Here is a 57,671-nt window from a genome sequence, read left to right as displayed (position 1 = left end):
CTGACTGAAACTGCCGCTATTGCCCGCGAATTGGCGGCAAAGTTAGATTTACCTGAAGTGGGCGAGTTGCTTGGGTTAATGCATGATTTTGGCAAATATTCTCAAGCGTTTCAGGAATATATCAAAGCGGCCACAGGCGTGAATCCCGATGTCGATGTGAAAGATACGCTGCCGAACGGCAGTAAAATTGACCACTCCACGGCAGGCGCGCAATGGGTGTATAGCCGTCTGAAAAAGTTTGGCGCGCCAAACGGCATCGGCGAATTGATCGGGCAAATGTTGGGCTTGTGCATTGCCTCACATCACGGGGCGGGGTTGATTGACTGTTTGAACCCTGAAGGCGAAGCGGTTTGGTTGAAGCGCTTTTCAAAAGACGATGTGCTCACGCATTTGACCGAATGCGAGCAAAATTCTGATGAACCGGTCAAGCGGCAAGCGGTGGGTTTAGCAAGTAAAACTTTGATCGACCAAATGGTAAATGCACTTAAACCCATTGTACGACCAATGGTTGATTCTTTTCAGAAAGAACGCCCGACGGGAAAGATTGAGACCTCCCATACAATTGAGGAATTTTATCTTGGCTGTCTAACCCGTTTTTTATTCAGTTGCCTGATTGATGCCGACCGTATCAACAGTGCAGATTTTGAACGCGAAGAGCAAAAGGATTTGCGCTGTTTTACCCAAAAGCCGAATTGGCAGGAAGCGATTGATAAGTTGGAAACCCATTTAGGCAATTTTGAAATCCGCTACCCGATTGACCAAATCCGCCGCGAGATATCTGATGCCTGTCTGAAACGTGCTGCTGACCCGCAAGGCATTTATACGCTTACCGTGCCGACCGGCGGCGGTAAAACTTTGGCGAGCCTGCGCTATGCCTTGCACCATGCGCAAAAGCACAATCTTGACCGCATTATCTATATCATTCCCTACACATCCATCATCGACCAGAATGCAGGAACTGTTCGCGAAATTTTGGGCGAAGATTGGGTTCTGGAACACCACTCCAACCTTGATCCCGAAAAACAAAACTGGCAGGACAAGTTGCTTGCCGAAAACTGGGATAAGCCGATTGTGTTTACCACCATGGTGCAGTTTCTTGATGCCTGGTTCGGCGGCGGCACACGCGGTGCGCGGCATATTCACCCGATGACCCGCAGCGTACTGATTTTTGACGAAATCCAAACCTTGCCGGTGAAATGCGTGCATTTGTTCTGTAACACATTAAATTGGTTAACCCAATTCGGCAAGTCCAGCGCGGTATTGTGTACCGCTACCCAACCGCTATTGGATAAGCTGCCCAAATCGGAATTCGGCGAATTGAAATTGGCAGAAAATGCCGAAATCATGGGTAAAAACGATCAATTAAACAAGCTGTTCGACGACTTATCGCGCGTGGAAATCCATTATCAACCCAAAGCCGGCGGTTGGTCGCTGGCCGCAGCGGGTGAATTTTTATTGACGCAGTTTCAGACGGCCTCAAGTTGCCTGTTTATCGTGAATACCAAAAAATGGGCGCAGGATTTGTACCAATACTGCCAACAGCAAAACGTGCTGCCCGAAGCCCTGTTTCATCTCAGCACTAACCAATGTTCGGCGCACCGCAAAGCTATTTTTGATGAAATCAAAGGCCGTCTGAAAAATAAACAGCCCGTGATTTGCATCAGCACCCAGTTAATCGAAGCCGGCGTGGATATTTCGATGGCTTGCGTCATCCGCGCTTTGGGCGGCTTGGATTCCATTGCCCAAGCGGCGGGGCGCTGCAACCGGCACGGTGAAAAAGACGGCAAAGGGCAGGTATATGTATTGAATCTGCAAGAGCCGAGTTTGGCGCAGGTGTTGCCCGATATTCATCAAGGGCAAATCCATACCGAGCGCGTTTTGCGTGAATTCGTAGGGCGGGATATTTTGCAGCCCGCTGCCATGCAGCAGTATTTCCAATACTATTTTTACAACCGCAGCGGCGAGATGAGTTATCAGGTAAATCAGAAAGATAAGAATGATGGGTTATTACATTGGTTAAGTGATAATTGTTTTAACGCAGGTGCAAAATTTAAAGGTCGTCTGAAAAACGATATTTTGAGGAGTAGAGATTTACATCCGTTACTTATGCAGTCTTTCAAAAGTGCGGGGCAAATATTCCGAGTGATTGAAGCACCAACCCGCGCAATGATTGTACCGTATGGCGAAGGCAAGGCATTGATTGGCAAACTGTGCGGCGAATGGGATCCCGCCGAAATGCGCTGTGCTTTGCAAAAAGCCCAACGCTACAGCGTGAACGTTTTCCCGAATGTTTGGGATAAATTGCAAAAAGCCCAAGCCGTCCATGAAACCATCGAAGGTTCGGGCATTTATTATCTGAACGAACGCTATTACAACAACGCATTCGGCTTGTCTTCGGATGAAACAAGCGACATGACTTTTTACGATTTATAAGGAGCAATATGGACTATAAAAACCATAAATTCAGTTTCCGCGTGTGGGGGCGGCAAGCCTTATTTACTGACCCCGTAACTAAAATCGGTGGCGAAAAATTTACCTATCAAGTGCCGACCTACGAAGCCATTAAAGGCATCGTAAAAAGCATTTATTGGAAACCAACCTTGATTTGGCATATTGACCGCGTCCGCGTGATGAAACCCATCCGCACTCAAAGCAAATCCACCAAGCCTCTGGACTGGAACGGCGGCAACACTCTGGCTATTTACACCTTCTTGCAAGACGTGGAGTACCAAGTGGAAGCCCATTTTGAATGGAACGAACATTGGGCGGAATTAGCAGGCGACCGCAATTTCGGCAAACACGTCGCCATTTTCGAGCGGATGCTGGCACGCGGCGGACGGCAGGATATTTTCCTCGGTACGCGAGACTGTCAGGGCTATGTGGAGTTGTGTGAATTCGGCAGCCCAAGTCGAGACGGTAAAGCAGGCTTTTACGATGAAATCGACAATCTCGATTTCGGGCTGATGTTCCACAGTTTCGGCTATCCCGAAGAAACGGGCAAGCACGAGCTGGTCAGCCGTTTTTGGCAAGCGAATATGCAACATGGCGTGATTGAATTCCCAAGTATAAACGATGAGGCAGGCCGTCTGAAAACCCGCTTTATCCGCGAGATGAAACCTGAAAAACCGTTTAAACGCGGTGAAAACGTGAAGCCTGTGGAAGATGAAGCCAAGGAGTTGGGATTATGAGTTGGATGAAGAAACTTTACCTCACCTATGAATATGTTCAAGAACAAGGTTTAGATGATGAAGATTTGGCACTGCCGTTTCATATGTCTAAGGCGGTTCATTTAAAGGTTATCTTAAATGATAAGGCGGAGCTGGTTGGTTTTGAGCGATTTGAAGGAAAGAAACAAGTTCCGATACAGGTAACGGAGAAATCATCCAAACGAACAGGTTCAACCATTGCTCCTTATGCTTTGCACGATGGATTGCAATACATTGCTAAAACATCGGAAAAATATTTAACAACAGAATATTTTTCAAAAGTAGCTGAAAAAGAGAAAGGAAATAAATGGAAAGGCTTTCTTTCTGGGTCTGATGAGGTTAAGCAGAAGTTTGTTGATGCGGAAAAGGCAAAATATAGAGAGTGCTTTTTATTTTATGAAAAGCAATTGTCCGCCTGGGTTGAAGCAAATCATTTGCAGGAAATAAAAATTGTTTTGCAATATATTCAAAAAGGCTCGCTGATTGAGGATTTGTTAGAGAAAAAGGTTTTTACTTTAGAAAATAATATCCTGCTAGCAGGGAAGGATGATCCTTTTAACTTCACTATTGTATGGGCTGTGGAAATGGGTGATCTGCATTCAGATCTGTGGAATAAGTCTTGTATTCAGAATCAATGGATTGAATATCAAGAAAGTCAAATAAAAGGACGTCGCCAAAAATCCTTATGCAACATCACTGGGGAATTAGATTATCCAACAGAAGCTTATCCAAAAATAAATGGCAACGCAAAATTGGTTTCAGCTAATGATGATACAGGATTTACCTTTAGGGGCAGATTTTATGGAGATAAAGATAATGGAGCTAAATCGGAATTAGGTAGTCAGGCTGTGATCTTGGGAAATAGTGCTTCACAAAAAGCATTTAGCGTACTGAAATGGCTGATTGATCGGCAAGGAATACGAAATGGTAAAAAAGGCAAACAAGTGATTCTGGCTTGGTCAAGTAATTGTATATCCGATGAAGATAAAATTTTATCTAATTACTATCAAAACGATGATATTTATACTTCTTTATTTTCAGAAGGCAATATTGATCAATCTGCTGATCTTGGTCTAAAAGCTGCGGAACAATTAAGGAGAAAATTCCTCGGTTATAAAGAAAAATTAGCCGCGAATGAACAAATTTCCTTGTTAATGGTTGATGAACCATCAAAAAATGGTGGCAGAATGTCTTTAACGTTTTATCAGGAGAAACTAAGAGATGATTATTTCCGAGATTTAGAGGCATGGCAAGACGATTTTTCTTGGTATCAAGAATATAAATCTTCTTGGATTTTTGCTGCTCCATCCTTGGAGCGTATTTCGGAAGCAGTTTTAACCAAAACAGAATTTGAAGATAAAGATCGAAAAGCAAGAAAACAGCTTTATTCTAGACTTTTACCAGTCATTGCTGGTGGTGAATCCGTACCAATCTCTTATGATTTAGTACAAAAAAGTTTTCAGACGGCCTGCAATCCTTATGCAAACCACCGCCCAGAAGATGGGGAAAAAATTCGTGAAGCTAATTGGCAACGCAATATCGGCGTCGCCTGCGCCTTATACAAAGGCTGGCGCGCCCGTCATCAAAATCCATCACAACGGAGATCTTACCCTATGAGTTTAGATACAGAAAGTCGTTCACGCGATTATGTGTTTGGCAGATTATTAGCAGTCGCTGAATACTTGGAACGAACAGCCTTAAACATAACAAATGAAATACGAGCTACGAATGCTGAGCGTTATATGCAACGTTTTGCAACGCAACCTTACCAAACTTGGAAACAGCTTGAAGAAAATTTGAAGCCATATAAGGATAGATTACGAAAAGATTACCCTGTGAAAGTCTCCGAAAAATCTGTTTTGACCAACCCGCTTGGATTCTTGATTAATCGGGAAAATGAAATAACTGAATTGGTCTGTGTATTGGATGAGTTGCGACAATCGGGTTGTGAGCTAAATAAGCCGTTAGAAGCAGAGTTTCTGCTTGGCTACCACAGTCAAAAAATGGCTTACCGCAATAAAAAGAATGCTCAAGCACAGCAAGATGAGCAAGACGCAATCAAAACCGCTGAATAACCCTAAACATTGAAAGGAAAACAACATGAGCTTAACCAAAAAAATCGACTTTGCCCTGATTCTTAAAGTCACCAACGCCAACCCCAACGGCGACCCCTTAAACGGCAACCGCCCACGCGCCGACTTCCAAGGCTTCGGCGAAATGACCGATGTTTGCCTAAAGCGTAAAATCCGCGACCGCCTGCAGGATGAAAAACAATCAATTTTTGTCCAAGCAAATGAGCGAAAAGATGATGGCATGGTAAGCTTAAAAAGCCGCTACGATGCTTTTATTAAACAATTAAAGGAGAACCAAGAGAATACAGATGGAACGGACTTATTGGGGGACGAAATAGGTAAAAAAAACAAGAAGAAATCCACCCAGAAAGATTTGAAAAAAGATGAAATCGCAAAAAGGGCTTGCCAAAAGTGGTTAGATGTGCGTAGCTTCGGGCAAGTTTTTGCATTCAGCGGTAAAGATGAAGATGGTGTATCTATTGCTGTACGCGGTCCAGTTACCGTTCATTCGGCATTCAGTATTGAGCCCATCAATATTACCAGTACTCAAATTACCAAAAGCGTGAATGGTGATGGTGATAGTGATGTGAAAAAAAGTTCCGACACTATGGGCATAAAACACCGCGTGGATAGCGGTATTTATGTCGCTTTCGGCGCCATGTCGCCGCAACTTGCTGAACGCACCGACTTTTCCGACACCGATGCCGAAACCATCAAAACCGTGCTAACCAAATTGTTTGAAGGCGATGCCTCATCTGCCCGCCCCGAAGGCAGCATGCAGGTGCTGAAACTGATTTGGTGGGAACATAACTGCAAAGCAGGGCAATACTCGTCCGCCAAAGTGCACGATAAATTAAGAAACTTAATTGAAGAAAATCGTGAAAATCTTACGGCTGAAAAATTGCACGGCTTGATCAAAGAAGAGGTGCTTTCATTATCTGGAGAAAACGGGACACTCAAACCAGAAATTATTGACGGCTTCTAAATGACGGAAGATTTCCAAATTACCACGCAAAACCCACCGCTTGCAGGCGCAGGGGAACGGGATTTGCCCACCGTTTCCCTCTCCGCCCTGCAACACTACGCCTTCTGCCCGCGCCAATGCGCGTTGATTCACAACGAGCAGGCGTGGGCGGAAAACTATCTCACCGCGCAGGGGCGTTCGCTGCACGAGCGGGTGGATTCGGGCGAGCCGGAAACGCGCAAGGGCGTGCGCTTTGAGCGCAGCGTGCATGTGTCGGCGCAGCGGCTCGGTATCAGCGGCATTGTCGATATGGTGGAACACGATTTGGCTTCAGACAGCCTGAAGCCTGTCGAATACAAACGCGGCAAGCCCAAACCCGAACCGTTCGACGAAATCCAGCTTTGCGCTCAAGCGTTGTGCCTTGAGGAAATGACGGGGCAAACCATCAGCGAGGGGGCGCTATGGTATATGCAAACCCGCCACCGCGTGCCGGTAGCGTTTTCAGACGGCCTTAGAGCGCAAACACTGGCCGTTCTCGCCCAAGTGCGCGAACTCTTGGCAAGCGGGCAAACCCCGCTGCCGGTGTACGGCAAACGCTGCAAAGCCTGCTCGCTGGTGGAAGTTTGCCAGCCGAAGTTGTTGGAACGGGATCGGTCGGTGGGGTATGTGGCGGGGTTGTTTGAATAGACTTTTAATATTGAGGGAGAAATTTTATGCCTATCAAAAATATATTACAAGAAAGACAGATTCAATATTTATGTCATTTCACAAGACTAGAGAATCTTGAGTCAATCTTAACTTATGGATTAATTCCTAGGAGTAACTTATATAATTCAGTATTTAATCCTAATCCTAGTTTACACGTTAGTGGATTATTTAATGATACAGTCCGTGCTGATGAAAAAACAAATGCTATTTGTTTATCTATAACATTTCCAAATAGTAAAATGTTCTATAAGTTACGCAAGGAGCAAGAAAATTCTCAGTGGGTGGTGATTGTTTTACATTCGACTCTCTTGGTAAATAAAAATTGTGCCTTTTATCCCACTAATGCTGCAAATAATAGTGTTCGGCATTTTGATATTAGTAATTTTCAAGGGGAGAGTGCTTTGCAAAAGCTCTTTGATGGTACGGATGAAGAACGAAAATCTCTTTTATCAAAAGACCCAACAGATGTGCAAGCTGAAGTACTCGCATTTGATAATATTGAAATTAATTATATAGCTTGTTGTGTATTTAATTCAGATGTCTTGATAGATTATTTTTCGAAAAGATATACAAATTATCGGTTTTATTCCTTGCAAAACCAATGGGGGTTATTTGATGATAGGCTACGAGCTAGACAGCATAATTTTATAGGGTGTTAATTATGGCAGTTCGTCCAATTTTTATTCCAAAGCTTGAAGGTGATTTCTTAGTAAAAACCCAAAATATAGATTTTGAGTGGTTTCCTGGTCTTTCGGTTTCTCAAAAACAGAAATCAATAGATTCACTACATACGGAAGCTAAAAAGCTTGAAGGTATAGAAAAAGTTTTAGAAATTTCAAGTAAATCTAAAAACAAGTTAGGTATTGCCTTAAGTGCTTTTAATCTAATGATCAAAAGTACAAAAGGGAAACAAGTGAGTGTTGAATGTGTTTTTCAAAGCAGTAAAGTTTTTGAGGGAGATATTCAATACTTAGATTTGCTTGAAGTATCATCAAGAGAAGCAAAGAAAGATTCCAGATTAAAATCATCAGGAAGGGTAATCGCTTTTCGTACATATGGTAAAAAAGATAAAGAGTGGAAAACTGAACCCATTACAGCCTATTATGATTGGCTGTATGTTAATGCTTTAAATCAGCATACAGAATTTCATAAGGAACTTCTTGAATATTCTGCATTTAGTGATATTGAATTTAATCCAGAAAAATCTCTCAATTGCCAGGCATATTCGGTTGCGCTTTTTTGTTCCTTGTTTAAACGAGGGATTTTAAAAAAAGCCTTAGAATCTCAAGAATTTTTTTTATCTTTATATGAAGATTACAAAATTGATAATTCCTATACTTCAAGAAAGCAATTAGGAATGTTTTTGTAAGCAGACATTTAAAACTAGCAAGCGTAGGGTGTGTGCCTTTGGGTACAGGTTGTCTGCTTTTGGTTCTACGCCGTCTGAAAACCTGATTTTTCAGGTAGCCTTAAAAGCCGCCAATAGATAAAACGCGTGCGTAGCTTGTGTTACACACATGGAGTAGGTCGGGCATTTATGNNCATAAATGCCCGACCTACTAAAACCGTTTTCAGACGGCCTAAACAACAAGCCGTTCCAAAAACAAAAGTGCGGTCAAAATCAAGGGAGTTTTTCAACCATGCGCAAACTTCAAAACACCCTCTACATCACCACGCAGGGCAGTTATCTGCATAAGGAGCGGGAAACGCTGGTAGTGGAGCAGGAGCGCAAAAAGGTGGCGCAGTTGCCGGTGCATTCCATCGGGCATATTTTTTGTTTCGGCAATGTGCTGGTGTCGCCGTTTTTGATGGGGTTTTGCGGCGAAAACAATGTGAATCTGGCGTTTTTTACCGAAAACGGGCGTTTTTTGGGGCGCTTGCAAGGGCGGCAGAGCGGCAATGTGTTGCTGCGGCGGGCGCAATACCGGCTGTCGGAGCAGAATCCCGTGCCGATTGCGCGGCACATTATTGCGGCGAAGATTCAGTCGGGCAAGCGGGTATTGCAGCGGCGGCTGCGTAATCACGGCGATCAGGAGGAGGTGCAGGCGGCGGTGTCGGCGCTGAATTTTAGTTTGCAGCAGTTGAAGCGGGCGGAAAGTTTGGAGCTGATCCGCGGGATTGAGGGCGATGCGGCGGCGCGTTATTTTGGTGTGTTCCGCCATTTGCTGCGCGAAAACAGCGGTTTTGCCTTCGATGGACGCAACCGCCGACCGCCGCGCGACGGGGTGAATGCGCTGCTGTCGTTTGTGTACAGCATTTTGGGCAAGGACATCAGCGGCGCGCTGCAAGGCGTGGGTTTGGACCCGCAGGTGGGTTTTCTGCACGCCGACCGCCCGGGGCGCGACAGTTTGGCGCAGGATATTCTGGAGGAGTTCCGCGCGTGGTGGGCGGACAGGCTGGTGCTGTCGCTGATTAACCGCGGGCAGATTAAGCCGCAGGATTTTGTAACCGAGGCGGGCGGGGCGGTGAATATCAAGCCGGAGGCGCGCAAGCTGTTGTTTCAAACCTTGCAGGCGAAAAAGCAGGAAAAGATTGTGCATCCGTTTTTGCAGGAAGAGGTGGAAATCGGATTGTTGCCTTACATTCAAGCGATGTTACTGGCTCGCCATTTACGCGGCGATTTAGCGGAGTATCCGCCGTTTTTAATGCGGTAATGATTAATAAAGTGCGGGCGAAATTTTTAAAGTTTTTTGGAGTGGATCGTTTATGATGATGCTAATTACCTATGATGTCTCTTTTGAAACGGATGGCGGCGAGGGCAGGTTGCGTCGAATTGCAAAACATTGCCTGGATTATGGCGTTCGCGCGCAATATTCCGTGTTTGAATGCGATGTAACGCCCGATCAATGGGTGGCTTTAAAGGCCAAACTTCTCAATACTTATGATCCTAAATGCGATAGTTTGCGGTTTTATCATTTGGGCAGCAAATGGCGCAATAAAGTGGAACATCACGGCGCCAAACAAGCGGTAGACGTATTTAAGGATACGCTGATTTTGTAATTCGCTAACCTGTAGTTATCAAAAAAAGCCAAGCGGTTAGCGATAAGAAAAAGTTCTTTAACAATCAGGACTTTAGAAAAATGAAGTATAGTAAAAAGAGCTGTGTTATACTTCGCATCACTTCCTAAGTAGATGTTTGGCGAATTAGGGCCTGCAAAGCCTTATAACGCAAGGCTTCAAAACCTAGGGAGCAGCCGCCTTCAGGCGGCTGTGTGTTGAAACTGGTATTGCGCAACCAAGCTTGATTTAATAATTTGCAGCCGCCTTCAGGCGGCTGTGTGTTGAAACTGCAATTCAAACAATCGGTAATAATTTAGACATGCAGCCGCCTTCAGGCGGCTGTGTGTTGAAACCGCAGGAAAGTTTGATTATTGACGCTGCTGTGGGGCAGCCGCCTTCAGGCGGCTGTGTGTTGAAACATGCCGATCAAACTACGAATACTCGCACGTAGATGCAGCCGCCTTCAGGCGGCTGTGTGTTGAAACAAAGTAACATTTTGCCTGATAAGCAAGCTGGTGCCAGCAGCCGCCTTCAGGCGGCTGTGTGTTGAAACTCCCATACAATGACAACCGGCGGTTTTCCGTCCTGCAGCCGCCTTCAGGCGGCTGTGTGTTGAAACAGTTAATTTTCACCCGGCCAAGTAAAACGGATCTCGCAGCCGCCTTCAGGCGGCTGTGTGTTGAAACATCAACACATACGCCGGCACCGTTGAGGACACTGGCAGCCGCCTTCAGGCGGCTGTATGTTGAAACGGTTCAGTTGGCTGGACGGCAAGCGAATGTAGAAGGCAGCCGCCTTCAGGCGGCTGTGTGTTGAAACGCTTTTGGCGCGGGCGAAAACGGCTTTTTGGTATGCAGCCGCCTTCAGGCGGCTGTGTGTTGAAACTCGATGTTGCCGTTTCGCGGCGGCGATGTGGACTTGCAGCCGCCTTCAGGCGGCTGTGTGTTGAAACACAGTTATTGAAGGTAGCCGTAAGGACTTCCCTAAGCAGCCGCCTTCGGGCGGCTGTGTGTTGAAACACCTCGATAACCGCCGACACCAACACCAACAAGTGGCAGCCGCCTTCGGGCGGCTGTGTGTTGAAACGGAGCTGTCACGCACCGCGCCGGCGCGCGCCATTTGCAGCCGCCTTCGGGCGGCTGTGTGTTGAAACCAAGATTTGCCTTTTTCGGTCAGTCGGATTAAATGCAGCCGCCTTCGGGCGGCTGTGTGTTGAAACGTGGAATGCCGCTTCGTCGATACACACAACCCCCTGGCAGCCGCCTTCAGGCGGCTATAAAGAGTCAGCGGGAAATCGCTGTAGATTTGACTTCTACTGCCATTATAAAAGGGCAGGTGACTGCCCTTGTTTTTATCTTTTTAGATTTTGATAAGAATCTGTGTTTATAGATATCGTTCTTAAATTTTATCGTCCAACAATAATTCCACTAATCGTTTTGCCAGTGGGACGTAATGGCCGCTAAAGCGGTGGCTGAAATTAAGCAAATAATAAAGTTGGTAAACCGGTTTTCTGCTTGCGTAGTTTTCGTCAATCGGGAAAGTGCGGTCATAATTTTCATAGAATTCGTCCGGAAACGGTTCGAATAATTCGGTGAAAGCCAGGTCGCATTCGCGATCTCCCCAATAGCAGGCGGGGTCGTAGGCATAAACTTTTCCGTCAACGGAACCGACATTTTCAATCCATAAATTGCCGTGTAATAACGACGGCTGCGGTCGGTGTTTGGCTAATTTTGCCGCGACGGTATCTACGATGACTTTGATGGAACCGAAATCCAGTCCTTTTTCTTTGCAGATTTGTAATTGCCAGCCGATACGTTGATCGGAGAAAAATGTCGCCCAGTTTTCCCGCCATTCGTTAGGTTGATAGACGGGGCCAAGCCAGGTGTCGTAATCTAAACCGTAACGTTCGGAGTCTTGGCGTTTGTGCAACGTGGCTAATGCTTTGCCGAATTCGGCAAATTGTTCTTTGGTGACAGGCGCGAGCTTTAACGCTTCAAGCAATAAAAAGCTGTGATTTTGTGAACAACCGACGCCGTAAACCTGAGGCACGTGAATCGTATTTGTTTTGGCAAGCAATTGCAGCTGATCGGCTTCTGCGCGGAACATGGAGCGGTAAGATTTTTCGTTCAATTTCAGGAATACCGGTTGGATTCCATCGTTGATGACCCATGCTTCATGCATTTCGCCCGTATGCACTTTGTCTTTTTCTTTGATGTTGTAATACGCACCAAGTTGATCGGCTAAGACTTGAGATACAGATTTCCACATAATTGCCTCCTAAACTACAGGTCGATTAAGATTATCTTGATAATACAAATATTTTTATCAATAATCTGTGACGAAGTTCAAACTTTCGAGGTTTAGCTCGGCTGAATGGAGGTGTTATGAAATTATATATTTATGATCATTGTCCTTATTGCGTTCGCGCACGGATGATTTTCGGGCTGAAAAATCTTCCCGTCGAACAGATAATACTGGCCAATGATGACGATGCCACGCCGGTAAAGCTGGTGGGGAAAAAAGTGGTACCGATTTTGCTGAAAGACGACGGCACCGCCATGCCGGAAAGTCTGGATATTGTCAAATATGCGGATGAAAATTTCGGTGAGAAAATCCTTGATGAAACCGTGCGTCCGGAAATCGATGCCTGGATGAAGCGGGTAGGCGGTTATTACAATCATTTGTTGCTGCCGCGTTTTGTTCAGCTCGGCTTGGGCGAATTTTCCAGTCAAAGTGCGGTGGATTATTTCACCAAAAAGAAAACGGAATTTATCGGTGATTTTGCCGAAAATCTTGCCGCCAGCCAGCAATACATTGATCGTTTGAACCGGGATTTGCCGGAATTAAGCCAATTGCTGAAAGCGCAAGATAAAGCCAACGGCGAACAACTTTCATTGGAAGATATTATGCTTTTCCCGATGTTGCGTAATCTCACTTGTGTGAACGGTATCGACTGGTTGCCGAATATTCAAGGTTATATTGAGAAAATGTCCGCGTTAAGCCGGGTGCCGCTTTACACAAATCGCGCGATTTAACATTCAATCCCGTAAAAAACTGTGCTAAAATCGACCGCACTTTTACTGTACATGGTAGGTACAAAGCAAAAGTGCGGTGCATTTTCGCACCTTTTTTATTTATTGTTACGCACAAGTCATCTTTCGTATGGATGACCACTGTATAAGGATTCAACATGCCAATTATTACTTTACCCGACGGTTCACAACGTCAATTCGATAATCCCGTTTCCGTTCTTGAAGTCGCCCAATCGATCGGCGCAGGACTTGCCAAAGCCACCATCGCAGGCCGCGTTAACGGCGAACGCCGCGACGCTTGCGATATAATCAGAGAAGACAGCACGCTGGAAATCATCACCGCAAAAGACGAAGACGGCTTAGAAATTATTCGTCATTCATGTGCGCACTTGCTTGGTCACGCCATTAAACAATTATTTCCAGACGTGAAAATGGCAATCGGTCCGACTATCGAAAACGGTTTCTACTACGATGTGGATTTAGATCGTTCATTAACCCAGGAAGATTTGGACGCCTTAGAAAAACGCATGCTCGAACTGGCGAAAACGAATTACGACGTAGTAAAACAACGCGTAACCTGGCAAGAAGCGCGCGATACCTTCGAGAAACGCGGCGAACCGTATAAAATGGCGATTTTAGATGAAAATATCGCAAAAGATGATCACCCTGCGTTATATCATCACCAGGAATATGTCGATATGTGTCGCGGTCCGCATGTGCCGAATATGCGTTTCTGCCATCACTTTAAATTAATGAAGGTTGCAGGTGCGTACTGGCGTGGTGATAGCAAAAACAAAATGTTACAGCGTATCTACGGCACGGCTTGGGCGGATAAAAAACAGTTAAACGAATATTTAACCCGTTTGGAAGAAGCGGCAAAACGCGATCACCGTAAAATCGGTAAAGCTTTGGATCTTTACCATATGCAGGAAGAAGCGCCGGGTATGGTGTTCTGGCACAACGACGGCTGGACGATTTTCCGTGAATTGGAAACCTTTGTGCGCACCAAATTAAAACAATACGATTACCAGGAAGTGAAAGGTCCGTTCATGATGGATCGCGTGCTTTGGGAAAAAACCGGTCACTGGCAGAATTACGGCGATTTGATGTTCACCACTCAATCGGAAAACCGCGAATACGCCATTAAACCGATGAACTGTCCGGGTCATGTACAAATCTTTAATCAAGGATTGAAATCCTACCGTGATTTGCCTATTCGTATGGCGGAGTTCGGTTCCTGTCATCGTAACGAGCCGTCCGGTTCTTTACACGGCTTAATGCGCGTACGCGGATTTACGCAGGATGACGCCCATATTTTCTGTACCGAAGATCAAATTGAAAGCGAAGTCACCAGTTGTATTAAAATGGTTTACGATATGTACACCACCTTCGGTTTTACTAAAATCGCGGTGAAATTATCCACCCGTCCGGAAAAACGTATCGGTGCGGACGAAATGTGGGATCGCGCGGAGCAAGGTTTAGCCAACGCGTTGGCGCATAACGGTTTGCAATATGAAATTCAGGAAGGTGAAGGTGCGTTTTACGGTCCGAAAATTGAATTTGCATTGCGCGACTGCTTAGATCGCGAATGGCAATGCGGAACGATTCAATTAGACTTTGCATTACCGGGTCGTTTAAATGCGTCTTACGTGGCGGAAGATAATGATCGTCGCACGCCGGTCATGATTCACCGTGCGATTTTAGGTTCGATCGAACGCTTTATCGGTATCATCACCGAAGAATACGCCGGCTTCTTCCCGGCATGGCTGGCACCGGTACAAGCGGTGGTGATGAACATTACCGACAGCCAGGCGGAATACGTGCAAAAAGTGGTAAAACAACTTTCCGACGCCGGTTTACGCGTGAAAGCGGATCTTCGTAACGAAAAAGTCGGTTTCAAAGTGCGTGAACACACCTTGCGCCGCGTGCCTTACATGTTGGTTTGCGGCGATAAAGAAATCGCCGACGGCAAAGTTTCGGTACGTACCCGCAGAGGGGCGGACTTAGGCGCTTACAGCGTAGAAGATTTCATTGAAATTCTGAAAAAACAAGTGCGCGGACGCGAATTGAAATTGTTGGGCGAAGCGTAAATTTATGCGATTAACGAAAAGTGCGGTCAAATTTGACCGCATTTTTTTGTAGCGGATGATTAAAACTGTTCTTTCCAATATCCGATCCATTCTTTCAGCAATTGCATGTTGGCGGCAAGGGCGCCGGCTTGCGGGATGAAATGCATGGTGTTGAGTTCATAGCTGTCGGGAATAATGCCGGGGCCGACTCTTGCCGGTAAAACTTCGAAACCTTGTTGTTCAAACAGCATTTTGGCGCGTTTCATATGCCATTGATTGGTGACGAGAACGATGCGCTTAATGTTTTCCCGTTCCAGAATTTCTTTGCTGTAAAGGGCGTTTTGTTTGGTATTGGTGGAATGTTCTTCCAGCCATTTAGGCTGAACACCGAAGAAAGTAAAAAATTCCTGTCCCATTACTTTGGCTTCGGAATTGCCGTTCGGGCTGGCGCCGCTGATGAGAATCGGTAATTCCGTTTCTTTGTGCAAATAAGCGGCGTAACGCATGCGTTCCAGCACTAAACCGGGTACGGTGAGAGTGTTGAACAGTTCTTTGCTGTCCCGCAATCCGCCGCCCAAAATCACAATTGCCTGGGCTTTGCGGTAATCGTCCGCCGTTAAATGATCTTCCTGAGTGAGGCTGTTATTTAGGCGTTCTGCCGTATAGGGAATGCTGAACGCATACAAAATAATAACGCTTAAAAGTGCGGTCAGAAATGCGAGTTTTTTGAAACGGAACAGCCGGAGAAAAAAGGCTAATACCAATAAAATGAGCACGTCGAAAGGGGGGAGAATAATCGCGGTAATCAGTTTTGTCATATCAATCATAACGATGCCTTGGTTGAATTATTTGCCCGTATTATTCCGTAAAAACGGGACGAACTCAATCATTAAAATACTGTCCAACAGGCAGTTGAAGTGCTAAAATACGCCGGTTTTTAAAAGGAAGTTTATGAATCCGATTCTTGTTGAATTAAAGCAAAAATTGCAGAAAATTGAAGAACTTATCATTGATAAAAATGATGTGGTTTATTTTGATTATCCGCTTCATCTGAATGTGGGCGATTTGCTGATTTATGCCGGTACCGAGCAGTTTTTCAGAGATTATCAAATCAATATTACTTTAAGACGTTCGCTGCAAGCATTTGATATTCGGGAAGCCAAAAAGCATATCCATCCGAACACGACGATTTTATGCCACGGCGGCGGAAATTTCGGTGATCTTTATCCGTTAATCCAGAAAATGCGTGAAGAAATTGTGACGGAATTTCCGCACAATCGTGTGATTTTATTGCCGCAGACCGCGCATTTTTCCTGTCGGCAGGAAATGGAAAAATCCGCCGTAGTGTTTTTCCGTCATCAGGATTTACATTTGTTTGCGCGCGATAGCAAAACCTTTGAATTATTCGGCGGACGCTTTTCTGATAATGTATATTTATCGCCGGATATGGCGCACCAGTTATATGGTTCGTTGTCCAATAAACCACAGCGGGAGCATCCGCATCGGACGCTTTATTTTTTACGTAAGGACATTGAAAAAAGCCATATTGAAGCCGAAATTCAGGCGACATTACCGAATTTAGACAATGTGAAAGACTGGGAAGATATTTTGTTGCCAAGCGATCTCAAATTTGAATTATGGTGCAGTCGTTTTTCCAAATTAGCCAATCGCTTCAATCTGGCATTTGTGAAAAATATAATTAACCGGCTTTGGTATCGACACGCATTAAACGTGATTACCCGTTGTCAGGATATTTTCCTCGGTTATGACGAAGTGATTACCAGTCGCCTGCACGGTCATATTTTTTCTTGTCTGTTAGGTTTACCGAATCAGGTTTGTGATAATTCTTACGGGAAAAATACCGGCTATTTCAATCAATGGACGAAAAATATCGAGTATACTCAACTCTATGAAAAGTAATCGTCATTTTATCATGCTGATCGGCGTGACAATTCTGAGTATGGGGCTCACGATGGTGAGCTCTTTTGTGTTGGCACGTATGTTGTCGGTGGACGATCGCGGTTTGCACCAACTGTTTATTACCACGGTATCTTATGTCGTCACGATTGCGACCGGCGGCTCGGGCTTTGCTTTGGCGCTGTCCATGCGCAATAAACGTTACCTTAACTGGCGACGGTATTTTGCGACCTTTATTGCCGCCGCCGTTGTGGTGGCGTTGATTGCCGTGGCGTTGTTCGATTTTACTCAATTCGAATTTTTATTCGTATTTAATGTGATTTTAACCGCGATTCTGACAATTACCTTAGAGAAAAGTAAAATTGATCCGCGACTTAAAATTTATCGCGCGCTGACGCTGCAACAGCCGGTTTTGCTGGTGGCAATTTACGGCATAACCTATTTATGGTTGGGCGAACAGCCGTTAAAGACCGTTATTGAATTGTTGACTTTATTCAGTTTTATTCAGGCGGCGGCTTGTCTTTTTTATCTTTATCGTATCGAAAAATCCTTTCTTAAAACGGAAAATCTGCGTGAAATCGACCGCACTTTTTTCTTAAAAACCTGGTTTAAGCAGAATCTGTATCAGATTTTCGGCGCCACGACCTCCAGCCTCGATAAATATTTAATCGCCATTTGGCTCGGGCATTATTATTTAGGGCTGTACACCGTATGTATTGCCTTTGACGCATTATTAACCAAATTTATCAATATGCTGACGGATTATTATTATTCCGGATTATTGAACAATTTAAACCGGATCAAATCCGTATTGGCTGTGATCGCTTTGCTGAGCGCGGGCGCCGTTATTTTAACGCCGTTACTGGCGGAACCGATTATTCGGTTCTTTTTCAGTACGAAATACGTGGAAGTGGCGCCGGTGCTGATTTGGTTTATTCTGAATTCGATTATTGCAGGCTTGTCCTGGCTGTTATCGCAAAATATGCTGATTCAGGGCAAACAGGTGTTGTTGTTTACCCGACAAATTATTTCCATCGCCGTATTCGTCGGTTTATTTTATGCCTTAAAAGATTATCAGCTTTATGGCGTGGCGTATGCCTTTATCGGCGGCAGTTTGACCCGACTGGCCATTTCGATTGCGTATTATTTTAAATATCCGGTTAACTCCGTAACGTTGGAAAGTAAATAACATGAAAAAATACTTAATTTCTCTCGAAAAAGACGCGCAACGCCGGGAATTGTTCTTTTCTCAGCCCGATACGTCCGATTTCGAAGTTTTCAATGCGATTAATACGATGGGATTATCGCAGGCGGAATTAGAAAAGACGTTTGATTTTGCCGCGTTTAAAAACGCTTATCACCGTGATGTCACAAAAGGTGAAATCGGCTGTACGTTAAGCCATTTGAACGTGTATAAAAAAGTGATCGAAGACGACGCGATCGACGAGCGGGATTATGTTTTAGTCTGTGAAGACGATGTGCTTTTTGCGGAAAATTTTAATGAAAATCTGACCGCACTTTTACAGGAAAATCTGACCGCGGATATTATTTTGGTGGGGCAATCCAAAATTCCGAGTTTTGATGATAAAGAATTAGCCGTCAATTACCCGACCACTTTCGGCTTTTTGCAAAAGCCGGTGGGAAAAACGAAATATCGCTATGCTTATCCGTATCGGAATTATTTCGCCGGCACGGTGGCTTATTTAATCAAGAAATCCGCCTGTCGCCGTTTTTGGCGTGAAGTGCAGCGGTTACCGGCGACTTATTGGCTGGCGGATGACTTTATTTTGTTCGGTCAACAATTCGGTTTGGATATTTTAGTGGTGCGTCCGCTGATGGCGATTGAAAACCCGAATTTAACCAGTAATCTGGAGGCTTTACGCGGTTCGTTAGATAATAATATGGCGAAAAAACTGATGAAATTTCCGCTGAAAAAACTATTGGCGATTACGAGAAATTTATCATGTCTGCATTGATTAATTTATTTTATCTTTACGATCCGTGGCTATTTCACGTGATTCGCATGAGTTTGCTGATCGGCTTTTTATCTTTGTTGTGGCTGGGCTACAAATGGTACAAAAAAGAGACAAGGCAAATTTTCATTCCTTTAGATAGCTTGTGGGTTTGCGCGGCGCTGATCGGCGTATCGGTGATTCCGATTCTGATTAACGGCACCTCGGAATTCGGCGTAATCGGTATGTATGTAAAATCGCTGGTGGTTTTTGTGTTTGGCATTGTGATTTACAACGTATTTTATTGCCATTCGGAAGGAAAACCGCAATTTATCCGCGATGTCAATATCGGCATTGGCGTGCAGTCGGGGCTGGGCGCTCTTGCTTTGGCGGGAATTCCTTTATTTATCGCCGTTGCGTTAGGCACCAATTCGGATATGGGCGGACAGCTGCCTCGTTTTATCGGTTCCGAACAGGAATATCGATTGTATAATTTTACTTCGTCCGCTTTTTTTCCGCTTAGCGCTTTTTATCTCATGCTACTGCATTTTTTATTGGCGTACGGCGAAAAAAATGAAAAATTAAATACGGTTTATGTGTTTCTCATTTTAGCTATCGGGCTGATTTCAGGCAGAACTTTTTTTATTTTCTCGGTGGTCAGTCTGGCGGTGTATTTCAGATTGCGTTATATCCCCGCTATCGCCGCGTTTGCTCTGCTGGTTTTGTTTTTTGCTTATCGGTATCCTACGCATCCTTATGTGGCGCATGCTTTGGAGCCGCTGATTAATCTGATTCACGGCGGAACCAGCATCAGTTCGTCCACGGATACGTTAATGGATAAACATTTATTTATGCCCACTGTGAAGCAATTAATCATGGGAGACGGTCAATATTATGTGGTGGGGCGTACGGCGCGCAGTTATTACGGCGGCTCCGATTCGGGCTTTATCCGTCAGGCATTGTATGGCGGCGTAGGTTACATTTTGGCCTGTTTTTTATTTACCGCTTATTTTGTGAAACGAATTGCCGATAACTGGTTTAACGGCAGCTGGAAATTTATTTTATCCACCTTGTTTTTATTAAGCGTGTTGAATATTAAAGCGGATACTTATGCCTATCCGGGAATTATGTTAACGTTTTTAATGTTTGTTTCTTTATTCGGCAATAAAGGAAAAATTTTAGAGAGAAGCTGATGTTTAGTATCATTGTTCCGTCTTATAACCGAAACGCACAAGTGAATGCCTTATTGGCGAGTCTGGAAAATCAGACGGTAAAAAATTTTGAAGTGATTGTAGTGGATGACTGTTCAAAAAACGTGATAAAAATTGACCGCACTTTTGCTTTTCCGGTGAAGCTGATTCGTAATGCGCAGAATGGCGGGCCGGCGAAAAGCCGTAATATCGGTGCGGAAAATGCGCAGCACGATTGGCTGTTATTTTTAGATGACGACGATCGTTTCGACGACCGGAAATGCGAAATTTTAGCCGAGCGCATTACGGAAAATCCTACGGCAAACTTCGTTTATCATCCGGCAAAATGTGAGATGGTGAACGAAGGTTTCAGCTATGTCACCAAGCCGTTTCAGCCGGATTCGCTGAGCCTGGAAAATATGCTGCTTGCGAACAAAATCGGCGGAATGCCGATGATGGCTATCAAAAAAGACTTCTTTTTTCGGTTAGGCGGTTTATCGACGGATTTGAAATCGCTGGAAGATTATGATTTTGTGCTGAAATTGGTGTCCGATAGCGATTTGAACGCGTTGTATGTGGACGAACCGCTGAGTTTATGCGCCTTTCATACCAAACGTTCCAGCGTTTCCACCAATACTGAAAACACGGAAAAAGCCATTGAAGCGATTCGCCGCCGATATGTGAAAACGCCGCAGCAAGCGCACAATTTCAAGCTGAATTCGCTGTATATGCTGGCGTATCCGAATGCGATGAATTTATCCCGCAAGGCGGCGGGTTATTATTTTGACATGTTCAAATTAAGTCGCAGTTTAAAACATTTGGTGATTGCCGTCGTGACATTTATTTCGCCTAAGCTGGCGATTAATTTAAAAAGATTTGTATGAATATGAAATTTTCTGTTTTGATGTCCTTATATTTTAAGGAAAAACCCGAATATTTACGCGCCAGTCTGCAAAGTTTAGCGGATCAAACCGTGCCGGCGGATGAAATTATTTTAGTCTTGGACGGGCCGATTACCGCCGAACTGGAAAACGTATTGGACGAGTTTCAGACTAAATTGCCGTTAAAAACCGTGCCGCTGGCGCATAATGTCGGCCTGGGAAAAGCCTTAAACGAAGGGATTAAGGCGGCCCGCAACGAGTGGCTGTTCCGCATGGACACGGATGACATTTGCAAACCGGAACGTTTCGCCAAACAAGTGGAATATATCGAACAACATCCTGACGTCGTCATGTTCAGCACGCAAATTGCCGAGTTTGATGAAGATCCTAACGTCATTATCGCCGAACGTCGCGTGCCGACGGAATATCGGGATATTGTGAAATTCAACCAAATGCGTTCGCCTTTTAACCATATGACGGTAGCCTATAAAAAATCGTTATTGCAGGAAGTGGGCGGCTATCAGCATCATATGTTCCTGGAAGATTACAATTTGTGGAACCGCATTATTGCCACGGGTCATAAAGTCGGAAATCTGCCTGACGTATTGTTATTGGCTCGCACGGCGGGCAACGCGATGTTCAGCCGCCGCCGCGGCTGGGTTTACGCGAAAAGCGAATGGAAGTTGTATCGGTTGAAGCAACGGCTAAAAATCCAAGGTGCCGTCAGCGGTTTTATGACGTTCCTTGCCCGAACCTTACCGCGTTTAATGCCGGTTTCCGTTGTTAAAATGCTATATAAATTAATGAGAAAGTAAAAATGAAAACGTTGTTAAAATTGACCGCACTTTTAACCGGTGTGGTTATTGCCGGCTGTTCTTCCGGTTCTTCGAATCCTAAAACCGTTCATTCTGCAAACGGTAACGCCGGCATGGTTCAGGCGGATTTATCGCCGTTAGGCGCGGACGCAACCTATAACGCGCCGCGTACTCTCGATAACTTCAATGATTACGTGGTTTTCTTAAAACGAAAAGCGGCGGGGCAGGGTGTGTCCAAAGCCGTCCTAAGCCAGCAGAACAATATTCGCTATATTGATGCCGCCGTACGTTTGGATCAAAAGCAGGCGGGACTGGCGGAACGCCGTAAAAACCAACCGCCTTTGCCGCCGAATCCCAACGGCGTCACCAATTATATTGCAAAACATTTAACCCAGGCCAAAGTGGATAAAGCGGAAGAAAATTACTGGGATGTTCGCACCCAGTTGCAAAACGCCAGCCGTCAATACGGCGTGCCGCAGGAATATTTGTTAGCGTTGTGGGGCATGGAAAGCAGCTTCGGTTATTATCAGGGCGATTATGACGTGCTTTCCGTGTTGGCTACTTTAGCTTTTGACGGACGTCGTGAAAATCTGTTCGGCAAAGAATTTATTAACGCCATGAAAATGCTGGAAGCCGGTCATCTGAACCGCGCACAAATGCAGGGGTCTTGGGCGGGAGCCATGGGACAAACCCAATTTATGCCGAGTTCGTATCTGAATTATGCCGCAGACGGCGACGGTGACGGCATGAAAGATATTTGGAGTAACGAATACGATGTGTTTGCTTCCATTGCCAATTATCTTCACAGCGTCGGCTGGGACAGCAATTTGCCTTGGGGCGTTGAGGCCACATTAAGTCAGCCGCTGGATTTATCTCTTGCCGGCACGGAAAAAGGCAAAGCCCGTTCATTAAGTCAATGGCAGAGCATGGGCGTGAATATCAACGGATTTAACGCGGCGCGAACCGACGCGTTAGCCTCAACGGATTTGTGGTTGGTGCGTCCGGATAAGGAAGTGGGCAGGGCATTTTTAGTCACAAATAATTTCCGTACGATTTTAGACTGGAACCGCTCCAGTTATTATGCGTTAAGCGTCGGAATGTTCGCCGATCGCATCAAGGCGGCAACAGGCTTGTAATTTAATTCGGAGTTCGGGTATTATGCCTGAACTCCTTTTTTATTTTTATCAAACAATATTCAACACGACCGATAAGGATACCATTATGAAAAAATCCATTTTAGCTGTTTTTTTGACCGCACTTTTGGCGACTTCCGCTCAAGCGGAGAGTTCCTCGCCGGATACATTGAGCAAAATTCTTAAGACCAAAGAAATTAAAGTGTGTTCGCCGGGGGATTACAAACCCTTCAGTTTTGATAATAACGGCAAATTTGAAGGGATTGATAACGATCTCATCGACAAACTGGCGGCAAGTCTGGATGCCAAGGTTACCATTGTAAAAACCACCTGGAAAACGTTAATGGATGATTTCACCGCAGGCAAATGCGACATCGGTGTCGGCGGGATTTCCATTACCCTGGCGCGCCAGCAAAAAGCGTTATTTTCCGAGCCGTATTTTACCAACGGTAAAACTCCGCTGGTTCGTTGTGAAGACGTGGATAAATATCAAACGGTGGAACAAATTAATCGTCCGGAAGTCAGAATCGTAGCAAATCCTGGCGGCAGTAACGAAAATTATGCGCGCACGGTGCTGACCAAAGCGAATTTAACTATGAATCCTGAAAATCTAACGATTTTCCAGCAAATTATCGATAAAAAAGCCGATGTTTTCGTGACGGAAGCGGCGGAAGCCATTGTGAAATCTCACGAGCATAAAGGCGTGTTGTGCGGAGTCAATCCGGACAAACCGTTAAAACCGGCGCAAAACGGTTGGATTGTCCCGAACGGAGATTTTCGTTTTAAAGAATATGTGGATCAATTCTTCCATTTGGAACGTCAATCCGGCGAATTGGACGCTATCATCAACAAATGGTTGCCGCGCGATTAGTTCGTATTTATATTAACCGAATGCTAAAAAATCCTCAGCGTAAAACTGAGGATTTATTTTTTCAACAAATCTTTTAGCCCGGCTTTCATGGCTGACATTTGAGATTCGTAGAGCGCTTTGCTTTCACGCTCGTCAATCATATAAGAAATGGTTTCCGACAACGTCATATTCATTTTGCGGGAATATTTAGACAAGCGCGACCAAACGCCATATTCCAAATCGATGGATTTTTTCTTTGTGGACTGTTTTTCCGCGTTGAAGAAACGTTTACGGCGGGCGCGAATTGCCTGATCCAGCTTAATCACCAGATTTTCCGCCATATTTTCGGCAATCCAGCTTTCAATTTGTTCGGGATAATTTTGTGCATCCAGCAATTCCTTTACTTTGGCGTCCGCTAGGCTGCGTTCTTCATAACGGGTAATCGCTTCGCCGTCCCGGCTTTTTTTGATGAGATAGCGCCATTTCCATTGCGCTTCCTGGTTTTTTAGTTTTTGATATTTCATTTTTCGTCCCTTTCGTGACGTGGTAACTGCGATAAATATACCGGTTTTCGGGAAAATATGCCAGTCATTTTTAGACGGCGGGCGGAATGTGTGCGATAATGCGCAATCAATAAAATTCAGCACAAGAGAACTCACGTGAACCGATTTGAACAAGCCCTGAACTGGCAAGATTTAACGCCGTCTTTATGCATTGATAAACTGCCTCAAGACAACGTCACATTTTTTGATTTGCAGCCCCGCGTCAGTTCGGCGCTTTTGCAATTCTTGCAAAATTCCGACCGCACTTTACTGGTGCTGAAAGCGGATGATCAGGCGAAATACATGCCGTTATTGGAACGGTTTATTGGAGCTCATTCGTTTTCTGACGATGATGAGAAAATTCACGGTGTAAATTATGTCATAGAACAGGCGGATAGCTTTTCTTTTGCCCGCGTGCATGCCGAACTGGCGCAATCGACGCAGGATAATTTTGCGGCGAAAAAATCCGTCGGTTCCGCTTTATATTTTGATCAAAACCGCTTATTGGGCTCCATTCGGGTTCATCCTATGTCTAAGGATATTCAGTTAAATGCGGGATTGGTGCACGAGCTGAACGGCGGTGTGTTGATTCTCAATCTGGCTGCCTTGTTAGATAAATTTGAATTGTGGCAACGCCTGAAACAAATTCTGCAGACGCAAATGTTTGATTGGTATTCCGCTCATCCGTTTAAACCGCTGCCTTGTGCGATTCCAAGTTATCCGTTGTCGCTGAAAGTCATTTTGTTGGGCCAGCGCGAGGATTTAGCCGTGTTTTCGGAGCTGGAACCGGATTTGTTCCGATTCGCGGATTATGCGGAAATCGAAAGTTATTTCGCCATGGAAGACGAAACGGCGCATTGTCAATGGGCGAAATATGTGCGGGATTTTGCCGTTTCGCAGCATTTGCCGGTTCCCGATATGGCGGGGCTCATTAAGCTTTATCAGTTATTGGTGCGGGAAAGCGAAGATCGTCAGCTGATCAATATTTCGCCGACCATGCTGAAAAATTGGCTGACGAAAGCCGGGTTGTCGCATAAAAATACCGGCGACAAGGGCATAAGTGCGGGAGATTTTGAACGAGTTTTTCAGCAAACTCAATATCAGCAGGGATTTTTGCGCGAACAAGCCTATGCGGATATTTTGCACGAGCAGGTTTACATTCCCACGGAAGGCGAGGAAGTCGGGCAGGTTAACGGTTTGTCCGTGGTGGATTATGCCGGTGCGCCGTTATCCTTCGGCGAGCCTTCGCGCATAAGCTGTTTAGTCAAATTCGGTGACGGTGAAATCATTGATGTGGAACGCAAAAGCGAATTGGCGGGCAATCTTCACGGCAAAGGCATGCTGATTGCGGAAAGTTGTCTTGCCGGCATATTACAGTTGCCGTCGCAATTGCCTTTTTCCGCTTCGCTGGTGTTTGAACAATCTTACGGCGAAATTAACGGCGACAGTGCATCTCTGGCGGCATTTTGCGTGTTAACCAGCGCGTTGTCCGATGTGGCTATTCCGCAATCGATCGCCATCACCGGCACTATTGATCAATTCGGTCTGGTTCATGCGGTAGGTGGCGTAAACGATAAAATTGAAGGCTTTTTTACTATTTGCGAACGCCGCGGCTTAACGGGGAAACAAGGCGTCATTATCCCGGCGGCGACAATTAATCAGCTGAGTTTAAGCGAATCCGTACAAAGTGCGGTCAGAAATCAGCAGTTTTTTATTTGGGCGGTGGAAGACGTTTATCAGACCGGTAAAATTTTATTTGCGCGGGATTTGGTGGAAGAACCGGATAAAATTTATACGGAAGATAACCAGCCGTTAGCGCGTTTAATTCACCAACGTATTGAATTACATGCGGATTCTCCGCGTTTTAGCTTGTGGCGCGCATTATTGGGTAAAAAGTAACTGGTTAGACCAATTCAGCGTACACGTGTTAGCTATTTTTATTTTTGAGGGACTCTGTTAGAATGCCGCCGTTACGATATGCAAGGCGTATCCTTTATTTATCTGTTATTAGGGAAAATTGAAATGACAAACACCTGTACACCGAATCACAAAAGCTCGTACACTTACGAAGATTTATTAGCCTCAGGTCGCGGTGAATTATTCGGGCCGAAAGGTCCGCAGTTGCCGGCGCCAACAATGCTGATGATGGATCGCGTGGTTGAAATGAACGAAACCGGCGGAAATTACGGCAAAGGTTACGTGGAAGCGGAATTAGACATTAAACCGGATTTATTCTTTTTTGATTGTCATTTCATTGGCGATCCGGTGATGCCTGGCTGCTTGGGGCTGGATGCCATGTGGCAGTTGGTGGGCTTCTATTTGGGCTGGATTGGCGGCGAAGGCAAAGGCCGCGCTTTAGGCGTAGGCGAAGTGAAATTCACCGGTCAGGTGTTGCCGACTGCGAAAAAAGTGACTTACCGCATTCATTTAAAACGCGTGATCAATCGTAAGTTAATCATGGGTGTGGCGGACGGTGAAGTGGAAGTGGACGGCCGAGTGATTTATACGGCGACGGATTTGAAAGTCGGTTTGTTCCAGGATACGTCAACATTTTAATTGGTTTAAAACAGACAAAAGTGCGGTCAAATTTGACCGCATTTTTTTGCTTCATGACAAATAACGGCTACAAATACGCCGCCATAATGATCGCATTTTCCCGTTTGCCGTCGGGGGTCGGATAATAATTTCTGCGTACGTCCACTTCATTAAAATTCAGTTTTTCATACAAATTTATCGCACGGCGATTGCTTTCCCGCACTTCTAACCACAGGGTTAAAACGCCTTTTTCCCGTAATTGCTCCATTAACGCCTTAAGCAAGGCGTAACCTAATTTTTGCCCTTGAAAATCCGGATGAACGGCGATATTGAACAAAGTGGCTTCATCCAGCACGGTTTGGCAAATGGCAAAGCCCGCAATCCGATCATCCGAGAGAATTTTCAGATTGTGATAACGGCTTCCCGTATTGTTTTTTAACGTGCCTAACGACCAGGGCACTAAATGAGCGGCACGTTCAATGGAATATAGGCTTTCCATTTCGGATTCGTTCACAGGCTCGATATGAATTGCGGACATCATTTTCTCAATCGGTAAAAATTGTGTGTAGTTTACCTTAATTTTATCGAAACGGAAATTTTCGTTTTCACTCAAATTTTTTTGAATTTGTGATCTATCTAACAAAAATTTTGAGCCGTTTCCGTTAAATTAACCCATAATGTAAATTACCATTCAATAATAAGGATTGCGCTATGAAAAAACTCATTAATTCCGTGGAAACGGTTCTGGATGAACAATTACAGGGATTAGCCAAATCCCATCCGAATTTGTTGGTGAATACGGAGCCGGTTTATGTCCGTCGCGCCGATGCGCCGGTTAGCGGCAAAGTGGCATTGATTTCCGGAGGCGGCAGCGGACACGAGCCGATGCACGCAGGATTTGTGGGAAAAGGAATGCTTGACGGCGCTTGTCCCGGTGCGATTTTTACCTCACCGACGCCGGATCAAATGTTTGAATGCGGGTTAAACGTAGATAGCGGTGAAGGCGTGTTGTTGCTGATTAAGAATTATACCGGCGACGTGTTGAATTTTGAAACGGCGACGGAATTGTTAGCGGACAATGGCGTAAAAGTGGCAACGGTGCTGGTGGACGATGATGTGGCGGTGAAAGACAGTCTTTATACCGCAGGGCGCCGCGGCGTAGCCAATACCGTTATTCTGGAGAAATTGCTGGGTGCGGCGGCGGATAAGGGTTATAACCTGCAACAACTTGCCGAGTTAGGCTATAAATTAAATAACAACGGACATTCCATCGGGATTGCGTTAGCTGCGTGCACCGTGCCGGCAGCGGGCAAACCGTCCTTTACGCTGGCTGAATACGAAATGGAATTCGGGGTGGGAATTCACGGCGAACCGGGAATTGAACGCCGAACTTTTGACAATCTGGATAACACCGTGCAACAAATGTTTGATACTTTAATCGCCCACGGCGATTACCAACGCACCGTGCGTCGTTGGGATGCGGAAAATCAGCAATGGAATGAAGTGCAAGACAGCAAACAAGCTTTGCAAAAAGGCGATCGGGTTATCGCTTTGGTGAACAATCTGGGGGCGGTGCCGCTGTCCGAACTTTACGGCGTTTATAATAAGTTGGAACAAATTGCGACGGCGTTCGGGTTGAAAATCGAACGCAATTTAATCGGTTCTTATTGCACATCATTGGATATGCAGGGCGTGTCGATCACCTTATTGAAAGCGGATGATGAAACTTTGGCGTTGTGGGACGCACCGGTCAATACGCCGGCATTGCGTTGGGGAGAATAAACATGATCGGCAAAGCGCAAATTTTACGATGGCTGGAAAATTGTCGGCAGGCGATGAACGAACAGCGGGATTATCTGACGCAGCTTGATACCGAAATCGGTGACGGCGATCACGGCTTAAATATGCAGCGCGGTTTCAGTAAAGCCGCTGAAAAAGTCGCCACGGTGGCGGATAAAGATATTGGCACCGTGCTGAAAACCGTGGGCATGACGTTGCTCTCCCAAGTGGGCGGCGCCAGCGGTCCGTTATACGGCACTTTTTTCATCAAAGGGTCGCAAAGTGCGGTCGGAAAAGAGGAAGTTTCTGCGGAAGAACTCATCGCCTTATTAAAAAGCGGCGTGGAAGGCATTATCAGCCGCGGTCGGGCGGAATTAGGCGACAAAACCATGTGCGACGTTTGGTTGCCGGTTATCGCCGAATTAGAGGCGAATAAAAACCAACCCGAAGTGCCATTGCTTGAAAGTGCGGTCAAAAAAGCGGAAGAATCCGTTACCGCAACCATTCCGTTAGTGGCGAAAAAAGGGCGCGCGAGTTATTTGGGCGAACGCAGTGCGGGGCATGCGGATCCGGGCGCGACGTCCAGCATGCTCATCATCAAAGCCTTAGCGGATGCCGTGAAAGGAGAATAATATGGTCAGTTTGGTCTTGGTTTCTCATAGTGTGAAGTTAGGCGAGGGATTGGCGGAAATTTTGCATCAAATGACGCAGGGCGATTGTAAAATTGCGGTCGCCGCGGGCATTGATGATGCGGAAAATCCTATCGGCACGGATGCCGTCCGCATTATGTCGGCGATTGAGTATGTTTATTCGCCCGACGGCGTCGTGGTGCTGGTGGATCTCGGCAGCGCGATTCTCAGCGCCGAAACCGCGATAGATTTATTGGACCCGGAAATGGCGCGGCACGTTGTTATCAGCTATGCGCCTCTGGTTGAAGGTGCCTTTGCGGCTGCCGTTTCGGCGTCCGGCGGTGACAATTTGGCTACCGTGTTGGCGGAAGCCGATTCCGCAGCAGAATTAAAACGGCAGCAAGAACATAACTAACAAGTTCAAAGATAAAAACAGAAAAGGACGGTCAATTCCGTCCTTTTGTTTCATTAATTCATTCCGAATTAAGGATATTTAATTTCAATCACTTTGCCCGTTTCGCCGTCCCAATCAATGCAAGCGATGGTGGCGGGATGAAAACTGACGGTGTTTCGACCGCAAAATTCCGTGACAATTTCGCCCACCAGCGGTAAGTGGGAAACCAGTAAAATGCTGGCGTCTTCCTGATCTTCCGCCAGCGTTTCCAGATAATTACGCACCAAATCCGTGTTGCCGTAAGGCGTGATGGCGTCCCAGGTTTCGGCGCGGCTCGTTAAACTTTGTCCGAAGGCGGCATTAATTTGCTCAAACGTTTCCAGCGCGCGTGCATAAGGGCTGACAATGACTTTATCAAGTGCGGTAGAATTTAGCCAAGTTTTTAACCATTGACTTTGCTGAAAGGAACTGGTTTTACCAAACTGAGTCAAATGTCGGTCTTTATCGGAAGGTGCCAGCATTTCCGCTTCACCGTGGCGCATAACGATAATTCTCATAGTAACATCCTGTGTAGAAAATTTGGCGATAATCTAAAGGACTTCGCAAGGAAAAGCAATGCATTTATCGCGATTTTTATGCTAGAATGCAGCGATTTTTTATTGCCCACGGAAACGAAAAATAACAATGAAAGACAGTATTATCAGCAAATTGGACAGCCTTGCGGAACGCCATGAAGAACTTCAGGCGTTATTGGGAGAGGCGTCAATCATTAACGATCAGGATAAATTTCGCGCTTATTCCAAAGAATATGCCCAACTTGAAGAAGTGGTCGGCACGTTTACCCGTTGGAAAAAACTGAATCAGGATATTGAAGACGCGCAGCTTCTGCTTGAGGATCCTGATATGAAAGATATGGCGCAGGAAGAAATCGAACAAAACAAAGCGGAAATCGAACGGCTTGAACAGCAGTTGCAAATTTTATTATTACCGAAAGATCCGCATGACGACTATAACGCTTATTTAGAAATCCGCGCCGGTACCGGCGGGGACGAAGCGGGGATTTTTGCCGGAGATTTATTCCGTATGTACAGCCGTTATGCGGAAAGCAAACGCTGGCGCATTGAAACCCTGAGCGCAAATGAAAGCGAACAGGGCGGTTATAAAGAAATTATTGTTAAAGTGATTGGCGAAGGCGTGTACGGACAGTTAAAATTCGAATCCGGCGGTCATCGCGTACAACGCGTACCGAAAACCGAAAGCCAGGGACGAATTCACACTTCCGCCTGTACGGTGGCGGTAATGCCGGAATTGCCGGAAACCGAACTGCCGGAAATCAATCCGGCGGATTTACGGATTGACACTTATCGTTCGTCCGGTGCCGGCGGTCAGCATGTTAACACCACGGATTCCGCCGTGCGAATCACCCATATTCCCACCGGCATTGTAGTGGAATGTCAGGACGAACGTTCGCAACACAAAAATAAAGCGAAAGCCATGTCCGTACTGGCTTCGCGCATTGCTCAGGCGGAACAGGAAAAACAAGCTCAGGAACAGGCGGACACCCGCCGTAACTTGCTGGGTTCCGGCGACCGTTCGGACAAAATCCGTACTTACAACTACCCGCAAGGTCGTGTGACCGATCATCGTATTAACCTCACGGTTTATCGTTTGGATGAAGTGATGAACGGCAAAATCGATGAACTGATTCAACCGATTATCACCGAATATCAGGCGGATCAGTTGGCGGCGTTGTCGGAAAGTAATTAATCCGGTTTCATCGCGGGCGGATTTATGGATTCGCTTCGTTGAAACCTTAATGTCGAGAATTTTTTATGTCGTTTGAATTGGACAAACCCGATAATTCCCAAAAAGACGCAACTTTTACCGCGACGTTTACCACGATAAACGGCAATATTCCGTTAGCCAGCCGTTTTAAACGCTGGATAGCGTCATTGATAAACAGTGTCATTCTGGCGGTATTTACTGGCGTCGGTTCTATCGATCCGACCGGTATTTTATTGGCGGCGGCTGTTGTCGGTTATCTTGCCTTGCAGATTTGGTACATGAAAACCTATCAACAAACAATCGGCAAGCGGTTTTTGGGCATTAAAGTGATTGACTACACAACTTATCAGCCGTTACCGTTGGATCGCTATATCTTTCGCGAAGGCGTTGAATGCGTGTTAGGCGTGCTTTCCCTGACTATTTTTAGCGCGATTTGCGCCTTTATCAATAAAGAACGCCGCTCTTTTGTGGATCTCATGTTTTCAACCGTCGTCGTTAAAATCGATTAATCCCATGAATTATGCAGACTGGCTTGCTTATGCAAGCCAATTTTTATCACAAAATCTGAAAAACGATCCTCATCTTAATGCCGGACTCGATGCGAACTGGCTGTTGCAAGCGGCGGTGAAAAAATCGAAGTCGCAAATTATGGCGTTTTCCGATACGCAACTGGATGAAAAAACGTTGCAAAATTTGACCGCACTTTTAACCCGTCGGGCGGCAGGCGAACCCATTGCCTATATTTTGGGCGAAACGGAATTCTGGACGCTGAATTTAGAAGTGTCGCCGCATACGCTGATTCCTCGCCCGGATACGGAAATATTGGTGGAACAGGCGTTGGCGCGCATGCCGTCTAAAGATGGAGTGGCGATTTTGGATTTAGGCACGGGCACGGGCGCGATTGCGCTTTCGCTGGCAAAAGAGCTGAAAAAGCGCGGTCAAAAATATCGGATTTTCGGCGTAGATTTGATGCCGGAGGCAGTGGCGTTGGCGCAGCGGAACGCGGTGCGTAATCAGTTGAACGATGTGGAATTTTACCAAAGTTCGTGGTTTGACAATGTAAACGGGAAATTCGATCTGATTGTCAGCAATCCGCCTTATATTGATCCGGCAGACGAACATTTAACACAAGGCGATGTGCGCTTTGAACCTTTGTCCGCCTTGATTGCCGAAGATCAGGGGTACGCGGATTTGCGCCATATTATCGAACGGGCGCCGCATTATTTAAATCCGCAAGGTTGGCTATTGCTTGAACACGGTTGGCAACAAGGTGAAAAAGTGCGGGCGATTTTTGCTGAGAATTTATGGGAAAAGGTTGCAACGATGAAAGATTATGGCGACAATGAACGGGTGACTTTAGCAAAATTAAGATAAAAGAAGATTGATGAAATACGATAAAACCGTACTTTACCGCGAAATGGAAAGCTTTTATTTAACCACGACGGAAGATGAAGGTGACGATTTGCGTACCGTTCGGAGCATAATGGGCGGATTGGTTCGCAAAGCGCGTAAAGCGATTCCCGCCGAGGATAACGTAAAAGAGAAAATTCATAAATTGCTGCAATTAATGTACGGCGATTGGGGATTTTATTGCGATCGCGAAACCTATTTCCGGGCGGAAAATTTATACCTAAGCTATGTTTTGCGCACCAAACAAGGCATGCCCGTCAGTCTTGGTTGCATTTTGCTGTATTTGGCGGAAAAACTGGATTTACCGATCTATCCCGTATTGTTTCCGACTCAGCTGATTTTGCGGGCGGATGTAGAGGGGGAAACGGCATTTATTGATCCGTGGAACGGCAACTATGTCAGTCGGGACGATTTACAAAAGCTGTATCAAGGGGCTTTCGGTTTTGGCGCGACATTAACGGCGGAGGATTTGGCGATTGCCGATCCGAAAGAATTAACGGAACGTTTTGCCCAGTTGGCGAAGAGCACCTTAATTCGTGAAGAACTGAATTCTGCGGCGCTGAAATATATTGAAAGCCGGTTACGTTGGAAAAAAATAGTCAACAAATCGGAGGATCCGTACGAACGTCGGGATCGCGGATTGGTGCTGGCACAGATGGGCGCCTATCATGCGGCAGTGGAAGATTTACAGTTTTTTGTGGAGCACTGCCCGGATGACCCGACGGCCTATATGTTAATGGCTCAGTTGCCGGAAATGAAAAAAGAAATCAGCGGCGAGTTGTTGAATTAATCAAGGTGATAAGCTCACTTTTACCCAAGGAAAAATTATGACCAATAAAATTGTAAAAATCGGCAATATCAATGTGGCAAACGACAAACCGTTCGTGCTGTTCGGCGGCATGAACGTATTGGAAAGTCGCGATATGGCAATGCAGGTGTGCGAAAAATACGTAGAAGTGACCAATAAACTCGGAGTGCCTTACGTATTTAAAGCTTCTTTTGACAAAGCAAACCGTTCGTCCATTCATTCTTACCGCGGCCCCGGCATGGACGAAGGGTTGAAAATCTTCCGGGATTTGAAAGAAACCTTCGGTGTGAAAATTATTACCGACGTACATGAAATTTATCAATGTCAGCCGGTTGCCGAAGTCGTGGATGTGATTCAGCTGCCGGCATTTCTGGCCCGTCAAACGGATTTAGTGGAAGCCATGGCACGAACCGGCGCCGTGATTAACGTGAAAAAACCGCAATTTTTAAGCCCGGGACAAATGGGCAATATCGTGGAAAAAATCGAAGAATGCGGTAACGATAAAGTGATTTTGTGCGATCGCGGCGCTAATTTCGGTTATGACAATCTGGTCGTGGATATGTTGGGTTTCGGCGTAATGAAAAAAGTGTCAAAAGGCTGCCCGGTGATTTTTGACGTAACTCATTCGTTGCAATGCCGTGATCCGTTCGGCGCTGCGTCCGGCGGTCGTCGCGAACAGGTGACGGAGTTGGCGCGGGCAGGTATGGCGGTGGGTATTGCCGGCTTATTTTTGGAAGCGCATCCGGATCCGAACAACGCGAAATGCGACGGTCCGTCAGCCTTGCCGTTGTCGGCGCTGGAAGGCTTCGTCAGTCAAATGAAAGCCATTGACGACTTAGTGAAATCTTTTCCGGAATTAGATACCTCTAAATAACTTCAAAGTGCGGTCAAAATTTTCGCTGTTTTTTTGACCGCACTTTGCCTTTATCGAATTCCGGCTACAATCTTTTGAAGCCAAGGAGAAAAGCATGAAAATCGTGTTTCTTGACAGCACGGCGTTGCCTAAGCACCTGCCCATTCCGCGGCCGGATTTTCCCCACGAATGGGTGGAATATGAAACGACTGTGGCGGAACAGACGTTCGAACGCGCCAAAGACGCGGATATTATCATTACCAGCAAAGTGGTGTTTAAACGCGAATTACTACAACGATTGCCTCAATTAAAGCTGATTGCCTTAACGGCGACGGGAACGAACAATATTGATTTGGCGGCGGCCAAAGAATTGGGTATCGTGGTAAAAAATGTCGCCGGTTATTCCTCCGTTACCGTGCCGGAACATGTGCTGGGTTTGATTTTTTCTTTAAAACATAGTCTGCATTTGTGGTATCGCGATCAGCTGGAAGGCAAATGGGCGGACAGCAAACAATTTTGTTATTTCGATTATCCGATGCAAGATATACGCGGCGCCACGTTGGGCGTGGTCGGCAAAGGCAATTTAGGTTCCGAAGTCGGAAGATTAGCTGAAGCCTTAGGCATGCGCGTGCTTTATGCGGAACATAAAAACGCCGCCGTTTGCCGTGAAGGTTACACGCCGTTTTTCGATGTGTTGGCGCAATCGGATATTGTCACGTTGCATTGTCCGTTAACTTCGGAAACTGAAAATCTGATTAACCGGGAAACCCTGTCACATTTCAAGCCGAGTGCGTTTTTGATTAACACGGGCCGAGGTCCTTTAGTGGATGAACAGGCTTTATTGAATGCGCTGCAAACGGGAAAACTAGCCGGTGCAGCGTTGGATGTGCTGGCGAAAGAACCGCCGGAAAAGGATAATCCGTTGATAGTTGCCGCGAAAACCTTACCGAATTTAATCGTCACGCCGCATGTTGCCTGGGCGTCCGACAGCGCCGTGACGACCTTAGTTAACAAAGTGCGGGAAAATTTAGAAGAGTTTTTTAGAACAGGGAAATAATGAATTTAGGCATTTCTCTTTTTATCGCTTTACGTTATTGGCGGGCGAAAAGTGCGGATCGTTTTGGCCGCTTGGTCACGAATTTAGCCAGCGCCGGCATTGTGCTGGGCGTGATGGCGTTGATTATCGTACTTTCGGTGATGAACGGTTTGGAACAGTACCAGAAAAAACAAGTGCTGTCCGACATTCCCCATGCGATTGTGATGCCGAAGGACGAAGCGCGCATTCCGCGCAATGAAAACCGGAATGAAACGTTTCGGGCATATTTGTCAGAAAATAAAAATATTCTGCAAAACGTTACCTTGATTAACACCACTAATGTTATTTATCAAACGGTAAACGGCGTCAGCGCCGGACAAGTCATCGGCGTGCAAAGTCCGACCGACGATAAACTGTTGTCATACCTGAACAAAACGCAATTCGACAGCCTGCTGCCCGAAGGCGAATTTAAGCTGATTATCGGTTCGCAACTGGCGAAAAAATTAAACGTCGGAATCGGCGATAGAGTGCGGTTGATGCTAACCGAGAATAGCCAATATACGCCTTTCGGACGCGTGCCGGCGCAGCGTTTATTTAGGGTAAGCGAGATTTATTTTGCGGAAAACGAAGTGTCGGGCTTCGAAAGTTTCGCTAATATTGCGGACATCGGGCGTTTAATGCGGATTAAGCCGGAAGAAGTGCAGGGCATGCGTTTGTTCTTAAAAGATCCGTTCCAAATTACCGAATTGCCCCGAATTTTCCCTGAAAATCAATGGAAAATCGTCGATTGGCGCACACAAAAAGGCGAATTTTTCCAGGCGGTACGTATGGAAAAAAATATGATGGGTTTATTGATTAGCCTGATTATCATGGTTGCGGTGTCAAATATCATTACATCGCTCAGCCTGATGGTGATAGATAAACAGGGCGAAATCGCCATTTTACAGACTCAGGGTTTAACTAAACGTCAGGTGCGTTGGATTTTTATCTTACAGGGTTTGCTTGTCGGAGCGGTCGGAACCGTTATCGGCGCCGTTTTAGGCGGACTTATTACTTTGAATCTTGATACGATTTTAAATTTCATCAATCCGACGGGCGTATTTTTACCGACGGAAATCAGCATAACGCAAGTGGCGGTTATCGTCGCATTTTCTTTGGGATTGGCGTTATTGTCGACAATTTATCCGGCGTATCGCGCAAGTAAGGTCGAACCTGCGGAAGCGCTTCGGTATGAATAAGTGCGGTCAAAAATTGACATGTTTTTGAATATCCGTCCAATGTATAAAACTCAGCCGCCGTCGGCGAAATTAGGATTGGATTAAATAGAAAATAAAATGAACAATACATTATTAAACTGCAAAAATATCACCAAATATTACACCGAAGGCACGACTCAAACCCAAGTGCTGAAAGACGTGTCTTTTTCTTTGGATGAAAAAGAATTGGTAGCGATTGTCGGCAGTTCGGGGTCGGGCAAAAGTACTTTATTACACACTTTGGGCGGGCTTGATCAGCCCACCGGCGGAGAGGTGTTCATTAAAGGTCAGTCCTTACAAAAAGCGACGCCGGATCAATTAGCCAAATTGCGCAATCAATACCTTGGCTTCGTGTACCAATTTCATCATTTGATGGCGGATTTTACCGCATTGGAAAACGTGTTAATGCCGATGCTGATCGCGAACCGAAATAAAACGGAAGCCCGCGATCGCGCTGAAAAAATGCTGCAGTCGGTGGGATTATCACACAGAATTTCTCATAAACCGTCCGCACTTTCCGGCGGCGAACGGCAGCGGGTGGCGATAGCCCGGGCGTTGGTGAATAACCCTGCGTTAGTGTTAGCGGACGAACCGACGGGGAATTTGGATCGCAAAACCACGGAAAGTATTTTCGAACTGATTCAACAACTTAATCGCGAACAAGGCATTGCATTTTTATTGGTTACCCATGATTTGCAGCTGGCGGAAAAATTACAGCGTCGCATGATTATGCAGGACGGCGTATTGCGCGCGGAGTCATAACGGATGAACACCCCATTTTTTATCAGCTGGCGCTATCAGCGGGCTAAACAGAAGAATCGATTGGTTTCTCTGATTTCCTTTTTTTCCACCTTGGGCATTGCCTTGGGCGTGATGGTGCTGATTTTAGGTTTAAGTGCGATGAACGGCTTTGAACGGGAACTCAATAACCGGATTTTAGCGGTGGTTCCTCATGGGGAAATTACTGGCGCCGACGAACATAGCGTTCGAGACGCGGATTTACTGGAAAAACGGTTGCAAGCCGTGCCGCAGATTCAGGGTGTTTCGCCTTTTATTTCTTTTACCGCATTAATTGAAAACGGCGCCAAAATGAAAGTGGTTCAGGTAAAGGGCGTAGATAAAAAAACGCAGGACCAAGTCAGTTCGTTGGGCAAATTCGTGTTGAATAACGGATGGACGAATTTTGAGAAAAACGGCGGATTAGTGTTGGGTTATGCCATTGCCAGGGAATTGGATGTGCAGGAAGGAGACTGGGTCACCTTATTAATTTCGCAGAACAATGGTGACGAAATGGCGCAACCCAGCCGCGAACGTATTCAGGTCAGCGGTATTTTACGTTTGGACGGTCAGCTCGATCACAGCTATGCGTTAATGTCTAAAGCCCAGGCGCAGGCCTTTCTAGGGTTGACGGCAAATCAGGTTTCGGGCGTGGAAATAAAAGTGCAAAATCCGTTCCGCATGCAGGATATGGATTATTCTTCCCTGAATGATTATCCTCAGCTGTTGAATCTGCAAAACTGGCAGTCGAAATTCGGTTATATGTATCGCGACATTCAACTGATTCGCACGGTAATGTATATCGCCATGGTGTTGGTGATCGGTGTGGCCTGTTTCAACATTGTTTCCACATTGATTATGGCGGTGAAGGATAAAGCGGGCGACATCGCCATTATGCGCACTTTGGGCGCCAACAGCGCTTTTATTAAACGCATTTTTATCTGGTACGGTTTACTGGCGGGCATGAAAGGTTGTTTGATCGGCATCGTGCTCGGCATATTTTTTGCCTTAAATCTGACCGCACTTATTCAAGGACTGGAAAAACTTATCGGTCATAAATTGTTGTCCGACGGTATTTATTTTGTCGATTTCTTACCGAGCGAATTGCATTGGCAGGATGTCGTGCTGGTTTTAGTGGCGGCATTGGTGCTGAGCCTGATTGCCAGTTTATATCCCGCCGGTCGGGCGGCGAAATTACAGCCCGCACAAATTTTAAGCGGATATTAGGGAGAGCTCTTTGAACTAGTTTACTAGTGCATAAATAAGTGATACATTGATGATGTTTAACGATTGCACCCGTAAAAGTGCGGTCAAAAAAATGAACATTTTTTTAAATCGGTTTTTCACATCATGCAATGCCGCAGACAAATCTATCCTGCATTGCTGATAAATTTGATTCGTAAGAGAGTTGATTATCATGGTTAAAAAACAAAACGAAATCCGCATTGCCAACGATGACACCCGCATTGCAAAAATTGAACAATTACTGCCGCCGGTGGCGTTGTTGGAAAAATATCCGGCCAGCGAACAAGCCGTTAAAACCGTCAGAACCGCTCGTCGCTACGCCCATGAAATTATTCATGGCGAGGACGACCGCCTGCTTGTGGTGATTGGTCCTTGCTCCATTCATGACACCAAGGCGGCGCTGGAATATGCCAACCGTTTAAAACCGTTGCGCGATAAATACAAAAACACGTTGGAAATCATCATGCGCGTATACTTTGAAAAACCGCGCACCACGGTGGGCTGGAAAGGGTTAATTAACGATCCGTATCTGGACGATACTTATGCCTTAAACGACGGTTTGCGCATGGGACGCAAATTATTGTCCGATATTAATGATCTCGGTTTACCGACCGCCGGCGAGTTTTTAGATATGATTACTCCGCAATATGTAGCGGATTTCATGAGCTGGGGCGCAATCGGCGCACGTACCACGGAATCTCAGGTTCATCGCGAATTGGCTTCCGGCTTGTCTTGCGCCGTCGGTTTCAAAAACGGCACGAACGGCAGTGTGAAAATTGCGTTAGACGCGATTGGCGCGGCAGAAGCGTCTCACCATTTTCTGTCCGTAACCAAATTCGGACATTCCGCCATTGTTTCCACCAAAGGAAATAACGACTGTCACATCATTTTACGCGGCGGTGATCGCGGCACCAATTATGACGCGGAAAGCGTTGCCGCAGTCTGTAAAAATATCGAGAAAACCGGGCGCATTCCTCATGTCATGATTGATTTCAGCCACGCCAACAGCAGTAAACAATTCAAAAAACAAATGGACGTGTGCAAAGACGTGAGCGAGCAAATTGCCAACGGCTCAACCCAAATTTTCGGCGTCATGGTGGAAAGCCATTTGGTCGAAGGCCGCCAGGATTTACAACCCGGCAAAGAACTGACTTACGGTCAAAGCATTACTGACGCCTGCATCGGTTGGGAAGATACGGAACTGTTGCTTCAACAACTTTCCGATGCCGTCGCGGCAAGACGTAAAGTGAACGGTTAACTCGGCACAATAAAAGTGCGGTGAAAAATTTACAGATTTTTGACCGCACTTTTTCTTTTTGGCCCTTAAATTTGCGCTAAATTTAGCGTATCATTACCCGTAATTTTCAATTCATCCAATCCGATAATTTATGGCTCGTCAACCTTCACAATATTTACCGCAGGAACGCGATCAACAAACCGCGCAAGTGGCTATGCCGCCGCATTCCATTGAAGCCGAACAGGCGGTGCTGGGCGCAATTATGCTGAACAACCGGCATTGGGAAAATGTGGTGGAACGCGTAATTGCCGATGATTTTTATCTTGCGGCCCATCGCATTATTTTCCAGGAAATGGAAAACTTGACCCGTCAAAATCAACCTATCGATTTATTGACGTTGGATCAAGCGCTTAAAAACAAAGGCATTATTGAAGATGTGGGCGGATTCGCTTATCTGGCGGAATTATCCAAAAATACGCCAAGTGCGGCGAATATTAACGCTTATTCCGATATCGTACGGGAAAAAGCGATTCTGCGCGATTTAATCGGGGTGAGTAACAACATCGCCCAGCGCGCTTATTCGCCGAAAGGAAAGGACGTCAAGGAAATTCTCGATGAAGCGGAACGGGATGTGTTCACCATTGCGGAAAAACGCACCACGCAAAATGAAGGTCCGGAAAACGTGGTCAATATTTTGGAGCGCACGATCACCAAAATCGAAACGCTGAAAGCCATGGGCGCCGGCAATAACGGAATTACGGGCGTGACCACCGGATTTGTGGATTTAGACAAGAAAACCGCGGGATTGCAACCGTCGGACTTAATTATTGTGGCGGCGCGTCCGTCTATGGGAAAAACCACTTTTGCCATGAATCTGTGTGAAAACGCGGCAATGGCAAGCGATAAACCGGTGCTGATTTTTAGTCTTGAAATGCCGGCGGATCAAATCATGATGCGTACTTTGGCGTCACTTTCCCGCGTAGATCAAACCGCTATCCGTACGGGGCAAATTGAAGACGACGGCGATTGGGCAAAAATTTCCAGCACCGTGGCGTTGCTCAGTGAAAAATCCAATATGTACATCGATGATTCCGCTGGATTAACGCCGACGGAATTACGTTCCCGCGCTCGTCGGGTATATCGCGAGCGAGGAGGATTAAGCCTGATTATGGTGGATTATCTGCAATTGATGCGGGCGCCGGGATTTGATAACCGAACCCTTGAAATCGCCGAAATTTCCCGCTCGTTGAAAGCGCTGGCAAAAGAATTGGAAGTGCCCGTTGTGGCGTTGTCACAATTAAACCGAACCCTGGAAAACCGCACCGATAAACGCCCGGTGAATTCCGATTTGCGTGAATCCGGTTCCATTGAACAGGACGCGGATTTAATTATGTTTATTTACCGTGACGAGGTGTATCACGAAACCACGGAAGAAAATAAAAACGTGGCGGAAATTATTATCGGTAAACAGCGTAACGGCCCGATTGGGCGGGTACGTTTAACCTTCCAGGGACGGTATTCGCGCTTTGACAACTATGCGGGCGCTTTACCTTTTGACGACAATTATTAGAAAATACTTTCGAAACCCAAAGTGCGGTGAAAAAATTCATCGTTTTTTGACCGCACTTTAATCCATATGAAAACAGAAGAAAACATGAAACCAGCAACAGCCAAAATCAGTTCGGTCGCTCTGAAACATAATCTTAAGTTAATCCATCAAAAAGCGCCCGACAGCAAAATGATCGCCATCGTCAAAGCCAACGCCTACGGACACGGCGTAGAATTTGTAGCGTCAACCCTGGAGGAGCAAGTGGACGGTTTCGGCGTGGCGCGCATTGAAGAAGCCTTGACTTTGCGTTCGAAAGGCATTATTAAGCCGATTTTATTGCTGGAAGGCTTTTTCTCAGCGAAAGATTTGCCGATTATCGCCGTGAATAATATTCAAACCGTGGTGCACAACCGAGAACAGTTGGAGGCGTTAAAACAGGCGAAATTACCGAATCCGGTTAAAGTTTGGTTAAAAATTGATACGGGCATGCATCGTTTGGGCGTCGCGTTGGACGAAGTGGATGAATATGTCGACGAGCTGAAAAAATGCCCGAACGTGGATTCGCAATTAGGTTTTGTCAGCCATTTCAGCCGTGCCGACGAGTTGGATTCCGATTATACTCAAATCCAGCTGAACCGTTTTTTACAGGCAACGGAAGGTAAAGCGGGCGCTCGTTGTATTGCGGCTTCCGGCGGTATTTTATTTTGGCCGGATTCTCACCTTGAATGGATTCGTCCCGGCATTATTATGTACGGCGTTTCACCCACGGATACGCCGAGTTCCGAATTCGGTCTGATTCCGGTCATGACGCTGACTTCATCGTTAATCGCCGTCCGTCGGCATAAAGCGGGCGAGCCGGTCGGATACGGCGGAACCTGGGTAAGCGAGAAAGAGACCAAAATCGGTGTGATTGCCATTGGTTACGGCGACGGCTATCCGCGCAATATTCCCGACGGTACGCCGGTGTACGTTAACGGACGCATCGTGCCGATTGTAGGACGGGTTTCTATGGACATGATTACGGTGGATTTAGGAATGGATTGTACGGATAAAGTAGGCGACGAAGTCATTCTGTGGGGCAAAGAATTACCCATCGAAACCGTGGCGAAACACATGGGCATGTTAAGCTATGAGTTAATGACAAAACTGACGCCGCGCGTATTGACCGAATATGTTGATTAACGCACGTGAGATTATCGGTAAAATCCGTATCCGTTTAAGTTATAAGATGTTACTATCGTGACAAATCCGGTTTTCAATTTAATCCAACTCGAAAAGGAAAATACTATGCAAAATATTAATCCGACGAAAACAGCGGCATGGAACGCATTAGAGAAACACAAAGCCGAATTGGCGAGCTCGACGATTCAGGATCTTTTTCAACAGGAATCCAATCGTTTTGCGGATTATTCATTAACGTTCAATGATGAAATTCTGGTGGATTATTCTAAAAATAAGATCACCCGGGAAACCTTAAAATTATTACGTCAATTAGCGCAGGAATGCGCTTTGGACGAAGCCAAAGAAGCCATGTTCAGCGGACAAAAAATCAACCGAACGGAAAATCGTGCCGTATTGCATACCGCCTTACGTAACCGTTCGAACAATCCGGTGCTGGTTGACGGCAAAGATGTGATGCCGGAAGTGAATGAAGTTCTGGCAAAAATGAAAGCGTTCAGCGAACGAGTGATTTCCGGCGAATGGAAAGGCTACACCGGCAAAGCCATTACCGATGTGGTGAATATCGGTATCGGCGGTTCTGACTTAGGCCCTTACATGGTGACCGAAGCGCTGCGTCCGTATAAAAATCATTTAACCATGCATTTCGTTTCCAATGTTGACGGTACGCATATTGCGGAAGTATTCAAGAAAATTAATCCTGAAACCACTTTATTTTTAGTGGCGTCAAAAACCTTCACTACCCAGGAAACCATGACTAATGCGAAATCCGCTCGTGATTGGTTCCTGGCTGCGGCAAAAGACGAAAAACACGTGGCGAAACATTTTGCGGCGCTTTCGACCAATGGGACGGAAGTGGCAAAATTCGGTATCGACACCGACAATATGTTCGGTTTCTGGGATTGGGTCGGCGGACGTTATTCGTTATGGTCGGCTATCGGTCTTTCCATTATCCTTTCCGTGGGTTTTGAAAACTTCGAAGCCTTACTAAGCGGTGCGCATGAAATGGACAAACATTTCCGCAATACGCCGATTGAGCAAAATATTCCGACCACACTTGCATTAGTGGGTTTATGGAACACCAATTTCCAAGGCGCGCAAACCGAAGCCATTTTGCCTTACGACCAATATTTACACCGTTTTGCCGCCTATTTCCAACAAGGCAATATGGAATCCAACGGTAAATACGTGGATCGTAACGGCAATGTCATCGGCAATTATCAAACCGGACCGATTATTTGGGGCGAGCCTGGAACCAACGGCCAACACGCGTTCTATCAATTAATTCATCAGGGAACGACGTTAATTCCTTGCGATTTCATCGCACCGGCGAAAAGCCATAATCCGCTGGCGGATCACCATAACAAACTGTTGTCTAACTTCTTTGCTCAAACGGAAGCGCTGGCATTTGGCAAAACCAAAGAAACGGTGGAAGAAGAGTTTTTGAAAGCAGGTAAAACCTTAGAAGAAGTTAAAGAGGTGGTGCCGTTTAAAGTCTTTACCGGCGACAAACCGACCAATTCCATCCTGTTACGGGAAATCACGCCGTTCAGCTTGGGTGCATTGATTGCCTTGTATGAGCACAAAATTTTCGTGCAAGGTGTGATTTTCAACATCTTCAGTTTCGACCAATGGGGCGTGGAATTGGGCAAACAACTGGCGAATCGCATTCTGCCGGAATTAGCCGGAGATGAAACCGTTACCGGCCACGACAGCTCAACAAACGGTTTAATCAACCGATTCAAGGCATGGCGTTAAACTAATCCTTAGGATATAAAAAGTGCGGTCAAAAAATTCGTTGTTTTTTGACCGCACTTTTGTTTTTATCAATCAATTATTTTTCTTGAATGATCAAACGGGAGTTGATCGGTTGTATCGGACGATTGTTATGACCAACCATGGCTTCTATCGCTTGAATTTGCGCCGGACCGGCTTCGACCGGTGTTTCAAGAATGACCCAAGTGACCCCTTCGGTACAAGGCGGCGTAGTCAGCGAACCGTTTAAACGCAAATGGGTGGATTTTTTCGGTAATAACCCCTGAATGTCCGACGGTTGCTGCAGAGTAACGGATTCACCGCTTTTTAACGACTGCCGCACAATCGGCGCCAATGCCGGATTGTCTTTCCCCGCTTTAAAAATTACCGCCAAGACGGCAAGCTCACCTTGCGAAGATTGATGAACAAAATGGGCTTCCATAGGGAAATGTTGTTCTTTAAATGTGTGCTCACTCGGCGTATGGAAATGAAATTGTTTCAGCATAAAAGTTTTGTCATCGATACGGATAGACGGCGATTGATCAATATTGGATGCCTGTAATGTATGTCCGTTGTTTTCCAGTTTAAGCGAAAGTGCCGGATAACTGATTTTTAAATCCTGACGTTGAACGGGAATAGATTTCGAAATGTTCACGGGCGATTGATTTTTACCGATTTTGCAGGTAATAAACTCCTGGCTTAACTCTCCCCAATTCTCAGGATTACCTTGCCCTGAATACCCCCAATGATGATGCCCCTGTGCGGCATAAAGGGGGAGTGAGATAAAAATGCTCATGGATAACAGGAAACGGAATGACTTCATAATATTCTCCTTAGTGACAAATGAGAAAAGGGCAAAAGCTCTAAAAAACGTAGGGCATTATAGTAAGAAATCATTTTCATCGGAGTATTGATTTCAATCAATAGTTCAGGGATTAGCTTAAGTTTTACTAAAAATCCGCGCTAAAGTGCGGTGAAATTTTTGTGTATTTTTATTTCATTTGTATTGATAAGCGGACAGATTGTCATCGCCGTTAAACGGATTTGACTTTCCACATACAGTAAAAACTGATCAGCACAATCACCACCGACAGATAAAATACCGAGCTGTATCCCCAATGTTCCGCAATGAGCCCGGCAAGCGGACCGCCTAAAATCCAACTGCCTTTTGCCGCATTTCCGAATAAAGTGGTGGCGGCGCCCATTTGGCGCGGCATAAGGTCCTGAAAATAAACCATGCCGAGCGTAGCGATAATGCCGATAAAAACGGCGTTTAAAACTTGCAACGCAACAAGCTGCCAGGCTTCATGCAGAAAAAGCAAGAGCAAATTAAAGGCGAAACCGGATAAAAGTGCGGTCAAAATTAAGACCTTTTTTCGGAAAAACTTAGTGAGATAACCGCCGATCAGCATGACGGGAATTTCCAGACCGGCGGCCGTTCCCATTAGCGTTCCCGCCAGACTTTCCGGCAAATGCAGTTCGTGAATGCTGTATAACGGCATAGAAATCATATACATACTGTTGCACATCCACATCAGAAAACAGGCTGTGAACAAATAAATAACGGATTGACGGTTATTGGTCGGTGCGCTGATTGGCGCGGATTCGGTTTTCAGAATTTGCTTTCGGCTGATTTTGGGCAACATGGTGGCGGTTAACAGCGCGCACAGTAAAAATGCCAGTCCCGCCACCAGATACATATAGTGAAATCCCCAATTCAGCGCGATAGCGAACGAAACCGGCGGACCGATAATCCACGCCAGTGAAATTTGGGTACGCATAATAGTGGTGAACATTACCGCTTCCCGTTGGCTGTGTTCCGCATATTCGCGGGCGAACGCGAAAGATTGCGGATTGGAGGACGAACCCAATCCCAGAAAGAAGGTGCCGAGAAACGCCAGCACGTAATAATTCCGGTTGAAAGCGAAAATAAGACTGCCGAAAATAGCGATTAAGCAGCAGCCGATGATAATTTTCCGGCGATCGTCCTGTTTATCGGAATAACGGGCGACCATTTGGCTGATCAAGATTCCCATGATTGCATTGACGGCATAAAAAATGCCCACCATCAAAGGAGAAACCTGAATTTCCCGCGATAAAAACAGGCTGAGCGTCGGCATTTGGAAGGCTGAGGCCGTGCCGGTTAAAAACGCAATCAGCAGAAAAGCGAAGGCAACAAGATTGGCCGGTTTGTGATGTACTTGCATAATGAAACCGAATGAACAAAAGTGCGGTCATTTTAACGCAAATTTTTGTGCGCCTACAGCGGAATTCCGTTATAATCGGCATGCGTTTATCTAGGTAAGGCAGAAAATGAAACTTCAAGCAAACGGTAAAGTCTTAGATTTATCCCAACCGCAAATTATGGGAATTTTGAATTTTACACCGGATTCTTTTTCAGATAGCGGAAAATTTTTCAGTTTAGACAAGGCGCTGGTTCAAGTAGATAAAATGCTGAATGAAGGGGCGGCAATTATCGATATCGGTGGTGAGTCTACCCGTCCGATGGCGGACGAAGTCAGCGAGCAGGAAGAGATTGATCGCGTCATTCCCGTTGTGGAAGCCGTGCGTCAGCGTTTCGATTGCTGGATTTCGGTGGATACGTCAAAAGCGGCGGTTATGCGGGAATCGGCGAAAGCGGGGATGGATATGATTAATGATATTCGGGCTCTGCAGGAACCGAACGCATTGGAAACCGCAGCGGAACTGGCGTTGCCGACCTGTATTATGCACATGCAGGGGCAACCCCGTACCATGCAGGCTGCGCCGCAATATGACAATGTGGTGGAAGAGGTATTGCAATTTTTGCAAAATCGGACCGCACTTTGTTTAAAAGCGGGAATGAAGAATGAAAACATTATTTGGGATGTCGGCTTTGGCTTTGGTAAAACCGTTGGCCATAATTACCGATTATTGCAACAATCCGCCCGTTTTGCGGTGCACGGTTATCCGGTTTTAGCCGGACTTTCGCGCAAATCCATGATTGGTGCGGTATTGGATAAACCCGTTGATCGGCGCGTTATCGGAAGTGTGACCTGCGCATTGCTTGCGGCTCAAAACGGCGCAACGATTTTGCGCGTTCACGATGTGGCGGAAACCGCTGACGCATTGAAAATCTGGCAGGCGACGGTCAATGCATAATGGATTTTATCGTCAAAAATAACACATTAAAATTTTAACCGGTGGTTTTCCACCTTTTTCTAAATAAGGAATAAAAAACATGGCAGAACGTAAATATTTCGGTACTGACGGCGTGCGCGGTAAAGTGGGTACGTTTCCGATTACACCTGATTTCGCATTAAAATTGGGCTGGGCGGCAGGTAAAGTGCTGGCAACTCACGGCTCTAAAAAAGTGCTTATCGGAAAAGACACCCGTATTTCGGGTTATATGCTGGAATCCGCACTGGAAGCTGGTTTGACGGCAGCCGGTTTGTCCGCCGTCTTTGTCGGTCCGATGCCGACACCCGCGGTAGCTTATTTAACTCGCACTTTCCGTGCCGAAGCGGGCGTGGTGATTTCCGCCTCCCATAATCCCTATGACGATAACGGAATTAAGTTTTTCTCTGCCGAAGGGACTAAATTGCCGGATGATGTGGAAGAAGCCATAGAAGCTTTACTGGAACAACCGATGGATTGCGTGGAATCTGCCGATTTGGGGAAAGCCAGTCGGATTAATGATGCCGCCGGTCGTTATATTGAGTTCTGTAAAAGTACTTTCCCGACTTCATTAAGTCTGGAAGGTTATAAAATCGTCGTGGATTGCGCACATGGCGCCACTTATCATATCGCGCCAAGCGTATTACGCGAATTGGGTGCCGAAATTATTGAGATCGGCACCAAACCGAACGGGGTAAATATTAACGAAAAATGCGGCGCAACGGATATTAAAGCGTTGCAGGATAAAGTATTGGAAGTTGGGGCTGATGTAGGGCTGGCTTACGACGGTGACGGCGACCGCATTATGATGGTGGATCATTTAGGCAATAAAGTGGACGGTGACCAGATTCTTTATATTATCGCCCGCGAAACTTTGCGCGCCGGTCACTTAAAAGGCGGGGTCGTCGGAACCTTAATGAGTAATATGAGCCTTGAAATCGCCTTAAAGCAACTGGGTATTCCGTTCTTACGAGCCAACGTGGGTGATCGTTACGTATTGGAAAAAATGCAGGAAAACGGCTGGAAATTGGGTGGTGAAAATTCAGGTCATATTATTATTCTGGATAAAAACACCACCGGTGACGGTATTATCGCTTCATTAGCCGTATTAACCGCTATGGCTCAACATAAATTGAGCCTGCACGAGCTCACCGGCGCGGTAAAATTATTCCCTCAAGTGTTAATTAATGTTCGTTTTGACGGCGGTGAAAATCCGTTAAACAGCGAAAAAGTGAAAACCGTTGCAGCGGAAGTGGAGCAACGATTGGCGGGCAAAGGCCGTATTTTGTTACGTAAATCCGGTACGGAGCCGTTAATTCGTGTGATGGTTGAATGTGAAGACGCCGTTTTGGCGCAAAAATCGGCGGAGGAAATTGCCGAAGCGGTGAAAAACAGTTAAATTGTTCAAAAATTTAACAGTTGAAAAAGTGCGGTCGAAAAAGCACTTGTTTTGCTAAGAAAACTCGTTATAATTGACCGCACTTTCCGAAATGAATACCTAATATTGCGACTATAGCTCAGTTGGTTAGAGCACCACCTTGACATGGTGGGGGTCACTGGTTCGAGTCCAGCTAGTCGCACCATTTTTCTTGTAAATCCCAAATTTGTCGGTTTGGGATTTTTTATTTTCTAAACTTTACTTTCCACATAAAAAATACGTGATTTTTTAATAAGTTAGTATTATCATTAAGCACATTTCAGATTAATCCATAGGCGAGATAAGGACAGGTATGCAAAACCTTAAACAAATTACAGAACAAGCCCGGGCGGCACTTGACGAATTACAGGATAGAGGCGTTGATGCTTTAGAAAATTTCCGCGTGGAATATTTCGGTAAAAAAGGACATTTCACTCAGTTAATGCAAGGTTTGCGTGACGTTTTACCGGAAGAGCGTCCTGCCATGGGCGCGAAAATTAATGAGGCGAAGCAAGCGATATTAGAAATTCTTAATGCGAAAAAAGAGCAAATCGAACAGGCGGCGATGAATGCTAAATTAGAACAGGAACGTATTGATGTCAGCCTGCCGGGACGTAAAGTGGAAGTGGGCGGATTACATCCGGTTTCTATTACCATCGGACGCGTGACGAAATTTTTCTCCGAATTGGGTTTCAGTGTGGAAAGCGGTCCCGAAATAGAGAGCGATTACTATAATTTCGATGCGTTAAACATTCCGAAACATCATCCGGCGCGCGCGGATCATGACACTTTCTGGTTTAATCCCGAATTATTACTGCGTACTCAAACTTCCGGCGTACAAATCCGTACTATGGAAAAAATGCAGCCCCCAATCCGTATTATGGCGCCGGGGCGGGTATATCGTAACGATTACGATCAAACTCACACACCGATGTTCCATCAAATCGAATTGCTGTATGTGGATAAAAATGCAAACTTTACCGAATTAAAAGGATTGTTGCATGATTTCTTACGCGCATTTTTTGAAGAAGATTTACAGGTTCGCTTCCGTCCGTCTTATTTCCCTTTCACTGAACCTTCGGCGGAAGTGGACGTTATGGGAAAAAACGGTAAATGGTTGGAAGTATTGGGTTGCGGAATGGTACATCCGAACGTATTACGCAATGTGGGCATTGATCCGAACGAATACAGCGGTTTTGCCGTCGGTATGGGGGTCGAACGTTTAACCATGTTACGCTACAACGTAACGGATTTACGTTCATTCTTTGAAAATGACCTGCGTTTCTTAAAACAATTTAAATAGGGTTTTTCCCCATGAATCAATATTCGTTGATTACTCTGATCGCCTGTTTTTTAAGCGGTTCGGTAATGGCTTCCGGTAATACGCAAACATCGGAAGAAACCCGTCCCGTCGCATTTTTGCAGGTGTTGGATGCCAGTGCGACACAGCCGAAACCGATGGAAGGCAATCGGTTTTCCAGAAAGGATAAACGCCGACTTTGTGTGGTTGTGCGAAATGTTGAGATTCAGGAAAACAATCAATTGATTGAAAATATCAAAGCGCCGGCAAAAATTACCATGGAAGCCAATAATGCCAGATTAATTGCCGATACGGACGGCAAAGGTTATCAGGCTGTTTTTGAAATCCCTCATACAGAGATTAAAAATGATGTGATAGTTCAATGTTGGGAATTTGGAAAACAGGATCCTGTCGGTGAATATCATGTCGATGTACAGTTTAATAATGTGGTCTTTAAAAATCTGAAATTTGAAGTCCTTCCGTAATGAATAAGAGAGAATAGAATGAAATTTAGTGAAAATTGGGTGCGTCAGTGGGTTGATCCTGCGATTAACACAGAGCAATTATGCGAACAAATTACCATGTTAGGTCTGGAAGTAGACGGTGTAGAACCGGTTGCCGGCGAATTCAGCGGGGTGGTCGTGGGGGAAGTTGTCGAATGTGCACAACATCCCGATGCGGATAAGTTACGCGTAACCAAAGTTAATGTGGGCGGCGACCGCTTGTTGGATATTGTATGCGGCGCACCGAATTGCCGACAGGGCTTAAAAGTTGCCTGTGCAATGGACGGCGCGGTGTTGCCGGGGAATTTTAAAATTAAAAAAACGAAATTGCGCGGTCAGCCTTCCGAAGGCATGCTTTGTTCTTTCAGTGAATTAGGTATATCGGAAGATCACAGCGGTATTATCGAATTACCGGCGGATGCGCCGATTGGTCGTGATTTACGTAAATATCTTGATTTGGATGATAAAGCAATCGAAATCAGCCTGACGCCGAATCGTGCGGATTGTTTAAGCATCGCCGGCGTGGCGCGGGAAATCGGCGTGGTAAATCGTATGTCCGTCAACGAACCGGTCGTTGACAGTATTGAGCCGACTATTTCGGATAAAATTGCCATTAATGTTTCCGCACCGGAGGCTTGTCCTCGCTATTTATTGCGTTTGGTAAAAAATATCAACGTGAAAGCGGCAACACCGATGTGGATGAAAGAAAAACTTCGTCGCTGCGGTACTCGTTCAATCGATCCGGTGGTGGATATTACCAACTACATTTTGTTTGAATTAGGTCAGCCGATGCATGCTTTTGATGCGACAAAAGTGGTGCAACCGGTACAAGTCCGGATGGCGAAAGAGAACGAAGAACTCGTTCTATTGGACGGTAATACGGCAAAATTACAAAGCAATACTTTAGTTATCGCCGATCAAAACGGTCCGCTAGCAATGGCGGGAATTTTCGGCGGAGCGGCAAGCGGCGTAAATGCCGAAACCAAAGACGTGATTTTAGAATCGGCATTTTTTGCTCCGTTAGCGATTACCGGTCGCGCCCGCCAATACGGTTTACATACCGATGCCTCTCACCGTTTCGAACGCGGCGTGGATTTTCAGTTACAACGTAAAGCAATGGAAAGAGCGACCGCACTTTTATTAGAAATTTGCGGCGGTGAAGCCGGTGAAATTTGTGAAGCGGTCAGCGAACAACATTTGCCTAAATTAAAAGAAGTGCAATTACGTCGTAGCAAATTGGATGCTTTATTGGGGCATCATATCGAAACGGAAACCGTTACCGATATTTTCCACCGTTTAGGATTTGCCGTGCATTATGAAAACGATATGTGGACGGTAACATCGGCCAGCTGGCGTTTCGATATTGAAATCGAAGAAGATTTAATTGAAGAAGTGGCTCGCATTTACGGTTATAACAACATTCCGAATAATGCGCCGTTGGCACATTTAAAAATGCGTGAACATAAAGAATCGGATTTAGATATCGATCGAATTAAGACCGCACTTGTGTCCGCCGATTTTCATGAGGCGATTACATATAGCTTTGTCGATCCGAAGATCCAAAGTTTGTTACATCCGTCCGTTAAACCGTGGGTATTGCCTAATCCGATTTCCAGTGAAATGTCGGCAATGCGCGTTTCTTTATTAACCGGCTTATTGGAAGCGGTGCTGTATAATCAAAATCGTCAGCAAACTCGCGTGCGTTTGTTTGAAACGGGGTTACGTTTTATTCCCGATACCAAGGCGGAATTCGGCGTTCGCCAGGAGTTGGTCTTTGCGGCGGTGATGACCGGTGCAAAATATAACGAACATTGGGCGACCAAATCCGAACCGGCTGATTTTTATGACTTAAAAGGCTATATTGAAAATCTGTTATCCTTGACCGCAATCGGCGATAGAGTTAAATTCGTAGCAAAAGTTTTGCCGGCATTTCATCCGGGGCAATCCGCAGTCTTAATGTTAGATGACGAAGAAATCGGCTGCATAGGTCAGATTCATCCGAGCATTGTGCAAAAATTGGGATTAAACGGTAAAACATTTGCGGCCGAGATTTTAGTTGAAAAAGTTTCTCGACGTAATGTCGCAACGGCAAAAGAAATCTCTAAATTCCCGGCGAATCGTCGTGACCTGGCATTAGTGGTTGCGGATAACGTACCGGCGATTGATATTATTGATGCATGTCGCGCCGTCGGCGGTGAAAAATTGGTAGCAGTGAATTTATTTGACGTTTATCAGGGTTCCGGTGTGGCGGAAGGCATGAAGAGCCTGGCTGTCAGTCTGACTATTCAGGACACGGAAAAAACCTTGGGCGAAGAAGATATTAACGGTGTTATCTCTGCAGTATTAGCCGAATTAAAACAACGCTTTAATGCAACTTTGAGAGATTAATTATGACATTAACGAAAGTCGAAATAGCGGAAAACCTGACGCGAAAACTTGAGCTGAATAAAACCGAAGCGAAAGCGATGGTGGAAAGTTTCTTTGAAGAAATTCGGGCGACGTTGGCTGATGGAAATGATGTAAAATTATCGGGATTCGGTAATTTTGAATTAAGGGATAAAGCCTCCCGTCCGGGGCGAAACCCGAAAACCGGTGAAAATGTGCCGGTTTCCGCTCGTCGGGTTGTGGTGTTTAAGCCCGGCCAAAAATTGCGCGCCCGAGTAGAAAAAGCAAAACTGAAAGGTTAAACGGCAGGCTAAGGATGGCTACCCGGTTAATGGGTAGCTTTTATATTCTTACATGAGGGAATAATATGGGTGTGAAGCGGTTAAAAACATTAATGTTAATAGCGGTGTTAAGCCTTCTGAACGCCTGTTCCACGCTTTCGGAAGAATACGACGGCATTAATTACAAAGGGCAAATCGACGACCCCATTATGGCGATTACGCTGCTAAGCGAACAGCAGCGGGAATGGGCGGGAACACCTTATCAGTTAGGCGGCACCACCAGAGACGGCGTGGATTGTTCCGGTTTTACCCGAACGACCTTTATGGATCGTTTCAATATTTCTCTGCCGCGCACCACCACAGCACAGTCGCAATACGGTAAAAAGGTGCCTAAAGATTTAATTCAAACCGGCGATTTAATCTTTTTCAAAACGGGACGAGGACCGAACGGTTATCACGTGGGAATTTATGTGAAAGATGACAAATTCCTGCATGCATCCACGAAAGGCGGCGTGATTTATTCGTCGATGAATAGCCCTTATTGGCGTAAAGCTTTTTGGCAGGTGCGCCGGATTTAATACGAACCGATAACAAAAGTGCGGTAAAAAAATTTAACGTTTTTTTACCGCACTTTTTGTTTTGCCGCCGTTAAATTAAGCGGCCAACAGATTCGGCAAGCGGTAAACCGCATAACAGAAAATCAAGAAGATGACCGCCAGCACCGTTTTTTCGTAGCCATTAACGTTGAATTTTCCGTGGAAGCGGTGGTTAGAGTAGAGATACAACAGAATCCCCGGTACATACAGCACCACGGAAAGCAACAAATATTGCAATCCCGCCGCATAGACAATCCATAAACCGTAAAGCGACGCCATAAAACCCGTCAATTTCACATACCAGGCGGCGTGAGTTTGGAAGGACAACTTAAACAAATAAGCGCCGATTAAGAAGTACGGAATCAAAATCATCGAAGTGGAAATCAGCAGTAACGTGTTGTAACTTTGCTCGAAAACCAGCACCAGAATTAAACAGAATTGCACGATAAAACCGGTAAACCAGAGAGAATTGATCGGCACTTCATTATCGTTCAATTTATTCAGAATTTGCGGAAACGCGCCGTTTTGTGCGCCGCGATAGGGAATTTCCGAAGAATACATGGTCCAGCTGATGTAAGAGGCTAAAACGGAAACAATCAGGCAAGCGGTAATTATCACTTTGCCGCTTTCGCCCATCATTGCGTCGAGCAACGGCCCCATGGACGGATTCGCCATATCGGCAATGGTTTCTCGCGGCAAAATGCCTAAAGAAAGGACGGTGATCGCCACATATAACGCCAGCGCGATCAGAATGCCCAACACGGTCGCCAAGCCCACATCCGTACGTTTTTTGGCGTGCGCCGACAGCACGGAAGCGCCTTCAACGCCGGTAAACACCCAAAGCGTAATCAGCATGGTATCTTTCACCTGATCGCTTACGCTATTACCCAATGCGGTGGCTTTGATGTCGGATTTGAAAACGTCTGCGTCAAAATAGCAAAATCCGAGCAAAATAAACAATACCAAGGGCGCGACTTTAACAAAAGTTGCCGCCAGATTCACCGCGGCCGCTTCTTTAATACCGCTGGCGATTAACGCATGCACCAGCCAGACGATGACGGAAGCGCCGATAAAGGCCGGAACGGTGTTGCCTTGTCCGAAAATAACTTGCTGTGCCGTGTCCGTAAATACGCCTAAGCCTTCAAACGCCACGGTCAGATAACCGACGATGCCGATCGTGGCGCATAACCAATAACCCCAGGCGGACATAAAGCCCATTAAATCGCCGAATCCCTCGCGGGCGTAGGTGTAAATGCCACCGTCCAGTTCGGGGCGAAGCCGGGAGATAAAGAAAAACGACAATCCGAGAAAGATAATGCCGATGCCGGTAATCAGCCAGCCGATAGAAATGCCTTCGGCGCCCGCCACGGCCGCCATATTTTGCGGAAGACTGAAAATTCCCGAACCGATCATGGAACTTAAAACCAGCGCGGTTAAAGAAAGCAACCCGATTTTTTTATTCGACATAATATTTCCTTATATTGCATGCCCGACCGCAAAAGTGCGGGCGATTTTTCCATGATTTTTTATGAATTCAGCTTATCGGCCAAAACCCGAATATGCTCGACGCCGATACCGCAACAACCGCCGATAATAGATGCGCCTTGCGCTTTCCATTTTTGCGCCCAGCGCAAATACGCCTGCGGATCTAAATCTTTGCGCACTTCGTCTAAACCGTCGTTGGCGGTGGCGTCTTTCGGCTGCGGCGCAAAAGCATTGGCGTAAGCGCCCGTTTTAATGTGAACGGCATGATTTTCGCTCAGAATTTGACGAGTGACATCCAAAGCCCGCTCGATAACTTCAGGCTGACAGCAATTAAATAAAATCGCATCCACACCTAATTCGATCATCTTTTTCACCGCACTTTTGACGCTTTCGCCCGAACGCAACTGCGGTTCCGGCGTCGGCTCGTCATCGGTTAAGGTAAAAGACACCCACAACGGACGATTATCTTTCGGCAATAACGGTTTAACGGAAACCGGCTCGATAATGGCGCTTTGGGTTTCGCACAACCAAATATCCACATGAGGCGATAAACCGTCGATAATCGGCTGAGCGATTTCCGCAAAACGGTCTTTTTCAATGAGATCCGCTCGGTAAGAACCGAACATCGGCGGCAGCGAACCGGCAATTTTTACGGATTTGTTCGAATTTTTGACCGCACTTTTAGCCAGCCGACCGGCCAAATCCGCCAGCATTTTGGCGTCCGCATGAAAACGCTGCTCACCGATATGGAACGGCACCACCGCGTAACTGTTGGTGGTGATAACGTCGGCCCCGCCGGCGATATAATCTTCATGTACCTGTTGCACGGCGGAAGGTTTTTCATACAGCGAGAGAGCCGACCATTCCGGCTGTTTGAACGGCGCGTTTAACCGCATAAGTTCGCGGCTCATGCCGCCGTCGAGAATGGTGATTTGCATAATTTTTCCTTAAATCCATCGTCTGACGGATTGTTTGTATTGTAAAAAAACGCGACCGAATTTGCGTTCAAGCGCTTGTTCTTCGGGTTTAATCTGAAAATAAGTGAGATAAAGGACGAACAAAATGATCACGATAAAACCTAACGGGCTTTCGCGCCAAATTGCCCAGGCGGTAAGCCATATCACGAGGCTGAGATACATAGGATTACGACTTATCCGGAAAATGCCGTCGGTTACCAGCGTTGAACTGCGTTCGGGCGATTGCGGGCTTAACGTGGTTTTCTGTCGCATAAAGGCAAAAAAGCCGGCGGCGGCAAAAACTGTGCCAATCAGCAATAACGCACCGCACAGCCCGATACGGACAGCCGTCGAAAAGGGCAGTGGAAATGCCGGCAAGCAGGCGATAAGCGCAATGCCGAGCAAAAATAAAAACGGAGGCGGAAGTTTAAGTTTCATAAAAAATCACGTTAAAAATAACCGCACTTTAAAGCATTCAAAGTGCGGTCAAAATTTTAAAAGTTTTTAGACGTTGAAACGGAAATGCATAACATCGCCGTCCTGAACAATGTAATCCTTTCCTTCCAAACGCCATTTGCCGGCTTCTTTGGCGCCCGCTTCGCCTTTGTTATCAATGAAATCCTGATAAGCGATGACTTCGGCGCGGATAAAGCCTTTTTCGAAATCCGTGTGAATCACCGCTGCGGCTTTCGGTGCGGTGGCGCCGACGGAAACCGTCCAGGCGCGCACTTCTTTTACGCCGGCGGTAAAATAGGTTTGCAGATTAAGCAATTTGTAACCGGCGCGGATGACGCGGTTTAAACCCGGTTCGTCAATGCCTAAATCTTGTAAAAACTCGGTTTTTTCTTCGTCGTCGAGTTCGGCGATTTCCGATTCGATAGCGGCACAGACCGGCACGACGACGGCACCTTCTTTTTCCGCAATTTCGCGTACGCGATCCAGATACGGATTGTTTTCAAAACCGTCTTCGTTGACGTTGGCGATATACATGGTCGGTTTTAAGGTTAAAAAATTGTAACTCTTAATTGCCTGAA

Annotated in this window: 55 protein-coding genes, 1 tRNA gene and 1 CRISPR repeat array (2 of these 57 cut by a window edge); of the genes, 45 read left to right on the top strand and 11 right to left on the bottom strand. The window is 45.9% G+C overall.

The features are described 5' to 3' along the window. The 9 genes from cas3 to cas2 form a co-directional block, all read left to right on the top strand. Window positions 1-2,433: the 3' portion of a CRISPR-associated helicase Cas3' gene (gene cas3, locus P7M01_RS02145; protein WP_317482884.1), read on the top strand. The gene continues 66 nt to the left of window position 1, outside the view; 2,433 of the gene's 2,499 nt are visible here — the last part of the coding sequence; its start codon lies off the left edge, out of view; its stop codon occupies window positions 2,431-2,433. A gap of 8 nt (window positions 2,434-2,441) precedes the next feature. Next, window positions 2,442-3,188 carry a type I-C CRISPR-associated protein Cas5c gene (cas5c, locus tag P7M01_RS02140; protein WP_317482883.1) on the top strand — a complete coding sequence of 249 codons (747 nt, stop codon included), beginning with the start codon at window positions 2,442-2,444 and terminating at the stop codon, window positions 3,186-3,188. Then, a complete protein-coding gene (gene cas8c, locus P7M01_RS02135; protein ID WP_317482882.1) occupies window positions 3,185-5,281 on the top strand; it encodes a type I-C CRISPR-associated protein Cas8c/Csd1 in 2,097 nt (698 codons plus the stop codon). The genes cas5c and cas8c overlap by 4 nt, the downstream gene beginning before the upstream one ends. 25 nt (window positions 5,282-5,306) lie before the next feature. Then, window positions 5,307-6,263, top strand: coding sequence for a type I-C CRISPR-associated protein Cas7/Csd2 (gene cas7c / locus P7M01_RS02130; RefSeq protein ID WP_317482881.1), 957 nt, complete (start codon window positions 5,307-5,309; stop codon window positions 6,261-6,263). After that, window positions 6,264-6,929 (top strand): CRISPR-associated protein Cas4, encoded by a 666-nt coding sequence (gene cas4 / locus P7M01_RS02125; protein WP_317482880.1) that lies wholly within the window; start codon window positions 6,264-6,266, stop codon window positions 6,927-6,929. A 26-nt stretch (window positions 6,930-6,955) separates the two neighbouring features. Next, window positions 6,956-7,609 (top strand): DarT ssDNA thymidine ADP-ribosyltransferase family protein, encoded by a 654-nt coding sequence (locus tag P7M01_RS02120; RefSeq protein ID WP_317482879.1) that lies wholly within the window; start codon window positions 6,956-6,958, stop codon window positions 7,607-7,609. Between the two features lie 2 nt (window positions 7,610-7,611). Then, window positions 7,612-8,319: a DarT1-associated NADAR antitoxin family protein gene (locus tag P7M01_RS02115; RefSeq protein ID WP_317482878.1), complete on the top strand. Its 708-nt coding sequence runs from the start codon at window positions 7,612-7,614 to the stop codon at window positions 8,317-8,319. Between the two features lie 271 nt (window positions 8,320-8,590). Beyond that, window positions 8,591-9,604, top strand: a complete 1,014-nt coding sequence (cas1c, locus tag P7M01_RS02110; RefSeq protein WP_317482877.1) for a type I-C CRISPR-associated endonuclease Cas1c — start codon at window positions 8,591-8,593, stop codon at window positions 9,602-9,604. Between the two features lie 52 nt (window positions 9,605-9,656). Next, window positions 9,657-9,950 (top strand): CRISPR-associated endonuclease Cas2, encoded by a 294-nt coding sequence (gene cas2 / locus P7M01_RS02105; protein WP_317475249.1) that lies wholly within the window; start codon window positions 9,657-9,659, stop codon window positions 9,948-9,950. A 190-nt stretch (window positions 9,951-10,140) separates the two neighbouring features. Further along, window positions 10,141-11,169: a CRISPR direct-repeat array (repeat unit 32 nt; unit sequence GCAGCCGCCTTCAGGCGGCTGTGTGTTGAAAC). Between the two features lie 179 nt (window positions 11,170-11,348). Here the strand turns inward: cas2 and P7M01_RS02100 are convergent. Beyond that, the gene (locus P7M01_RS02100; protein ID WP_317482876.1) at window positions 11,349-12,218 is read right to left on the bottom strand and encodes a fructosamine kinase family protein; all 870 of its coding nucleotides are present in this window, start codon (window positions 12,216-12,218) and stop codon (window positions 11,349-11,351) included. Window positions 12,219-12,334: 116 nt separating this feature from the next. Between P7M01_RS02100 and grxB the strand changes: the two genes are divergently transcribed. Continuing rightward, a complete protein-coding gene (grxB, locus tag P7M01_RS02095) occupies window positions 12,335-12,985 on the top strand; it encodes a glutaredoxin 2 (protein WP_202937624.1) in 651 nt (216 codons plus the stop codon). A 155-nt stretch (window positions 12,986-13,140) separates the two neighbouring features. Next, window positions 13,141-15,072: a threonine--tRNA ligase gene (gene thrS / locus P7M01_RS02090; protein WP_317482875.1), complete on the top strand. Its 1,932-nt coding sequence runs from the start codon at window positions 13,141-13,143 to the stop codon at window positions 15,070-15,072. 59 nt (window positions 15,073-15,131) lie between these two features. Here the strand turns inward: thrS and P7M01_RS02085 are convergent, their stop codons facing one another. Beyond that, complete coding sequence (locus P7M01_RS02085; RefSeq protein ID WP_317482874.1) at window positions 15,132-15,878, bottom strand: YdcF family protein; 747 nt, start codon at window positions 15,876-15,878, stop codon at window positions 15,132-15,134. 124 nt (window positions 15,879-16,002) lie between these two features. Between P7M01_RS02085 and P7M01_RS02080 the strand changes: the two genes are divergently transcribed. From P7M01_RS02080 to P7M01_RS02045, 8 genes are all read left to right on the top strand, one after another. Next, a complete protein-coding gene (locus P7M01_RS02080; protein ID WP_317482873.1) occupies window positions 16,003-16,971 on the top strand; it encodes a polysaccharide pyruvyl transferase family protein in 969 nt (322 codons plus the stop codon). Further along, window positions 16,961-18,157 carry a lipopolysaccharide biosynthesis protein gene (locus tag P7M01_RS02075; protein ID WP_394853413.1) on the top strand — a complete coding sequence of 399 codons (1,197 nt, stop codon included), beginning with the start codon at window positions 16,961-16,963 and terminating at the stop codon, window positions 18,155-18,157. Before P7M01_RS02080 ends, P7M01_RS02075 begins: the two co-directional genes overlap by 11 nt. Before the next feature lies 1 nt (window position 18,158). After that, on the top strand, window positions 18,159-18,944 hold the full coding sequence (locus P7M01_RS02070; RefSeq protein ID WP_317482872.1) for a glycosyltransferase family 25 protein: 786 nt from the start codon (window positions 18,159-18,161) through the stop codon (window positions 18,942-18,944). Next, the gene (locus P7M01_RS02065) at window positions 18,932-20,113 is read left to right on the top strand and encodes a hypothetical protein (protein ID WP_317482871.1); all 1,182 of its coding nucleotides are present in this window, start codon (window positions 18,932-18,934) and stop codon (window positions 20,111-20,113) included. Before P7M01_RS02070 ends, P7M01_RS02065 begins: the two co-directional genes overlap by 13 nt. After that, window positions 20,113-20,994 (top strand): glycosyltransferase family 2 protein, encoded by an 882-nt coding sequence (locus tag P7M01_RS02060; RefSeq protein WP_317475255.1) that lies wholly within the window; start codon window positions 20,113-20,115, stop codon window positions 20,992-20,994. Before P7M01_RS02065 ends, P7M01_RS02060 begins: the two co-directional genes overlap by 1 nt. A 2-nt stretch (window positions 20,995-20,996) precedes the next feature. Then, window positions 20,997-21,806 (top strand): glycosyltransferase family 2 protein, encoded by an 810-nt coding sequence (locus P7M01_RS02055; protein WP_317475256.1) that lies wholly within the window; start codon window positions 20,997-20,999, stop codon window positions 21,804-21,806. 2 nt (window positions 21,807-21,808) lie between these two features. Beyond that, entirely contained in the window at window positions 21,809-22,942 is a 1,134-nt protein-coding gene (locus P7M01_RS02050) for a lytic murein transglycosylase (RefSeq protein ID WP_317482870.1), read from the top strand. An 85-nt stretch (window positions 22,943-23,027) separates the two neighbouring features. Then, complete coding sequence (locus P7M01_RS02045) at window positions 23,028-23,810, top strand: transporter substrate-binding domain-containing protein (protein ID WP_317477355.1); 783 nt, start codon at window positions 23,028-23,030, stop codon at window positions 23,808-23,810. A gap of 53 nt (window positions 23,811-23,863) precedes the next feature. On the opposite strand, the gene matP is transcribed toward P7M01_RS02045, so the two are convergent. Further along, complete coding sequence (gene matP, locus P7M01_RS02040; protein ID WP_202937614.1) at window positions 23,864-24,313, bottom strand: macrodomain Ter protein MatP; 450 nt, start codon at window positions 24,311-24,313, stop codon at window positions 23,864-23,866. A gap of 135 nt (window positions 24,314-24,448) precedes the next feature. Between matP and P7M01_RS02035 the strand changes: the two genes are divergently transcribed. Both P7M01_RS02035 and fabA read left to right on the top strand, forming a co-directional pair. Then, complete coding sequence (locus P7M01_RS02035; RefSeq protein WP_317486320.1) at window positions 24,449-26,230, top strand: Lon protease family protein; 1,782 nt, start codon at window positions 24,449-24,451, stop codon at window positions 26,228-26,230. Between the two features lie 123 nt (window positions 26,231-26,353). Further along, window positions 26,354-26,887 carry a 3-hydroxyacyl-[acyl-carrier-protein] dehydratase FabA gene (fabA, locus tag P7M01_RS02030; protein ID WP_202937612.1) on the top strand — a complete coding sequence of 178 codons (534 nt, stop codon included), beginning with the start codon at window positions 26,354-26,356 and terminating at the stop codon, window positions 26,885-26,887. Between the two features lie 67 nt (window positions 26,888-26,954). Here the strand turns inward: fabA and rimI are convergent, their stop codons facing one another. Beyond that, window positions 26,955-27,404, bottom strand: a complete 450-nt coding sequence (gene rimI, locus P7M01_RS02025; RefSeq protein WP_317477521.1) for a ribosomal protein S18-alanine N-acetyltransferase — start codon at window positions 27,402-27,404, stop codon at window positions 26,955-26,957. Window positions 27,405-27,577: 173 nt separating this feature from the next. Here rimI and dhaK point away from each other — a divergent pair, with 173 nt between their 5' ends. Genes dhaK through dhaM form a run of 3 tightly spaced genes read left to right on the top strand, consistent with a single transcriptional unit; the run spans window position 27,578 to window position 29,689 of the window. Further along, on the top strand, window positions 27,578-28,648 hold the full coding sequence (gene dhaK, locus P7M01_RS02020) for a dihydroxyacetone kinase subunit DhaK (RefSeq protein ID WP_317482868.1): 1,071 nt from the start codon (window positions 27,578-27,580) through the stop codon (window positions 28,646-28,648). Between the two features lie 2 nt (window positions 28,649-28,650). Then, the gene (dhaL, locus tag P7M01_RS02015) at window positions 28,651-29,277 is read left to right on the top strand and encodes a dihydroxyacetone kinase subunit DhaL (protein ID WP_202937610.1); all 627 of its coding nucleotides are present in this window, start codon (window positions 28,651-28,653) and stop codon (window positions 29,275-29,277) included. A gap of 1 nt (window position 29,278) precedes the next feature. After that, entirely contained in the window at window positions 29,279-29,689 is a 411-nt protein-coding gene (gene dhaM, locus P7M01_RS02010; protein WP_317480143.1) for a dihydroxyacetone kinase phosphoryl donor subunit DhaM, read from the top strand. Between the two features lie 68 nt (window positions 29,690-29,757). Here dhaM and sixA read toward each other — a convergent pair whose 3' ends face one another. Then, window positions 29,758-30,225: a phosphohistidine phosphatase SixA gene (gene sixA / locus P7M01_RS02005; RefSeq protein ID WP_202937608.1), complete on the bottom strand. Its 468-nt coding sequence runs from the start codon at window positions 30,223-30,225 to the stop codon at window positions 29,758-29,760. 127 nt (window positions 30,226-30,352) lie between these two features. Between sixA and prfA the strand changes: the two genes are divergently transcribed. The 13 genes from prfA to pgi all read left to right on the top strand — a co-directional run bounded on the left by prfA (window position 30,353) and on the right by pgi (window position 44,561). Next, entirely contained in the window at window positions 30,353-31,435 is a 1,083-nt protein-coding gene (gene prfA / locus P7M01_RS02000; RefSeq protein WP_317475262.1) for a peptide chain release factor 1, read from the top strand. Window positions 31,436-31,500: 65 nt separating this feature from the next. After that, the gene (locus P7M01_RS01995; RefSeq protein WP_202937606.1) at window positions 31,501-31,962 is read left to right on the top strand and encodes an RDD family protein; all 462 of its coding nucleotides are present in this window, start codon (window positions 31,501-31,503) and stop codon (window positions 31,960-31,962) included. Window positions 31,963-31,966: 4 nt separating this feature from the next. Next, window positions 31,967-32,827, top strand: a complete 861-nt coding sequence (gene prmC / locus P7M01_RS01990; RefSeq protein WP_317482867.1) for a peptide chain release factor N(5)-glutamine methyltransferase — start codon at window positions 31,967-31,969, stop codon at window positions 32,825-32,827. Window positions 32,828-32,837: 10 nt separating this feature from the next. Beyond that, window positions 32,838-33,653, top strand: a complete 816-nt coding sequence (locus P7M01_RS01985; protein ID WP_202937604.1) for a SirB1 family protein — start codon at window positions 32,838-32,840, stop codon at window positions 33,651-33,653. 37 nt (window positions 33,654-33,690) lie between these two features. After that, entirely contained in the window at window positions 33,691-34,545 is an 855-nt protein-coding gene (gene kdsA / locus P7M01_RS01980; RefSeq protein ID WP_317482866.1) for a 3-deoxy-8-phosphooctulonate synthase, read from the top strand. Window positions 34,546-34,639: 94 nt separating this feature from the next. Next, window positions 34,640-35,581, top strand: a complete 942-nt coding sequence (locus tag P7M01_RS01975; RefSeq protein WP_317482865.1) for a 2-hydroxyacid dehydrogenase — start codon at window positions 34,640-34,642, stop codon at window positions 35,579-35,581. Then, the gene (locus P7M01_RS01970; RefSeq protein ID WP_317482864.1) at window positions 35,581-36,798 is read left to right on the top strand and encodes a lipoprotein-releasing ABC transporter permease subunit; all 1,218 of its coding nucleotides are present in this window, start codon (window positions 35,581-35,583) and stop codon (window positions 36,796-36,798) included. The genes P7M01_RS01975 and P7M01_RS01970 overlap by 1 nt, the downstream gene beginning before the upstream one ends. Window positions 36,799-36,894: 96 nt before the next feature. Further along, entirely contained in the window at window positions 36,895-37,578 is a 684-nt protein-coding gene (lolD, locus tag P7M01_RS01965; protein ID WP_202937600.1) for a lipoprotein-releasing ABC transporter ATP-binding protein LolD, read from the top strand. Between the two features lie 3 nt (window positions 37,579-37,581). After that, window positions 37,582-38,820, top strand: a complete 1,239-nt coding sequence (gene lolE, locus P7M01_RS01960; RefSeq protein ID WP_317482863.1) for a lipoprotein-releasing ABC transporter permease subunit LolE — start codon at window positions 37,582-37,584, stop codon at window positions 38,818-38,820. A 190-nt stretch (window positions 38,821-39,010) separates the two neighbouring features. Beyond that, a complete protein-coding gene (aroG, locus tag P7M01_RS01955; RefSeq protein ID WP_317477369.1) occupies window positions 39,011-40,096 on the top strand; it encodes a 3-deoxy-7-phosphoheptulonate synthase AroG in 1,086 nt (361 codons plus the stop codon). A 130-nt stretch (window positions 40,097-40,226) separates the two neighbouring features. Beyond that, the gene (locus P7M01_RS01950) at window positions 40,227-41,645 is read left to right on the top strand and encodes a replicative DNA helicase (RefSeq protein ID WP_317477370.1); all 1,419 of its coding nucleotides are present in this window, start codon (window positions 40,227-40,229) and stop codon (window positions 41,643-41,645) included. Between the two features lie 84 nt (window positions 41,646-41,729). After that, a complete protein-coding gene (alr, locus tag P7M01_RS01945) occupies window positions 41,730-42,806 on the top strand; it encodes an alanine racemase (RefSeq protein WP_317480958.1) in 1,077 nt (358 codons plus the stop codon). Between the two features lie 105 nt (window positions 42,807-42,911). Continuing rightward, complete coding sequence (gene pgi / locus P7M01_RS01940) at window positions 42,912-44,561, top strand: glucose-6-phosphate isomerase (RefSeq protein ID WP_317480959.1); 1,650 nt, start codon at window positions 42,912-42,914, stop codon at window positions 44,559-44,561. 76 nt (window positions 44,562-44,637) lie between these two features. Here the strand turns inward: pgi and P7M01_RS01935 are convergent, their stop codons facing one another. Both P7M01_RS01935 and P7M01_RS01930 read right to left on the bottom strand, forming a co-directional pair. Next, entirely contained in the window at window positions 44,638-45,381 is a 744-nt protein-coding gene (locus P7M01_RS01935) for a carbonic anhydrase (protein WP_317482862.1), read from the bottom strand. Window positions 45,382-45,592: 211 nt separating this feature from the next. Beyond that, complete coding sequence (locus P7M01_RS01930; protein WP_317477373.1) at window positions 45,593-46,765, bottom strand: MFS transporter; 1,173 nt, start codon at window positions 46,763-46,765, stop codon at window positions 45,593-45,595. Window positions 46,766-46,871: 106 nt separating this feature from the next. On the opposite strand from P7M01_RS01930, the gene folP reads away from it, so the two are divergent. From folP to P7M01_RS01890, 8 genes are all read left to right on the top strand, one after another. Further along, window positions 46,872-47,699: a dihydropteroate synthase gene (gene folP / locus P7M01_RS01925; RefSeq protein ID WP_317482861.1), complete on the top strand. Its 828-nt coding sequence runs from the start codon at window positions 46,872-46,874 to the stop codon at window positions 47,697-47,699. 79 nt (window positions 47,700-47,778) lie between these two features. Then, entirely contained in the window at window positions 47,779-49,113 is a 1,335-nt protein-coding gene (gene glmM, locus P7M01_RS01920) for a phosphoglucosamine mutase (protein WP_202937592.1), read from the top strand. A gap of 107 nt (window positions 49,114-49,220) precedes the next feature. Continuing rightward, window positions 49,221-49,297, top strand: a tRNA-Val gene (locus tag P7M01_RS01915). 147 nt (window positions 49,298-49,444) lie between these two features. Continuing rightward, entirely contained in the window at window positions 49,445-50,434 is a 990-nt protein-coding gene (gene pheS, locus P7M01_RS01910) for a phenylalanine--tRNA ligase subunit alpha (RefSeq protein ID WP_317477376.1), read from the top strand. An 11-nt stretch (window positions 50,435-50,445) separates the two neighbouring features. After that, window positions 50,446-50,916, top strand: a complete 471-nt coding sequence (locus tag P7M01_RS01905; RefSeq protein WP_317480962.1) for a hypothetical protein — start codon at window positions 50,446-50,448, stop codon at window positions 50,914-50,916. 18 nt (window positions 50,917-50,934) lie between these two features. Continuing rightward, window positions 50,935-53,322 carry a phenylalanine--tRNA ligase subunit beta gene (gene pheT, locus P7M01_RS01900; RefSeq protein ID WP_317480963.1) on the top strand — a complete coding sequence of 796 codons (2,388 nt, stop codon included), beginning with the start codon at window positions 50,935-50,937 and terminating at the stop codon, window positions 53,320-53,322. Between the two features lie 2 nt (window positions 53,323-53,324). After that, a complete protein-coding gene (locus P7M01_RS01895) occupies window positions 53,325-53,621 on the top strand; it encodes an integration host factor subunit alpha (protein ID WP_202937588.1) in 297 nt (98 codons plus the stop codon). A 92-nt stretch (window positions 53,622-53,713) separates the two neighbouring features. Next, the gene (locus tag P7M01_RS01890) at window positions 53,714-54,178 is read left to right on the top strand and encodes a C40 family peptidase (protein WP_317477379.1); all 465 of its coding nucleotides are present in this window, start codon (window positions 53,714-53,716) and stop codon (window positions 54,176-54,178) included. Between the two features lie 75 nt (window positions 54,179-54,253). Here the strand turns inward: P7M01_RS01890 and P7M01_RS01885 are convergent, their stop codons facing one another. From P7M01_RS01885 to ychF, 4 genes are all read right to left on the bottom strand, one after another. Further along, window positions 54,254-55,663, bottom strand: a complete 1,410-nt coding sequence (locus P7M01_RS01885; protein ID WP_202937586.1) for a basic amino acid/polyamine antiporter — start codon at window positions 55,661-55,663, stop codon at window positions 54,254-54,256. A 59-nt stretch (window positions 55,664-55,722) separates the two neighbouring features. After that, on the bottom strand, window positions 55,723-56,619 hold the full coding sequence (locus tag P7M01_RS01880; RefSeq protein ID WP_202937585.1) for a homocysteine S-methyltransferase family protein: 897 nt from the start codon (window positions 56,617-56,619) through the stop codon (window positions 55,723-55,725). Window positions 56,620-56,628: 9 nt separating this feature from the next. Continuing rightward, window positions 56,629-57,075 carry a methyltransferase family protein gene (locus P7M01_RS01875; RefSeq protein ID WP_317482860.1) on the bottom strand — a complete coding sequence of 149 codons (447 nt, stop codon included), beginning with the start codon at window positions 57,073-57,075 and terminating at the stop codon, window positions 56,629-56,631. Between the two features lie 66 nt (window positions 57,076-57,141). Further along, window positions 57,142-57,671, bottom strand: partial view of a redox-regulated ATPase YchF gene (gene ychF / locus P7M01_RS01870; protein ID WP_202937583.1) — the end only. The gene runs 562 nt beyond the window's last position; the window shows 530 of its 1,092 coding nt (coding positions 563-1,092); its start codon lies off the right edge, out of view — the gene reads right to left on this strand; its stop codon occupies window positions 57,142-57,144.

Origin of the sequence: Exercitatus varius, assembly GCF_029577735.1 — a bacterium.
GTDB classification, from domain to species: domain Bacteria; phylum Pseudomonadota; class Gammaproteobacteria; order Enterobacterales; family Pasteurellaceae; genus Exercitatus; species Exercitatus varius.
The sequence above is the reverse complement of the archived record's forward strand: the minus strand, read 5'-3'. Positions and strand labels throughout refer to the sequence as shown.

Bases quoted from the DNA above. Each gene is read 5' to 3' on its own strand.
- P7M01_RS01905 (WP_317480962.1), top strand. From the start codon at position 50,446: ATGAATCAATATTCGTTGATTACTCTGATCGCCTGTTTTTTAAGCGGT.
- dhaK (WP_317482868.1), top strand. From the start codon at position 27,578: ATGAAAAAACTCATTAATTCCGTGGAAACGGTTCTGGATGAACAATTA.
- fabA (WP_202937612.1), top strand. From the start codon at position 26,354: ATGACAAACACCTGTACACCGAATCACAAAAGCTCGTACACTTACGAA.
- P7M01_RS02080 (WP_317482873.1), top strand. From the start codon at position 16,003: ATGAATCCGATTCTTGTTGAATTAAAGCAAAAATTGCAGAAAATTGAA.
- P7M01_RS01985 (WP_202937604.1), top strand. From the start codon at position 32,838: ATGAAATACGATAAAACCGTACTTTACCGCGAAATGGAAAGCTTTTAT.
- P7M01_RS02070 (WP_317482872.1), top strand. From the start codon at position 18,159: ATGAAAAAATACTTAATTTCTCTCGAAAAAGACGCGCAACGCCGGGAA.
- thrS (WP_317482875.1), top strand. From the start codon at position 13,141: ATGCCAATTATTACTTTACCCGACGGTTCACAACGTCAATTCGATAAT.
- dhaM (WP_317480143.1), top strand. From the start codon at position 29,279: ATGGTCAGTTTGGTCTTGGTTTCTCATAGTGTGAAGTTAGGCGAGGGA.
- P7M01_RS01885 (WP_202937586.1), bottom strand. From the start codon at position 55,663: ATGTCGAATAAAAAAATCGGGTTGCTTTCTTTAACCGCGCTGGTTTTA.
- P7M01_RS01970 (WP_317482864.1), top strand. From the start codon at position 35,581: ATGAATTTAGGCATTTCTCTTTTTATCGCTTTACGTTATTGGCGGGCG.
- cas2 (WP_317475249.1), top strand. From the start codon at position 9,657: ATGATGATGCTAATTACCTATGATGTCTCTTTTGAAACGGATGGCGGC.
- P7M01_RS02065 (WP_317482871.1), top strand. From the start codon at position 18,932: ATGTCTGCATTGATTAATTTATTTTATCTTTACGATCCGTGGCTATTT.
- dhaL (WP_202937610.1), top strand. From the start codon at position 28,651: ATGATCGGCAAAGCGCAAATTTTACGATGGCTGGAAAATTGTCGGCAG.
- P7M01_RS01995 (WP_202937606.1), top strand. From the start codon at position 31,501: ATGTCGTTTGAATTGGACAAACCCGATAATTCCCAAAAAGACGCAACT.
- prfA (WP_317475262.1), top strand. From the start codon at position 30,353: ATGAAAGACAGTATTATCAGCAAATTGGACAGCCTTGCGGAACGCCAT.
- P7M01_RS02060 (WP_317475255.1), top strand. From the start codon at position 20,113: ATGTTTAGTATCATTGTTCCGTCTTATAACCGAAACGCACAAGTGAAT.
- P7M01_RS01880 (WP_202937585.1), bottom strand. From the start codon at position 56,619: ATGCAAATCACCATTCTCGACGGCGGCATGAGCCGCGAACTTATGCGG.
- matP (WP_202937614.1), bottom strand. From the start codon at position 24,313: ATGAAATATCAAAAACTAAAAAACCAGGAAGCGCAATGGAAATGGCGC.
- P7M01_RS02120 (WP_317482879.1), top strand. From the start codon at position 6,956: ATGCCTATCAAAAATATATTACAAGAAAGACAGATTCAATATTTATGT.
- lolD (WP_202937600.1), top strand. From the start codon at position 36,895: ATGAACAATACATTATTAAACTGCAAAAATATCACCAAATATTACACC.
- alr (WP_317480958.1), top strand. From the start codon at position 41,730: ATGAAACCAGCAACAGCCAAAATCAGTTCGGTCGCTCTGAAACATAAT.
- P7M01_RS01950 (WP_317477370.1), top strand. From the start codon at position 40,227: ATGGCTCGTCAACCTTCACAATATTTACCGCAGGAACGCGATCAACAA.
- P7M01_RS02085 (WP_317482874.1), bottom strand. From the start codon at position 15,878: ATGATTGATATGACAAAACTGATTACCGCGATTATTCTCCCCCCTTTC.
- sixA (WP_202937608.1), bottom strand. From the start codon at position 30,225: ATGAGAATTATCGTTATGCGCCACGGTGAAGCGGAAATGCTGGCACCT.
- P7M01_RS01930 (WP_317477373.1), bottom strand. From the start codon at position 46,765: ATGCAAGTACATCACAAACCGGCCAATCTTGTTGCCTTCGCTTTTCTG.
- pgi (WP_317480959.1), top strand. From the start codon at position 42,912: ATGCAAAATATTAATCCGACGAAAACAGCGGCATGGAACGCATTAGAG.
- P7M01_RS01875 (WP_317482860.1), bottom strand. From the start codon at position 57,075: ATGAAACTTAAACTTCCGCCTCCGTTTTTATTTTTGCTCGGCATTGCG.
- pheT (WP_317480963.1), top strand. From the start codon at position 50,935: ATGAAATTTAGTGAAAATTGGGTGCGTCAGTGGGTTGATCCTGCGATT.
- glmM (WP_202937592.1), top strand. From the start codon at position 47,779: ATGGCAGAACGTAAATATTTCGGTACTGACGGCGTGCGCGGTAAAGTG.
- P7M01_RS01975 (WP_317482865.1), top strand. From the start codon at position 34,640: ATGAAAATCGTGTTTCTTGACAGCACGGCGTTGCCTAAGCACCTGCCC.
- cas4 (WP_317482880.1), top strand. From the start codon at position 6,264: ATGACGGAAGATTTCCAAATTACCACGCAAAACCCACCGCTTGCAGGC.
- lolE (WP_317482863.1), top strand. From the start codon at position 37,582: ATGAACACCCCATTTTTTATCAGCTGGCGCTATCAGCGGGCTAAACAG.
- aroG (WP_317477369.1), top strand. From the start codon at position 39,011: ATGGTTAAAAAACAAAACGAAATCCGCATTGCCAACGATGACACCCGC.
- grxB (WP_202937624.1), top strand. From the start codon at position 12,335: ATGAAATTATATATTTATGATCATTGTCCTTATTGCGTTCGCGCACGG.
- P7M01_RS02045 (WP_317477355.1), top strand. From the start codon at position 23,028: ATGAAAAAATCCATTTTAGCTGTTTTTTTGACCGCACTTTTGGCGACT.
- P7M01_RS01935 (WP_317482862.1), bottom strand. From the start codon at position 45,381: ATGAAGTCATTCCGTTTCCTGTTATCCATGAGCATTTTTATCTCACTC.
- rimI (WP_317477521.1), bottom strand. From the start codon at position 27,404: ATGTCCGCAATTCATATCGAGCCTGTGAACGAATCCGAAATGGAAAGC.
- P7M01_RS02115 (WP_317482878.1), top strand. From the start codon at position 7,612: ATGGCAGTTCGTCCAATTTTTATTCCAAAGCTTGAAGGTGATTTCTTA.
- cas8c (WP_317482882.1), top strand. From the start codon at position 3,185: ATGAGTTGGATGAAGAAACTTTACCTCACCTATGAATATGTTCAAGAA.
- P7M01_RS02055 (WP_317475256.1), top strand. From the start codon at position 20,997: ATGAAATTTTCTGTTTTGATGTCCTTATATTTTAAGGAAAAACCCGAA.
- P7M01_RS02075 (WP_394853413.1), top strand. From the start codon at position 16,961: ATGAAAAGTAATCGTCATTTTATCATGCTGATCGGCGTGACAATTCTG.
- P7M01_RS01895 (WP_202937588.1), top strand. From the start codon at position 53,325: ATGACATTAACGAAAGTCGAAATAGCGGAAAACCTGACGCGAAAACTT.
- prmC (WP_317482867.1), top strand. From the start codon at position 31,967: ATGAATTATGCAGACTGGCTTGCTTATGCAAGCCAATTTTTATCACAA.
- pheS (WP_317477376.1), top strand. From the start codon at position 49,445: ATGCAAAACCTTAAACAAATTACAGAACAAGCCCGGGCGGCACTTGAC.
- kdsA (WP_317482866.1), top strand. From the start codon at position 33,691: ATGACCAATAAAATTGTAAAAATCGGCAATATCAATGTGGCAAACGAC.
- folP (WP_317482861.1), top strand. From the start codon at position 46,872: ATGAAACTTCAAGCAAACGGTAAAGTCTTAGATTTATCCCAACCGCAA.
- P7M01_RS01890 (WP_317477379.1), top strand. From the start codon at position 53,714: ATGTTAATAGCGGTGTTAAGCCTTCTGAACGCCTGTTCCACGCTTTCG.
- cas7c (WP_317482881.1), top strand. From the start codon at position 5,307: ATGAGCTTAACCAAAAAAATCGACTTTGCCCTGATTCTTAAAGTCACC.
- cas1c (WP_317482877.1), top strand. From the start codon at position 8,591: ATGCGCAAACTTCAAAACACCCTCTACATCACCACGCAGGGCAGTTAT.
- P7M01_RS02100 (WP_317482876.1), bottom strand. From the start codon at position 12,218: ATGTGGAAATCTGTATCTCAAGTCTTAGCCGATCAACTTGGTGCGTAT.
- cas5c (WP_317482883.1), top strand. From the start codon at position 2,442: ATGGACTATAAAAACCATAAATTCAGTTTCCGCGTGTGGGGGCGGCAA.
- P7M01_RS02050 (WP_317482870.1), top strand. From the start codon at position 21,809: ATGAAAACGTTGTTAAAATTGACCGCACTTTTAACCGGTGTGGTTATT.